The sequence below is a fragment of the Acinetobacter sp. ANC 3929 genome (assembly GCF_000369405.1).
Taxonomy (GTDB): domain Bacteria; phylum Pseudomonadota; class Gammaproteobacteria; order Pseudomonadales; family Moraxellaceae; genus Acinetobacter.
In genome coordinates this window covers 1,185,782-1,243,452 of sequence record NZ_KB850000.1, presented here as the reverse complement: position 1 = coordinate 1,243,452, position 57,671 = coordinate 1,185,782, and the positions used below count along the sequence as shown (strand labels likewise).

Here is a 57,671-nt window from a genome sequence, read left to right as displayed (position 1 = left end):
AGTCCGATTGTGACAACAACGACAACAAAATTTCGTGATGTAGAAATTCGCGCACCACGTGGTACACAGCTCAATGCCAAAAGCTGGTTAACAGAAGCACCACTGCGTATGTTGATGAATAACCTAGATCCAGATGTCGCAGAAAATCCAAAAGAACTTGTTGTTTACGGTGGTATCGGTCGTGCTGCACGTAACTGGGAATGTTTTGACAAGATCGTAGAAACGCTAAAGAATTTAGAAACAGATGAAACTTTATTGGTTCAATCGGGTAAGCCTGTGGGTGTATTCAAAACTCATAAAGACGCACCACGTGTTTTGATTGCAAACTCGAATCTCGTACCACATTGGGGAACTTGGGAGCATTTCAATGAATTGGATGCCAAAGGTTTGGCAATGTACGGTCAGATGACGGCTGGTTCTTGGATTTATATTGGTAGCCAAGGCATTGTACAAGGTACTTATGAAACTTTCGTAGAAGCAGGTCGCCAACACTACAACGGCGATTTAACAGGCCGTTGGGTCTTAACGGCTGGCTTAGGTGGTATGGGCGGTGCGCAACCTTTGGCTGCAACACTTGCAGGCGCATGTTCATTGAATATTGAATGCCAACAAACCAGTATCGATTTCCGTTTACGCACCCGTTATGTTGATGAGCAAGCAACTGATTTGGATGATGCGTTAGCACGTATTGAAAAATACACCAAAGAAGGTAAAGCCGTTTCGATTGCACTCCATGGCAATGCTGCTGAAATTTTACCTGAATTGGTTCGACGTGGTGTACATCCAGATATGGTGACTGATCAAACCAGCGCACATGATCCGTTAAATGGTTATTTACCAATTGGCTGGACATGGGAAGAGTACCGTCAACGTGCGAAAACTGAGCCAGAAGTTGTAGTCAAAGCGGCTAAACAATCGATGGCGCAACATGTTCAAGCGATGCTGGACTTTCAGAAAATGGGTGTGCCAACCTTTGACTATGGCAACAACATCCGTCAAATGGCTCAAGATGAAGGCGTAGTAAATGCCTTTGATTTCCCTGGCTTCGTCCCAGCCTATATCCGTCCATTGTTCTGTCGCGGTGTTGGTCCATTCCGTTGGGCTGCACTTTCAGGTGATCCAGAAGATATCTATAAGACAGATGCCAAAGTAAAAGAGTTAATTCCAGATGATGAACATTTACATCGCTGGTTAGATATGGCGCGTGAACGTATCAGCTTCCAAGGTTTGCCAGCACGTATTTGCTGGGTGGGCTTAGGCTTACGTGCAAAACTTGGTTTGGCATTTAATGAAATGGTACGTAGTGGTGAGTTGTCAGCACCAATCGTGATTGGTCGTGACCATCTGGATTCGGGTTCAGTCTCTAGTCCGAATCGTGAAACAGAATCAATGAAAGATGGTTCAGATGCTGTATCAGACTGGCCGTTATTAAATGCCTTGTTGAATACGGCTGGCGGTGCAACTTGGGTGTCATTGCATCACGGTGGTGGTGTAGGTATGGGCTTCTCTCAACATTCAGGCGTGGTGATTGTGTGTGATGGTACAGATGAAGCAGCAGCACGTATCGCACGAGTACTGACCAATGACCCGGCAACAGGGGTAATGCGTCATGCTGATGCAGGTTATGACATTGCGATTGACTGTGCCAAAGAGCAAGGCTTGAACTTGCCAATGATCACGCAATAAACAGACAAGGACATTACGATGCTTTTTGCAATTGTGTAAATAGCATCGTAAGAGAACAATAGAGTGCAAAACAGGACGCCAACAATGGAACTTCTAATTCAACCCGGCAAACTTACCTTAGCAGATCTCCGCCACGCTTATTTAAATCCAATCAAAGTGAAACTCGATGACAGCGCTTCTGCTGGCATCAATGCAAGTGTTGCTTGTGTCGAAAAAATCGTGAATGAAGGCCGTACTGCCTACGGTATCAATACAGGTTTTGGTTTACTTGCTTCAACTAAAATTGCACCCGAAGACCTAGAGCAATTACAACGTTCATTGGTACTGTCACACGCTGCTGGCGTAGGTGAGCCGCTTGATGATGCGATGGTGCGTCTGATTATGTTGCTCAAAGCAAATAGTTTGGCACGTGGTTTTTCAGGTATTCGCCGTAAAGTCATTGATGCCATTCTGGCATTGATCAATGCAGAAGTTTATCCGCATATTCCATTAAAAGGCTCTGTGGGTGCTTCAGGTGACTTGGCACCACTGGCACATATGTCTTTGGTGTTATTAGGTGAAAGTAAAGCACGTTATAAAGGCGAATGGTTACCTGCGGTTGAAGCACTTAAAATTGCTGGTCTAGAACCTATTTCTTTAGCTGCGAAAGAAGGTTTAGCACTTTTAAACGGGACACAAGTTTCCACAGCATACGCATTACGTGGTTTGTTTGAAGCAGAAGATTTATTTGCTGCTGCAACGGTGTGTGGTGGTTTAAGTGTTGAAGCCATGTTGGGTTCACGTGCGCCATTCGATGCACGTATCCATGAAGTGCGTGGTCAACGTGGTCAAATTGATGTCGCTGCTGCATATCGTGATTTATTGACTGAATCGAGTGAAATTTCACATTCGCATGAAGATTGCAGCAAGGTTCAAGACCCGTACTCACTGCGTTGCCAACCTCAGGTCATGGGCGCCTGCTTGACGCAAATCCGTCAAGCTGCAGAAGTGTTAGCAATTGAATCAAATGCGGTGTCAGATAACCCATTGGTGTTTGCAGCAGAAGGTGATGTGATTTCAGGTGGTAACTTTCACGCTGAGCCTGTTGCGATGGCAGCAGATAACTTGGCATTGGCAATTGCAGAAATTGGTTCACTGTCAGAACGTCGCATTTCGATGATGATGGACCGTCACATGTCACAATTGCCACCATTCTTGGTTGCCAATGGTGGGGTCAATTCAGGCTTCATGATTGCTCAAGTAACAGCCGCTGCATTAGCAAGTGACAATAAAGCACTTGCACATCCTGCCAGTGTTGATAGTTTACCGACCTCTGCAAATCAGGAAGACCATGTTTCCATGGCACCGAATGCGGGCAAACGTTTGTGGTATATGGCTGACAACGTTCGCGGCATTCTTGCAGTTGAGTGGTTAGGTGCATGTCAGGGTCTTGATTTCCGTGAAGGTTTGAAGAGTTCTCCAAAACTTGAGCGTGCGCGTAAAGTGCTTCGTGACCAAGTGCCTTATTACAGTGAAGATCGTTTCTTTGCGCCAGATATTGAGCAAGCAAGTGAATTGCTTGCAAGTGGTTGCTTGAACGAATTACTCATTCCACAGTTATTACCGAGTTTGTCTGAAGTGTGATCAATAAATCGGTCACATGGAGTGGCCGAATCTAACTAAATTTCCTCAAGGATTGGAGATTATAATGTCACAACACTCCACATTACAGCGGGGGTTAAACACCCGCCATATTCGTTTTTTGGCATTGGGTTCAGCCATTGGGACAGGACTCTTTTACGGTTCGGCAACTGCGATCAAAATGGCAGGTCCGTCCGTATTAATCGCATATATCGTTGCAGGGATTGCAATTTATATCGTGATGCGTGCATTAGGTGAGATGGCTGTACATAACCCAGTATCGGGTTCATTCAGTCACTATGCCTCACAATATATTGGCCCACTTGCAGGTTTTACCACTGGGTGGACCTACGTTTTTGAAATGATCATTGTGGCTTTGGCCGATGTCACCGCTTTCGGGATTTATATGGGGTTTTGGTACCCCGATGTGCCGCGTTGGATCTGGATTTTGTCACTGATCATGTTCCTTGGAGCAATTAACCTGATTCATGTCAAAGTCTTTGGCGAACTGGAATTCTGGCTGTCAATCGTCAAAGTGACTGCGATTGTTGCGATGATTGTGGGTGGTTTAGGCTTAATGTTCTATGGTTTCCATGCGGACCATAGTGGCTTTACCACAGGCATTCAAAACTTGTGGATTCACGATGGCTTTATGCCGAATGGGATTGCTGGTTTAGTTGCTTGTTTATCTGTAGTGGTATTCGCTTTTGGTGGTATTGAGATTATTGGGATCACTGCGGGTGAATCGCAAGATCCGAAAACTTCGATCCCTAAAGCGATTAATGCGGTGCCTGTACGTATCTTATTGTTCTATGTCATGACAATTTTTGTACTGATGTCGATTTTCCCATGGAATCAAATTGGTAGCCAAGGCAGCCCATTTGTACAGATCTTTGAAAATCTTGGGATTGGATCAGCGGCAACTGTTCTGAATATTGTGGTGATTACTGCGGCGATCTCTGCAATCAATAGTGATGTATTTGGTGCTGGGCGTATGCTGTATGGTATGTCGAACCGTGGACAAGCACCTCAAGTATTCCAAAAAATCTCCAAAAATGGTGTGCCTTGGATGACGGTTGTGGTGATGGCAGGGGTGTTATTGGTTGGTGTATTGCTAAACTATCTGATTCCAGAAAATGTATTCATCATCATTGCTTCAATCGCAACATTCGCAACGGTGTGGGTCTGGCTCATGATTTTACTTTCTCAAGTTGCGATGCGTCGTAAGTTGTCTAAAGCAGAGATTAAAGCCCTTGATTTCCCTGTGATTGGTTGGCCGTATGCACCTGCATTTGCAATTGCGTTCATGCTGTTTATTTTAGCCATGATGGGATATTTCCCAGACTCACGACCTGCAATTTATGTTGGCGCAACGTGGTTAGTTTTACTTTGGATTGCTTACACCATTTGGGTGAAGCCTAAGCAAAACACGGTAAAAGAAAATCAGACCATGCAACAAAATATCGAAATGGAACGTTAAATTTCAAACTGCTCAGGTGTAATCCCACCTGAGCAGCGAGAGGAACTGTGAATGAAAAAGCTGTGGAAAAACTGTCATATTGCCACCATGCAAAATGGGCAATATTCCAGTATTGAACATGCTGCAATGGTCACTTCAGGACAGCATATCCAGTGGATTGGAACATTTGAAGATCTTCCTACCGATGCTTATTCCGAGACCATTGATTTGAACGGCGCATGGGTCACACCAGGTTTGATTGATTGTCATACCCATAGTGTGTTTGGCGGCAACCGTAGCGTTGAGTTTGAAAAACGCTTGCAAGGTGTTAGTTATGCCGAGATTGCAGCGAGCGGTGGTGGTATTGCCAGTACGGTCCGTGCCACCCGTGAAGCAAGTGAACACGTGTTGCTCGCATCGGCGTTAAAACGAATTCGTTGTCTGCTTAAAGATGGTGTCACCACCATTGAAATTAAGTCAGGTTATGGCTTGGACTATGTCAATGAACGTAAAATGTTGCGTGTGATTCGTCAAATTGCAGACATCTTGCCGATGACAGTTCGTAGTACTTGTCTGGCTGCACATGCTTTACCACCTGAGTATCAGGATCAAAGCGATGCTTATATTGAGCATATCTGCAATGAAATGCTGCCAAAACTACACCAAGAAGGTTTGGTCGATGCTGTCGACGCATTTTGTGAATATTTGGCCTTTTCTCCAGCTCAGGTTGAACGTCTATTTAAAACTGCCCAGTCTTTGAATCTACCTATTAAACTGCATGCGGAACAATTGTCTTCACTTGGCGGTTCAAGTTTGGCGGCACGTTATCAGGCCTTATCGGCAGATCATTTAGAGTTTATGACTGAAGATGATGTGAAGGCGATGGCTGCTGCGGGCACAGTTGCAGTGTTATTGCCTGGTGCATTTTATTTCCTCAGAGAAACCAAATACCCACCATTAGAAAGTTTGCAGCAACATGGGGTGCGGATTGCCTTATCCAGTGATTTAAATCCGGGAACTTCCCCAGCCTTGTCGTTACGGTTAATGATGAATATGGGCAGTACCTTATTCCGTTTAACCCCTGAGCAAACCCTGGCGGGTGTGACGACTCATGCAGCGCATGCACTGGGCTTACAAGATACTCACGGGACCTTGGAGACCGGTAAAGTTGCTGACTTTATTGCGTGGGATATCGAGCATCCTTCTGAGATTGTCTATTGGTTGGGTGGAGACTTGTCAAAGCGGATTATTCGGCATGGCAATGAAATATCAATCTAGTTTTAGACTTATTTAAAAAGAGTTTGCAGGATGAATCATTCATTTACATGGCAAGGACGTAAAGATGGCGAGGGTGCTGCACATCTGCGCATTCACCAAGTCATCAATACCAGCCCACGTGCTGATTATGCCTTAATTGGGTTTAGTTCCGATGAAGGGGTAAAGCGTAATAAAGGACGCTTAGGTGCAGCAGATGCACCCGATAGTATTCGTGCACAATTGGCCAATTTACCTGTACATCAACCCATCACGATCACAGACATTGGTACTGTGGTATGTGACGGTTTAAAACTGGAACAGGCGCAGGCTGAGTTGGCAGAACAGGTGGAAAGAAGCTTAAAACAGGGGATGAAACCCATTGTTTTAGGTGGTGGCCATGAAGTGGCATTTGGTAGCTTCTCGGGCTTGTTCCAATATCTACAAAATAATGAACCGCATAAGAAGATCGGCATCATCAATTTTGATGCGCATTTTGATCTGCGCGAAGCGGAACAGGTGACATCAGGGACACCATTTTTGAATGCTGCAAAATTGTCTGAACAACATCAGCAAGCATTTCATTATTTGTGTATTGGTGTCGCGAAACATTCAAATACCAAGGTTTTATTTGAAACCGCAGATCGGCTGAACTGTACTTATATTTTTGACCATGAATTACAGCAGAAAAATGTTGAAAATTTAGTCGAAAAAATCACAGCTTTTATCGGAAAAGTTGACTATTTGTATATTACAGTTGATCTTGATGTATTTAGTGCTAGCATTGCGCCAGGTGTAAGCGCACCTGCGGTAAAAGGAATTGATTTATCAGTCTTTGACCCATTACTAGAGGCCATTAAGGAAACTGGAAAGATTAAAGTTTTTGATGTGGCGGAATGTAATCCACGGTTTGATTTGGATAGTAGAACTGCCAAATTGGCCGCTTATATAATTTTTAACTACATATTTGATTGATGGATCATGTGAATTCATCAAAAGGTTAAAACATGTCTAATTTATCTTATGTCTCTCAAAATGACGGTCCATGGGCAACTTACCTTGAACAGATCGAGCGTGTTGCTCCATATCTAGAAGGTCTAGAAGGTTATGTGGATACATTGAAGCGCCCAAAACGTGCTTTGATCGTTGACGTGCCAATTGTTATGGACGATGGCACAATTCGTCATTTTGAAGGTTATCGTGTGCAACACAACTTGTCACGTGGTCCGGGTAAAGGCGGTATTCGCTATCACCCAGATGTAGATTTAAATGAAGTAATGGCACTTTCAGCATGGATGACGATTAAGACTGCGGTGGTAAATCTACCATTCGGCGGTGCAAAAGGTGGTATCCGTGTTGACCCGCGTCAACTTTCTCCACGTGAATTAGAACGCTTAACACGTCGTTATACCAGTGAAATCAGCCATATTATTGGCCCACAAAAAGATATCCCTGCACCAGACGTAGGTACAAATCCAAACGTTATGGGTTGGATTATGGATACTTATTCATCTGGTCAAGGTCATACTGTTACAGGTGTGGTGACTGGTAAGCCAGTCCACTTAGGCGGTTCTTTAGGTCGAATTAAAGCAACAGGTCGTGGTGTATTTATCACGGGTCAACAAGTTGCTGAAAAAATCAAATTGCCTTTAGACGGTGCTAAAGTTGCGGTTCAAGGCTTTGGTAACGTGGGTAGTGAAGCTGCTTATTTATTTGTTGAGTCAAAAGCTAAAATTGTAACCATCCAAGATCACACAGGTACGATTTACAACCCTGAAGGGATCGATGTTGCTGCATTAAAAACACATATGCAAACTCACCAAGGTGTAGGTGGTTTTGCTGGTGCACAAGTGATCAGTGATGAAGAGTTTTGGAATGTAGAGATGGATATTCTGATCCCTGCTGCATTGGAAAGCCAAATCACCGTTGAACGTGCGCAAAAGTTGACTGCCAAGCTAGTGCTTGAAGGTGCCAACGGTCCAACTTTCCCAGAAGCGGATGATGTACTGGTTCAACGTGGTATCACTGTTGTACCTGACGTCATCTGTAACGCAGGTGGTGTAACTGTATCTTACTTCGAATGGGTTCAAGATATGTCGAGCTACTTCTGGTCTGAAGAAGAAATTAACGAAAGACTGGATAAGTTAATGATTCAAGCCATTAATGATGTATGGCATAAATCAAGCGAAAAAGAATGTACCTTACGTACTGCTGCCTTCATTTTAGGTTGTGAGCGTATCTTAAAAGCACGTAAAGAGCGCGGTATTTTCCCGGGTTAATTTTCTTTGCTTTTGAAACGACCTTAAGACGCATGTTTTAAGGTCGTTTTTTATTGTTGAATCAATCAAGGAAGAAATCTTTTTGTAGCTGGGTGTTGCCACTGACACAGGCATACTGAGTGAAATCATTGATCCCGATACGCTTTAACGCTTGTTCATCAGTTAGGCTTTGTCCAGTAAGTTCACCTTTGATTGTGCTATAAATGGCAAAAGCTGCATCTGCCATGATTTCAGGTTTTCGGCTGAGCTGTTGTGTATTTTCTTCACCTAAATTTTTTGAAACGGCAGCTGTTGCAATGTAGGTTTCAGGCCAAAGGGTATTACAGGAAATACCATATTGACGGAATTCTTCCGCCATGCCTAAAGTCAAAATCGTCATCCCGTATTTAGACAGCGCATATGGCGAGAGCATGCCTAACCATTTTGGCGACATATTCACAGGGGGGGATAAGCTCAAGATATGTGGATGCTCAGCCTGTTTCAAAAAAGGGAGAGCAGCTTGTGCACAGATAAAAGTGGCACGGTGGTTAATACTTTGAATCAGGTCATATTGTTTTAATGAAGTGGCTTCTACACCTGTTAGGGCAATGGCACCTGCATTGTTAATCAGCACATCAAGGCCGCCAAAGTGCTGAGCTGCTTGCTGGACGGCAGCATGGATTTGTTGCTCATCTCGTACATCAAGCAATAATGGCAATGCTTTACCACCTGCGGCTTCAATCTCTTCCGCCACGCTATAAATCGTGCCTGTTAATTTAGCCGTTTCGACTTCGGTTTTAGCTGCAATGACAATGTTGGCACCTGCATATGCTGCTTTAATTGCAATTGCTCTGCCGATTCCTCGACTGCCACCCGTAATAAAAATGGTTTTTCCTTGCATATTACTCATGTCGATGTCCTATATTTAATTTTTATCAATATGTTGTTAAATCATAAAGGGATGTGCAAATTTTTCAGGATTGTATAGTTGTCGTTGTTTGGCTATTTCTACAATCCGATGGCGTAACTGACGTTTGATCACGGCATAGGTCAGACGATGGTTTTGTGACATTTCTTCGGCAAACCTAAATACTTCAGTATTTAAAGTTTCGATGGGATGAATCTGATGTACCACTTGTGCGTCTAGACACTCAATCCCTGTCATCGATTTGCCTGTCAATGACATTTCCCAGATCGTATGCTGATTGGGAAGCAATTGCACAATTTCTGCAATCGCATCGGTAAAGGGAATGGTTAGTTTAACTTCGGGAAAGCAAAAGCGTCCTTTGTCTGCTCGCATAAATCGAAAATCACAAGCCGATGCTAAAATTGCGCCACCAGCATAGGCATTACCATTAATTTCAGCGATGACAGGCAAGTTGAGCAAGGCCAAACGCAAAAGCATATTTTCCAGTTGTAGGGTAAAGGCTTTCTTATCTTCTATAGATTGCTGCATCAGCCATGCTAAATCCAAGCCATTGCAAAACGTTTTTGGATGGTCACTTTGAATGACCAAACATGCATTGTGTTGATGGCTTTCAATTTCATTAAATACTTCAATATATTCATTCAGGACATCTTGATTTAAGACATTGTCCTGATCACCATTGGTTAATGTAAGAACATAAATGGACTGCTGTTGATCAAGCGTCATGGTTGCCATTTAAGTACATCCTCATTGTGCCATTGTTTATTATTGAAGCTATTATTTCGAATAAAACACTCGCACAATAGGTGTGGCTATGCCATATTGATGATCATTTTAGGACAGGATGCCTGTGATGCGAGATCCATTTGGATTGTTTCAGGAAACCATCTCCGTATCTTATGCACATATCTTATTAGAAATTGTGTATAACTATGGTGTTGATACTCAAAGTATTTTTAATGGTACCGGTCTTGACTCGGTTGAAATAAAAAAGACTGATGCCAAAATGAGTGCGCATCAATGGTCGAAGCTGGTCGTCAATGCCTTACGCTTGACAGGCAATCCACGGCTTGGGATTGAATATGGTTTTAAATTACGCCCAACTTCGCATGGTCCTTTAGGATTTGCATTTCTCAGCTGTACGGATGTAGAAACTGCGCTAAGCCTTTGCCAGCAATATTTTTGTACGCGAATACAGAATTTCACGCCAGAATGGTACATCGATGACAACTTTGTCTATGTTTATCTGGATGATGTGCATCCAGTGAAATTGGGTGATGCAGAACAATCGGATCAATTAAGACATTTCCTGATAGAAAGCCTGTTGTTTGGTGCGATTCATTTTCTGACTTTATTTTCTGGAAAAATTACTGAAAACTGCGAGGTATTTGTGGATTGGGCCAATGCCTCAAATTATAAAAAAATTGATTTATCCCAGATTAAGATTCAATTTAATCAAGCACGCAATGGTTTGCGCTTTCCAAAACAATATTTGCATTGTAAAAATCCAAACGCAGATCAAGTCGCTTTTCAGCAAGCAGTACTTTATTGTGAAAATGACAAGCTCAAGTTAGTGAAAGAGGGGGCGCGTGATTTGCAAAAAAGTATTCGATCTGAATTGCTATATCACTCAAGCAATGCTTATCCGACATTGCCAGTGATTGCCCAACGCTTGAATATGTCGGAGCGAACCATCAAACGGCATTTACAGGCGCAAGGAACGACCTTTTTACAGATTTTGGCGGAGGTTCGGTTTAATCAAGCGAAGAAATTACTGCAACAGCAGCAATACAGCATCCAAGATGTTGCTGGTTTGGTTGGTTACGAAGAAGCCACTAATTTTATTCGCGCTTTTAAAAAGACTTTTGGGGAAACACCGAGTCAGTATCGGAAAAGGTGTTTGACTACAATGAATTGATGCTATTTTTAATGCTGTTAAACAAGTAATAAGTGAGTTGAATGGAGTTTTGTCGAGTCCTCATCTTGTTTCAGTATAAACCTGCGGTTCGCCCTACTTTTGTTTCGGCAAAAGTAGGCAAAACCATTGTCATCCCGTAAGGTATCACTTCTGATACCACATTCGTAGCATAGCTACTCGTCTTGCGCTCAGACAAAGCGTTGTTTTATTTATCTTCGCTCAGGTTGTGGATGACGTTTCCGCGTATTAAAATTTAAGCATAATTCGAAGAAATCAGTTTCATTCATCTAACATTGAATGCTGAACCGTTTGAATAAACAATTCCAGTGAATGCTGAATCTGATCGGTCCATTCAAAAGAACAATTCATACGAATAAAATGCTGATGTGAAGGCAGTACATTAAACAATGGGCTTGGCGCAACACCGACCTGTTGCTGAATCAGTTGTTCATAAACTTGCATGCTGCTGACTTTGTCAGGGAGCTGAATCCATAGAAAATAGCCACTTGGGTAGTTATACACTTTGCAGTCTTGGGGTAGTTGCTGCTTGAGATAGTGGAAAAACTGTTTCTTATTCTTTTCCAAAGCACGTCTGAGCGTTCTTAAATGTTTTTCATAATGATGATGCGAGAGAAACTCAACCAGTGCATTTTGGATCAAGGCATTGGCTGAAATGGTGCTCATCAATTGTAAATGCTGAATATGCTCGGAAAATTTACCTGCATACACCCAACCCATACGGAAACCCGAGCCCAAGGTTTTGGAAAAAGAGGAGCAGTGCAGTACCAGATTTTGTTGATCAAAATACTTCATTGGCAGAGGTTTTTGATTGCCATAAAACAATTCTTCATAGACATCATCTTCGATTAAATGAATCTGATGCTCATGTAGCAGTTTTGCAATTTTATATTTGATCTCATCACTGACAGTAAAGCCAATCGGGTTATGCGCATTCAGCATAAACCAGCATACTTTGATTGGATAGTTCTTGATGACTTGCTCAAAGGCTTCGATATCGAAACCATGTTGTGGGTGCTCAGGAATTGTAATTACCTTTAAGCCCAAACGCTCAGCAGCTTGCCAGGCACCATAGAAAATGGTTTGCTGCAATAAAATATAATCGCCTGGTTGGGTAATTGCTTGCAGCGAAAGATTAAGTGCTTCTAAACCACCTGATGTAATGACAATATCATCTGCATCGGTTGGAATCCCTTGCATACAATAGCGTTGCGCAATTAAATTTCTAAGCACCAAATTTCCTGGTGGTAGATTAGAGGTCTGGTCATAACTATGTCGATTACGGGAAAGTTGCCCCATGATCTGAATCAGCTTGGGGGGATAGAGCAATTGGCTATCAGGAAAAGCAGAGCCTAGTGGGCTGACTTGTTTGGATTGAATTGATTTAAGATATTTAAAAACCAATGAGTTGATTTCAATTTTAGGATTTAAAGACACCACCGAATAGGCTTGTGGAATCTGGATGTTATTTTGCTCAGCCACAAAATAACCCGACTTTTCTTTTGAATATATCAAACCTTGTGCTTCCAGTTCTTGGTAAGCATTCATCACGGTAATTAAGCTAAAACCTGACCTTTGTACCTGCTCACGTAAAGAAGGAAGCTTGGTGTGTGGTTTCCATGATCCATTTTCAATGAGAAGTTTCAGGTTATGTGCTAATTGTTCTGATTTATACATAAGGTAAAGTGAATCCATTTAGATGGAATAGCTTAAGCTAAGCTATTCCATCCATCATTTAATAAGCAAACATCAATAACAGCCTAAATAGGCCAGCAATGATAGCAAGTGCAAAAAAACCAACTAACCATAAGATTATAAACCATTGAGTTTGGCTTAAATGCAGAGATTTTATTTTCATGCAAAGCTCCTAGTGATAACCTTCATCACCAACACGGACTTTATCCCGAAATACCCAGTAAGAAACAATGGTATAGGCAATGATAATCGGGATCAGAATCACCGCACCCACCAGTGCGAATTTCTGACTGGAATGTGGTGCTGCCGCTTCCCAAATTGTGACTGAGGGTGGAATGATATTCGGCCAGAGGCTGATCACAAATCCAGTAAAAGCAAGGAATACCAGTGCTAGGGTGTAGATAAAGGGTTTAAAGTCCTGACGTTGTTTACATGCTTTTAGAATCAAAAATGTAAATAACAACACCAAAATGGGCACAGGACTAAAATACAGTAGATTTGGTAATGCAAACCAACGAGCTGCAATTTCAGGATGTGTCAGTGGGGTATAGAGACTGACACCTGCAAATACCACAAATAGAAGCATGATCAGCTTCGGCATTAAATGGTACATTTTGTCCTGTAGCTCATGATCGGTTTTCATAATCAGCCAGCCACAACCCAAGGCTGCATACATGGCAACCACACCCAGTCCCGTAAAAAGCGCGAAAGGTGTGAACCAATCTAAACCTGAGCCTGAGAAAATGCCATTGGTGGTTTGGATGCCTTGGATATAAGCACCTAAAATCACACCTTGCAGGAAACTGGAGAGAATTGAGCCCCAAATAAAAGCCTGATCCCATAAATGCTTGGTTCGATTGGCTTTGAAGCGGAACTCAAACGCAACGCCACGGAAAATCAGTGCAATCACCATGAGGGTAATCGGCATATACAACGCTGAAAGGACGGTTGAATAGACTAGAGGAAAAGCTGCGAATAAACCTGCACCACCGAGGACCATCCATGTTTCATTGCCATCCCAGACAGGTGCGACGGTGTTCATCATCACATCCCGTTCTTCGCTGTTTTGAATGAATGGAAACAGTATTCCAATACCGAGATCGAAACCATCTAGAATGACATAAATCAATACGCCAAGTCCGATAATACCCACCCAAATCAGAGAGAGATCAATCATGGTGTTTCTCCTTATTTGGATCTTGTGTATCGATGGTTTCATCAACTGCGCTTAAAGGACGCATTGGTGTTTTGAAATGTCCATGACCTGCGGGCTCAAGATCAATCGCTTCAATAAACTCAGGACCTTTTTTCAGAAGCTTTAACATGTAATAAATACCGCTACCGAATACGATGGTATATACCACCACAAAGATAATTAAGCTGATACCCACTTGGTCTGCTGTGACAGTCTGCGATAAACCATCCTTGGTCCGCATCACGCCATAAATCACCCACGGTTGGCGACCGACTTCGGTTGTCACCCAACCTGCTAGTAGCGCGATATAGCCTGTTGGCCCCATCACAAAAGCGAATTTATGGAACCAAGATGAACCATAAAGTTTACCTTTTTTACGTAACCATAATGCAATGAAAGAGAGTAATACCATTAACATGCCCAGACCAACCATGACACGGAAGCTCCAAAACACAATGGTGGCATTTGGGCGGTCTTCAGGTGCAAAGTCTTTTAGGCCTGTGACTTTGCCTTCCATAGAATGGGTGAGAATCAGACTGCCGAGATGAGGAACTCCGACTTCATAGAGATTTTCTTCTTTATCCATGTCCGGAATGGCGAACAGCAGCAGTGGCATGCTTTCGTTGTGATTTGTTTCCCAATGTCCTTCGATAGCAGCTAATTTTGCGGGCTGATGTTGTAAGGTATTTAAACCATGATTATCACCGATCACCACTTGCAGACATGAGGTGACTAACACCATCCAAAGCCCCATCGAAAATGATTTTTTGACCAGTTCATCGCGACGGCCTTTAATCAGGTGCCATGCGGCAGTCCCAACGACCAGTAAAGAAGATACTAAAAATGCAGCGGCTGCCATATGTGCAAAACGATAAGGGAAGGAAGGATTAAAGACGATGGCCCACCAATCTGTTGGAATAATGATGCCGTTTTCAATCGTAAAGCCTTGTGGTGTCTGCATCCAGCTGTTCGAGGATAGAATCCAAAACATGGAAATACAGGTGCCGATGGCAACCATCAACGTCGCAAAAAAGTGCGCCTTGGGACTGACACGTCCCCAACCAAATAGCATGATCCCGAGGAAGCCAGCTTCTAAAAAGAAGGCACTTAAGACCTCATAAGTGAGTAAGGGCCCTGTAACACTACCTGCGATACGGGAAAATTCACTCCAGTTGGTTCCAAACTGATAGCTCATCACGACGCCTGAAACTACGCCCATTCCAAAGGCAACGGCAAAGATCTTAATCCAGAACTTAAATAGATCTTTATAAATCGGGTTTTGAGTACGAAGCCATTTCCATTCGAGCATGGCAAGAAAACAGGCCAAGCCGATAGAGGTGGCTGGAAAGATAATGTGAAATGAAACAGTAAAGGCAAACTGTATTCGAGCTAATTCTAAAGCAGTGAGACCGAGATCCATATATCCTCTCCTATAACAGACTAGAGCAGTCGCTAGGAAAATGTGAAAGAATGGACTTAAACGATTGAAAATAAGCAGAACCTGAGAAAACTGTTACTTGAATATTTAAAAACGCTTTAAGTTTTATTTATCATCCATTCTTCTGCTGTATATGAGTAGATACAATTTCTTCTTGTTTTTTTATAACAGATACAAGATGAATAAATGATCTGTTATATTTTTTTAACGAAACTCTGTAGCTATTCAGTTGTTTGTACCTCATTCAAAATAACATACGTAACGGTGCAGTGTGTTAAATCTTGATCAAGCATTGTAAATCGTTTGAATGACAATAATTCTGATTGAATGGCGTATGACTATGTTTGTAACCAAAGAACTTAATGCGATGACTCAGCTTTTTCAAAGCAGAGAACCTTCGCAATCAGTACAAGAACAGTTACGTCTTGAATATGTGAATCTTGAAGCAACATTATTGCGCGGTAAAGTTTTAAGAGATTTTTCAAAAGAGAAAGTTGCCTATATTGCACAAGCACCAATTGCTGGAAATGATAATAATTTGGGATATTTATTTGCACCATTTATTATCGCCAATCTGAATCAACCAGTGATTTATACAACGCCAGTTGCGTTGCCAGTGCTATCGATTTTGAATACATATTTTCAGGCCGAAAAAAGTGTCAACCTAAAAATTGAAGATGTGATTCATAGTTTAAAACTGTATATCGATTTGGTGGATGGTCCAAAAAGCGAGGAAGATTTTCTGTTTCGAAGCTTGGTCAAAGCCTTATGTCGGACTGATGTTTCGCATCTTTTCTTGATTACCCATTTGGCTGTCAATCATGAGCAACTGCGAACGCTTGAAGATTATTTTGCTGTGAAAATCATTGTTATTGAGGCAGATCAATCTCCAAGTCAGATCACTGCTGACAATATAAATACCCGAAAATTGTTATTTAAAAACAAAGATGAATGGCACAAAAATGTATGCACTTTGTTTTCCAGTCTCAATGCAAATATTGTTGCGAAGATTGGACACTTTAGCCAAGCACAAGCGGCTCATTTAATTGAAGATATGTTCTATTCTGAGCATATTTTTGAAAAGTTATCGGTTTATGCCGAATACATGCAAACCCGTATCCAGAATGGTGCTAGTTTTAAGGCTTTATCCATGGTGTAGATCGTATCGAATTGAATTTAAGTATTTGAATAGGAGTAGAGCTTATGTCTCAAGAGCAATCAAAATTTCCTTATCTTGCTGTTGGAATCAGTATTTTACTAGGGTGTTTGTTTTTGGTATTTTTCTTTTTGGCGGTGAGTAATCAGCCAGATTATATGCCATCACAACAAAAGCAGAATGCAGCACAAGTACAGACAGCTGCTCAGCCAAATAAATAAGTTTTCAGGCAAATGCAGTACATTTTTTCTCTCTTACTGGTGATCTGAGCACTTGCCAGTAAGTTTTTTTAATATTTAGATCACACTGTACAATTAATAACGCCGTGGTGAGGTTCCCGTCCAGCGTTTAAAAGCGCGCGAGAAATTTTTGGTATTGCTGTATCCCAAATGGCTTGCAATATTTTCAAGTGATAAATTGGGATTTTTAAGGAGTTGAATGGCTTTTTCACATCTGACTTTATCAACCAGTTCTCGAAAATTTGTTCCTTCACTTTCCAGTTTTCGCTGTAGGGCGCGTTCAGACATTTGAACTTTCTTTAAGATTTCCGTTAAGGGGCTTATTCCCAGAGCTTCATCATAGATCAAATCTTGTAGCGTGCTATTAAAGCTATTTTGTTTTAATAACTTACGCAACTGAGACTTGCATTCTTCTCGTGCCAGACGTTCAGCAATGGCATCAGAATGTAGTAGTGGAAGATCCAATATTTCTTTTTTAAATTCTAAACGCGTTGCAGCACGATTAAACCGTACTTCACCCGGAACTAAGGGAAGAAATTGATCAAAATAATCGGGTTTACTAAATTGAACATCAGCGAAACCTGTCAATGCTTGTCCTGAAATGTTTTTCCCCATCTGTGCAAATCCGAGGAGCAGCGCAATTTGAATGACTTCGTCCAGATAATAGGCTTCGGTCTGTTCAAATAAGATAATTGCATACTCATCCACAACATCGAGCTTGATAGTATGAATACTGGATTGAAGTGAAATAAACTCCTGCGCAATATTGAGTGCTTGCTTTACATCTTTTGCGAGCATAGCTGCCATACCCATCAAGCCATGACAGGTAATGGTCATTTGCATGCCCAAATAAAAACCGAACTCGAGTGCAGGGACTTGGGTCAGCTCCAGTGCGCGCCTTAGAATGCCCATCACGATTTTGGCATCAGCTCGCCACAAAGGTTGTACCAATTGTTCTTGGGTCAAGCCTGAGTCGCTGAGTAGTTCATCCGCTGAAATATCCCAGCGTGACACCACATCAACCATGAGCGCAATATAAGTGCCAGGAACTGTTCTTTCTAATTCTTTGTTTAAGGGCATAACAGTGATCGTCGGGAAATGATACCAAAATGGCTTGCTAGGAACTATTACAACATTTTTTTTTATTTAAAAATAGGCGCATCAGCACTTTGGCAGATGATTCATGTTTCATTATTCACTGCGAATGAAAGTGTTCAGATCGTTTAAAAATAGTACCAGGATCCGTAATGAAAAAAGGAATTTTGATTACAGCCTTTCTCACTGCATTTTCAACTACAACACGAGCAGAAGTTGATATCTGTGTGTTTGATTTACTGGGTAAGGCCGGAGAATCTTACAAAATCGTAGAAGAATGGGCTTTGGCTGCAAAAGCTTGGAATGCAGATTTAAATCTTATTCCGTATCAAGACGAAGCCAAAGCACAAAATGACTTTGACGCTGGTAAATGTGATGGAGTATCAATGACATCAATGCGAGCACGGAAATACAATAAGTTTGCTGGATCGATTGATGCATTAGGCGCAATCACCAGTAATTCGATTGCCCAAAAAGCCATTACCTATGTATTGGATCCGCGTAATAAACACCGTTTGTTAACACGTATCAATGAGGATGAGTTTGAGGTGGCGGCAATCGCTCAGATTGGTTTGGCTTATGTCTTTGTGAGAGACAAAACGATCAATACCATTGAGAAGGGTAAAGGTAAGAAGTTTGCCTATTTACATTATGATCAAGCCCAAAAAATGATTGTAGATCGACTGGAATTGGTCGGTGTCCCTTCTGAAATTTCCGATTTTGCGAAGAAATTTAATAACAAGCAAGTCGATGTGATTGCAGCGCCTGCCTACGCTTATAGACCATTAGAAATTGCGAAGGGTTTAGGAAGTAACGGGGCGATGTTTAATTTTCCTGTGATTAATTTAACTGGCGACATCATTATCCGTCCTGACAAATTTCCAGCGGGCTTTGGTTTGAAATCAAGGGCTTGGGCGACCAAGCAACTCCCCAAAAATTTTGCCACGATTGCACGTTTGGAAGCTGAAATCCCTGCGAAGTATAAACAGAGTCTTTCCAATGAAGACAAACGTCGTTACCAACAAATGTTGCGCGATGGGCGGATTGAGTTAACTAAATTGGGTGTTTATGAACCTGTCATGATGGGCGTGCTTAAGCGGGCACGATGTACTGTAGAACGAACCAATTTTGAGTGTTCATTGAGTGGTGAATAGCAAATAGTCACTGAGTTTATTCAAAGATTAAAGATGTGATAAATGAAGGCTGTAAAGTTGAGGTCAATATGAATGCAATTACTCATCATAAACTGGTTGCACGACCTGTAAAGTTTGATTTTTCTGACTCTCCTGTGCAATGGATTCCAAATGATCCAGTGTGTTCTCATCTGATTAATGGAATTAATTTAATTTTACCTGCAGGTGAGTTCTGGTTCTGTCGTGTCTATAACAAGGCTTTACCTTATGTAAAAGATCCGATTCTCATGGATGACGTAAAAGGTTTCATTCGCCAAGAGGCAACCCATGCACGAGCACATCAAGGGGCACAGGAATTTCTGAAACAGCATGATTATGATTTGGACCCCGCGTTTAAAAAAATTAACTGGATCTTCGGTATCTTACTTGGTGAAAGCCCTTTAGGCATTAAACAATTAGAGGTCAAGCCATTAGAGCATTTCTGGTTAATTACACGAGTCGGAGTGGTTGCTGCTATTGAGCATTTTACTGGTGTGCTCGGACAATGGTGCATGGACAATAAATCATGGGACAAAGCTGATCCTGTCATTGCTGACATGTTCCGTTGGCATTTGGCTGAGGAAGTAGAGCATCGTTGTGTTGCATTTGATTTATTTAAAGAAATGCTACCTAACCCGATTCTTTTTTATCTTTATCGTCAGTTATTGATGGCCTTGGTTTTTCCGATTTTTATTTATGTATTGGCAGACGTCGGTCGACACTTAGGTAAACAAGATCCAGATCCAGCTGTAAAAAAGATCGCGAACAAGAGTTTATTTGGCATTTTATTGACCTATAACAAACAAGCCAAAGTGACAGATAATGGACCGACATTAACATTTTTAACTCAAGCAACGATTCGTTGGATTTCTCCTAAGTTTCATCCAGAAACGGAAGGAAACACGCAACAAGCTTTAGATTATTTGGCACGTTCACCTGCCGTTCAAGCCTTAAAATAGGGACTGCAATTATAATTTTTTATGATTCAGTATTTAAATAACGATGATTCAGAGTCGTTATAAATAAAAAGGCACATCAAGTGTCTTATGAGGAAAACAAACATTAAGTTTGTAGAAGGAAGGAAATATGAAAAAAATCGCACTTGCTATCGTAACAACTTCAATGTTGAGTGTCTCTGCTTCGACCCAAGCAGCGATTGATGTTTGTGTTTTTGATATTTTAGGTAAATCTGGTGAGGCTTATAAAATGATGCAAGACTGGGCATTGGCAGCCAAAGGTTGGGGCGCAGATATCAATCTTTTGGCGATCACTGATGAACAGGTGGCAGATAACAATTTTAAAGCAGGAAAATGTGCTGGCGTCGCAATGACGTCAATGCGTGCCCGTCCATATAATAAATTTGTAGGTTCAATTGATTCTTTAGGTGGCGTACCGAGTGATGAGATCGCGAAACGTGCCATTACCTTCGTATCTGACCCGCGTAATGCAGCGAAAATGACCACCAATTTGGGTGGTAATAAATATGAAGTGGTCGGCATTTCTCCACTGGGATCAGCTTATATTTTTGTCCGTGATAAAAGCATTAACTCAATAGAAAAAGCGGCAGGTAAAAAGTTTGCAGTATTGGGGTATGACGATGCACAAAAACTGATTGTACAACGTGTTGGTGCACAAGCGGTGCTTTCAGATATTTCCAACTTTGCTGCTAAGTTTAACAATGGTCAGGTAGATATGATTGGTGCGCCAGCTTATGCATATAAACCTTTGGAGTTAAGCAAAGGTTTAGGTACCAATGGCGTTATGTATAATTTTCCTGTATTACAAGTGACTGCAAATGTAGTGATCCGTCCTGAAAAATTTCCCGCTGGTTTCGGACAGAAATCCCGTGATTGGTCGGTAAAACAACTGCCAAAAATATTTGCAACGATTAAGCGTTTGGAAGCTGAAATCCCTGCAAAATACAAAATGAATTTAACCCCAGAAGATAAATTGAAATATCAAAAAATGATGCGTGATGGGCGTATTGAACTGACTCAACGTGGCATTTACGACGCAAGTATGATGTCTGTATTAAAGAAAGCGCGTTGCTCAGTGGATAAAGCCAACTTTGAGTGTGCTTTGACTGGAGAGTAATTTAATAATTTTGATCAAATGATAAATAAAGCCTAGATGATCTAGGCTTTATTTTGATGCCAAAAAATACAGGCATAAGACAAATCAAGAATAGAAAAGAAGCAAAATTCATGTTAATCCTATCTGTAGCCAATGTTAAAAATAGCTCAGATGAGGGCAGCGTGATGGATAACTCAGAACAACCCATTCATAAGCAAGAAAATACCAGCTTTGCAAGAATTGAACCCTATACCCAACCTGCAGGTGGATGGGGCGCATTACTGAGCGTTGCCCGAAACTTAAAAAGGCAAGATATTTTAAAAAAAGGTTCAATCACCTTACTTAATATTAATCAGCCGACTGGTTTTGACTGTCCAGGCTGTGCTTGGCCAGAGAAAAAGGATGCGCACGCCTTTAACTTTTGTGAAAACGGTGCCAAGGCTGTGGCTTTCGAAGCAACCAGTAAAACAGTAACACCTGAATTTTTTGCACAGCATACAGTGAGTTGGCTTGCTGAACAGAATGATTTTTATCTTGAAGATTTAGGTCGTTTAACTGACCCAATGCGTTACGATCCTGTATCAGATAAATATGTCCCGATTTCTTGGGATGAAGCTTTTCAGTTGATTGCCAAACATCTACAAGCACTCGATCATCCTGATCAAGCTGCATTTTATACGTCTGGTCGTGCCAGTAATGAAGCGGCTTTTTTGTACCAATTATTTGTCCGTAGCTTCGGTACTAATAATTTTCCAGACTGTTCCAATATGTGCCACGAAACCACCAGTGTTGGTTTAAAAGATGCGATTGGTTTAGGTAAGGGCACAGTCACTCTAGATGATTTCGATCAAGCAGATGCTATTTTTAGCTTTGGGCATAATCCAGGTACCAACCATCCAAGGATGTTGGCAACCTTAAGAGAAGTCTCTCGGAGAGGCGGTAATATTGTTGCGATTAATCCAATCAAAGAACGTGGTTTAGAGCGCTTTCAAGATCCGCAAGCACCATTGGAAATGATGACCAATGGTAGTACCCCAATTAGTCGCTATTACTTCCAACCCAAAATTGGTGGTGACTATGCACTGATGTTTGGGGTAATGAAGCATTTATTGGAGTGGGATAAAAAGGCACTCGAGAAAGGGAAAGCAAGCGTTTTTGATCGCAGTTTTATTGAAATGAATACCATTGGTTTTGATGAGATGTTGGCTGAGATTGATGCTACAGCGTGGTCTGAAATCCATAAGCATACGGGACTTTCACCTGAACATTTAGAATCGATTGCCCAGATGTATGTTGATGCGAAAACCGCTATTTTCTGTTGGGGAATGGGGATCACTCAACATCGCCATGGCACCGCCAATATTCATATGCTGGCGAATTTGATGCTGGCGCGTGGACATATTGGTCGTCCAGGCGCAGGTTTGTGTCCAGTGCGTGGGCATAGTAATGTGCAAGGTGACCGTACCATGGGTATCAATGAAAATCCAAGTGAGGCTTTACTAGACAGTATTGATCGTGTATTTGGAATCAAATCGCCACGTAAACATGGTTTTGGCGTGGTCGATACCATCAAGGCCATGTACGAAGGTGATGTAAAAGTCTTTATTGGCCTTGGCGGTAACTTTGCCGTTGCAACGCCTGATACACCTTATACCCAAGAAGCTTTACGGCGTTGTAATTTAACCGTCAATATTACCACCAAGCTGAATCGTAGCCATCTGGTGTGTGGTCAGGATGCGTTGATGCTGCCTTGTTTGGGGCGTACCGAAGTGGATATGCAGGTGCATGGACCTCAAGCGATTTCAGTAGAAGATTCGATGAGTAATGTGCATCTTTCAGCAGGGCGTAATCCACCGATTTCTGAAAATATCTTGTCTGAACCCGATATTGTGGCCCGTATGGCAGAAGCCGTGTTGCCTGAGAGTCATGTGAAATGGCGCTGGTATATTGAAAGTTATGACCGTATTCGTGACTCGATTGCCGAGGTGTTTGATGAGTTTCATGACTTCAATCAGCGGGTCTATCAACCGAGTGGTTTCCATTTAGAGCATCCGGCCAATCAGCACGTCTGGAATACCCCAAGTGGCAAAGCACAATTTTTGATTACACCATTGGCCGAAGTATATGAGGACGAAGAAAACCAGTATGCTGCGAGCTATAGTGAGCAACAGGTTTATACCTTGATGACGACGCGTTCGCATGACCAGTACAACACGACGTTATATGGTCTGGATGACCGTTATCGTGGGGTATTTGGGCAGCGCCGTGTATTGTTTATGAATCAGGCCGATATTGATGCATCAGGCTTTGAGGCTGATCAATGGGTCGATATCGAAAGTGTGTTCTCGGATGGGGTTAAACGGATTGTACATAGTTTCCGTATCGTACCCTATAACATTCCGCAAGGCAGTCTGGCAGCGTACTATCCTGAAACCAATCCATTGGTGGCCTTAGGCAGTCATGATAAATATGCCAAAATTCCAGCATCGAAAAGTATCCCTGTGATCCTGCATGCAGGTCAGGCGCCTGAGCATTTTAACTTAGCAGTTGCAGTTGATCCTGAACATGCCAATGAACGTGTGGGTAGTGTCTAGTTGCGCGCTTAAGTAAAGAGGTCAATTGTGGATACCAAAACACGCGGCTATGAAACGGTGCAAGTGCATCGTTTCCATCAGGATCATTCTGAAAATGAAATGGATTATATCGTTCAGGAGTATCCTGTAGCGTTGATTTATAATGGAATCTCTCATGCTGTGATGATGGCGACGCCGTCAGACCTTGAGGTATTTGCCAAAGGTTTTAGTCTCTCGGAAGGGATATTACACAGCCTAAACGAGTTGTATTCGCTTGAAATTCGTCACACTGCATTAGGCGTTGAGGTCGATATGACGATTTCATCGCGTGCATTTATGGCACTCAAGGAACATCGCCGAATGATGGTGGGACGTACTGGCTGTGGTTTATGTGGGATTGAAAGCCTAAAGCAATTTTATGCCGATCTACCTTTAGTCAGCAGTAAGGTTTCGTCCTTGTGGCTCAAGCAAATTCCAAACGCCATTGCTCAACTGAAAGCCCGCCAAAAAATTACTGAACTCACTGGTGGCGCACACGCTGCGGCTTGGGTGGTGAAAGGACAAATTGTGGCACTGTTTGAAGATGTTGGCAGGCATAATGCCTTGGATAAATTACTTGGTCATCTGGCGGAGCAAAAACTGAATGTTGCCGAGGGCTTTGTGGTGATGACCAGTCGTGCCAGTTATGAGCTGATCCGCAAATGTGCACAATATAATATTGGACTATTGGCGACCATTTCTGCACCCACCAGTATGGCGATTGAAATGGCAAAGCAATTAAATCTCACCTTAGCCAGTTTTTGCCGTGGTGATAGCTTTGTTTTGTATACGCAATAATAGTAAAAAATTGTGATTTGTTTGATCTCTAATGCATTGATTTGTGTAGGATATGAGCATTAAGTTTTTTTATTCCCAAATATTATGAATATACCTTTAAGACCTCAGCCTGTGATCAACAATCTTTCAGGTGAAAATGCTTTATTTATCGTGCTTGGCATCAACACCAACCCAGATCATTCAGAGGTGATTGATTTTCTTGCAAATTTTTCAGCCTTAGTCCGCAGTTTAACCAATCGTTTTCCAAACAGTAATTTCAGTGCTTCGGTGGGGATTGGCTCAAATGCTTGGGATTTGCTGTTCCCAGATTTAAATAAGCCGAAAGAACTGGCACCATTTCAAGAGATCAAAGGGCCGAGACATACAGCGGTCGCAACAACAGGCGATTTATTCTTTCACATTCGTGCCAATCAAATGGCAATTTGTTATGAACTTGCCTCAATTTTGCATGAGCAATTAAAAGAAGATACTTACCCAATTAGCGAGACCAAAGGTTTTAGATACTTTGATGGTCGCGCCATTCTTGGTTTTGTCGATGGGACTGAAAACCCTGAGCATGAAATTGCCAAAGAGATTGCTTATGTCGGTTCAGAAGATGCTGAGTTCCTCGGTGGCAGTTATGTATTTATTCAAAAGTATTTACATAATATGGAAATGTGGAAGGGACTAAGTACTGAAGAACAGGAAAAGGTGATTGGTCGAAAGAAATATGATGACGTCGAGCTTGGCGATGACGTTAAACCGCAAAGTGCACATAATGTCGCGAGTAAGGCACATGATGCTGACGGGAACGAACTTAAAATTTTAAGAGCCAATATGCCATTTTCCAATCCAACTGAAGGAGAATATGGTACCTTCTTTATTGGCTATTCACGTTCTTTTAATATCACCAAAACTATGCTTGAGAATATGTTCTTGGGTAAAGAAACTGGACATGTCGACCGCTTACTGGATTTCAGTACACCTGTTTCAGGTAGCTTATTCTTTGTTCCAACCTTTGATTTTCTCGAAGATTTAGGCGAGTAAGGATGATTCGATCCGCTGAAATGAATGTATTTATTTCAGCGGGAAATACTTATTGAGGAATCAGATATTGTTGTAACTGGGTTCTGAATTGATCTGGGATACGACCTGATTTTTGTGTACTGAAATCGAAATACACCTGAACCGCTTTACCACGCGCAACGCAATGCTCATTTTGCCAGGCTTCATGTGCAACAACGAATGAAGAATTTCCAATCTGTTCAATCCATGTTTTGATTTCGATGTCCGCACCGTAATAGATTTGGGCGACAAAATCGACTTCAACGCGTGCAAGAATCAAAGGCAGATTCTTGATGTTCATGTCTGGGTTAAATAGGCGGAAAACTGGTTCACGTGCAGTTTCAAACCAACCTGTAATCACAGTATTGTTGATATGTCCGAAAGCATCGGTTTCATAGAATCTGGGTGTAATCGAAAGGGTAAACATAGATGAATGGTTATTTTCTGATTTAAACCCAAATACTATAAGGGCTGAATCTTTAAAAATCAGCCCAAATAGTCGACTTAAGCGTTTACGAAGCCTGAGATAAGCCACCACCTAAAGCTTTATAGAGTTCGATCTGATTGTTTAATTTGGTTTGTTCCAACAGCAGTAGACCTTGTTGCGCCGCATAAGCAGAACGCTGCGCGTCCAACACGGTCAAGTAACTGTCAATGCCTGCTTTAAAACGAGCCGTAGATAATTTATAGGTGATATCGGTTGCGGAAACCAAACGACGTTGGGCATTTAAACGATCTTCAATATGGGCACGAGCAGCAAGGGCATCATTGACTTCACGAAAAGCGGATTGAATAGCTTTTTCATAATCCGCAACTGCAATTTTTTGCTCTGTTTCAGAAATTTTAATATTGGCTTTACGCGTTCCCCAATCAAAAATTGGAAGATCAATACTTGGCCCAACTGACCAAGAGAAGCCTCCTGATTTAAATAAATCTTTGAGATCTGTCGATGCATAGCCCGCTGAGCCTGTCAGGCTAATGGTCGGGAACATACGTGCTTTTGCTGCCCCAATATTTGCCCCAGCAGCAAGCAGTTGATATTCGGCAGCTTTTAAGTCTGGACGATTATTGAGTAAATCACTGCTTAAGCCTGTTGCAAAACTACGTTCAGCACTAATACTTTTCAAAGCTTGATTCGGCAGGAGATTTTGAGGAATAGCTTGGCTAGCCAATAGATCCAGTAGGTTTTGTGCTTGTGACACTTGAGTTTTATAGGTTGCAACATCATTTCGCGCTGTTTCAACTGAAATCTGTGCCTGACGTAAAGGAACTTCACTATCAATCCCGACATCAAAGCGTTTTTTGTTGAGGTTATAGGAATCGAGTTGTGCTTTTAAGGTCTGCTCAGCCAGATTTAAATTGGCCTTTGCATAGGCATAATTCAACCATGCTTGGCTGACCTGACTCACCAGACTAATTTGAGTGGCATCTCTGGCACTTTGGGTGGCAAGGTAATTATTCAGTGCCGTATCTTTTAAGCTTTGTACACGGCCCCAAAAGTCTAACTCATAAGCGGTTACCCCAAGACCCACTTGAAAGGTGGAATAAGGATTATTCGGATTCACAGTAGGGGTCACTTGGCGTACGGCACTGCCAGTTGCTCCGATGGTCGGTAACTGGTCATTCTTGCTGATTTGATATTGTTGCTGTGCACGTTGAATATTCAGTGTTGCAGTACGTAAATCACGATTGTGATTTAAACTGATTTCGATCACTTTTAATAAACGTGAGTCAGAAAAAAATTGTTGATAGCCCTGATTGGCAATCGAAGTTCCAACTGTGGTTTGAGAAAAATTTTGCGGAATATCGGATTTGATCACAGGTTTTGGTGCCTGCATATTCATACACGCCGTCAAGGCAATTGAAAGCGTAGAGACAAGCAGGCCACGAGATAAGACAGTCACTTTAGACATGGTCTTCTCCAAATAATATAAGGATAAATACAAAGGGAGATTCAGAGGAAATCCGTTGATTTCCTCTGCTCAATGTCATTTAAGATGGATTTTTTTGCTTCGAAGAAAACAGCTTTTCAACTGCACTCAGAATGAAAATGAAGAACACGGGTACAAAGAAGATCGCCAGAATCGTCGCTGAAATCATGCCTCCAAATACACCTGTACCTAAAGCATGCTGTGTTTCCGAACTTGCACCGGAAGCGATGACTAATGGAATCACACCACAGGTAAAGGCCAGGGAAGTCATCAAAATCGGGCGTAAACGAAGTTTAGCTGCGGCAACGGTGGCCTCAATTAAACTCATACCTTCTTCTTTTAGCATCTTGGCAAATTCGACAATCAGGATCGCGTTCTTGGCAGACAAACCAATAATTGTAATCAGGCCAATTTTAAAGAACACGTCATTCATGAGGCCACGAGACATAATCGCAACCACGGCACCAAAGATACCCAAAGGTACAACCAGCATCACTGAAAGTGGAATTGCCCAACTTTCATAAAGTGCAGCGAGAACAAGGAATACCACCAGCATAGAGAGAGCAAGTAAGAATGCCATTTGTGACTCAGACTGTTTTTCCTGTAAGGAAATACCTGTCCATTCATAGCCGATGCCTTTTGGCAATTTGGCAATCAGGTTCTCCATTTCACGCATGGCATCGCCTGATGAGGTATCAAAGTTCGGGATACCTGCAATACTCAATGATGGACGACCGTTATAGCGGTTATATTGCTGTGGTGCTTTATTCCATTGTGGTGTCACCACTTCAGATAGAGAGACCAATTGCCCATTTGAACCCATCACTTTCAGATTCAAAATATCTTTTAATTGCATTCTTGATTTGGCATCGACCTGTACAATGACTTGTTGCATACGTCCCTGATTTGGGAAGTCATTGATATACATTGAACCCATTGAAGTTGAAATAATGTCAGAAACATCTGAGAACTTCACACCAAGAACATTCAATTTTGCACGGTCAATTTTTAAAGAAATATTGTCACCTTGTGGTAGGCCCTCATTCCAGACCATATAGAACTTTTTATTTTTGGCGGCCATTTCCATTAACTGGTCTTGTGCAGCTAAAAGTGCAGGCATCCCTAGGTTAGCACGGTCTTGTAGGCGTAAGCTAAAACCAGAAAAAGTCCCAAGTTCATCAATGGCAGGCGGAAGCACAGCCATGCTTGCGCCTTCTTTGCTATGTGCCATCGTTTCATTGACAGCATTGGTCATTTCGCTGGCACTTGAAGTACGTTCTTTAAAATCTTTGAGCGTGGTAAATGCAATACCCACATTTTGGCCTGAACCACTGAAGCCCCAACCCATAATGGTGGTGTTACTTTTGACATTCGGATTGTCTTTTAAACTTTTTTCAAATTCATTGACCACGCCTCGTGTTCGTTCAGCAGTGGCATCAGAAGGCAACTGGAATGAAGTCAGAAACCAGCCTTGATCTTCTTCTGGCATAAAGGCGGTTGGCCAAAACTTCATGCCTGCAAAGGTAAGACCTGTAATGACCACAAAAATAGCCATCATTGGAACGCTATGCTTGATCACTTTCAGCAGGATCAACTCATACTTTTTAGTAACTTTATCGAAGCTACGGTCAAACCATGCAAAAAAACCTTTCTTTTGATGATGTCCATCAATCGGTTTGAGAATGGTGGCACACAGTGCAGGGGTCAAAATCAACGCCAATAATGCCGAGAACAGGATTGACACTGACATGGTTAGGGTAAATTGTTGATAGATAATGCCGACCGAACCACTGGCAAATGCCATCGGTAAGAATACTGCGGCCAAGACTAAGGTAATACCAATAATTGGGCTGGTGATTTCCTTCATCGCCTTGGATGTCGCTTCTTTTGGCGGCAGACCTTCAGTGGCCATAATCCGCTCGACGTTTTCTACCACTACAATCGCATCATCGACGATAATCCCGATGGCCAGTACCATACCAAACATGGTTAGTACGTTAATCGAGAAGCCTGCCATCAGCATGACTGCAAAAGTACCCAGCAGCGCAATTGGCGCAACAATCGCTGGAATTAAGGTATAGCGAACATTATGCAAGAATAAATACATCACGATGAAAACCAGAACCATGGCTTCAAGTAAGGTATGAATTACTTTTTCGATTGAAATTTTAACGAAAGGGGCCGTGTCATAAGGAATACTGAATTGCATGCCTTCTGGTAAATTGAGTTTTAGTTCTTCAATTTTTGCTCTGACACCTTCAGCTGTTTTCACAGCATTGGCACCCGGACTAAGTTGAATTGCTGCAGCCGTTGCAGGCTTACCATTTTCTAAAATTGCAAAGTTATAGGCCTGTGACCCCATTTCCACATTGGCAACGTCAGATAGTTTAATGACACTACCACTGGTCTTACTTTTGAGACTGATATTCTTAAATTGTTCAACATCGCCCAATTGACCTTCGGCAGATAAAGGAATTGTAATCAATTGACCTTTAGCAGCAGGCAGATCACCAAGTCGACCAGGTGCAATCTCGACGTTATTTTCACGGATGGCATTGTTGACATCACTAATCGACAGACCGTAAGACACCAATTTGTTTGGATCAACCCAGATACGCATGGCTTTTTCAGCACCGAAGGATTGAACTTTACCTACACCTTCAACACGTTTCAGCTCTTCGACCACGTTACGGACCAAATAATCACTCACGTCAACTTCCGAATATCGTCCATTCGGTGAGTTGATTCCGACCAGCATCAGGAAGCCTGATGAAGAGGCCTCAACCTGTAAGCCTTGTTGGCGAACCACCTGAGGTAGACGTGCTTCAACAGCTTTGATCTTGTTTTGTACATCAACCTGCGCCATTTCAACATTGGTACCGGGTTTAAAGGTCGCCGAAATCTGAGCTGTACCCGAGGTATCCGTTGTCGCGCTATAGTAAAGTAGGTTTTTAACCCCAGATAATTCCCGTTCGATCAAAGTCACAACGCTGTCATTGATCGTTTTTGGGGTTGCACCCGGATATACCGCAGTAATGTTGACTTGAGGTGGTGCCACACTTGGAAAGCGAGCAATTGGTAATTTGGGAATACTAAGGACCCCAAATAAAATAATGAAAATCGCAATCACCCATGCAAACACTGGGCGGCGAATGAAGAATTGTGACATCATCATTGAGCTCCTTGTATTGCAGGTACTTTCCAGTTACTGATTTCAAGTTTTTGGTTCGGTTGAATACGATCAACACCTTCTACAACCACTTTATCGCCTGTTTTTAGGCCTTTATTGGCAATATAGAACTGATCATATTGTTGTCCTAGCTCAATTGGGCGAATCTCTGCTGCACCTTTGGCATTGATCACATAGACTTGTGGCTCACCATTAATGTTACGTTGAACCGCTTGTGCTGGAATCAATAGGGCTTGAGGAATGGAAGCACGGTCAATATTGACACGCACATACATACCTGGAAGTAATTTTCTTTCAGGGTTCTGAACTTCGATCCGAATAGTGACATCACCAGTTTCTGGATCCACATTGATATCTTCAAATAGCATTTTGGCTGTCACGTTATACGCTTGACCATGGCTATTTGAAATACGTACCGTTTTTTCATTATTGGCAGATAGCTCACCACTTTGTAGCGCAGCCTGTAAGCGTTCGTATTCACCAATTGACTGTTTTACATCAACATAAACTTTATCGATCTGTTGTACAGTTGCCATGGTATTGGCATCACCTTGGCTAACCAATGCACCTTCGGTCACAAAAGACTGTCCTATACGACCCGAGATTGGGGCACGTACCGTGGCATATTGCAGGTTCAGGTTTTGACGGGTGAGCAGCGCTTTCATTTGGGCAACATCGGCTAAGGCCTGACGATATTCAGCTTGTGCATTGCTGACTTCTTGCTTACTGATCGCATTGCTTGGCAGTAATTGCTCATAACGTTCCAACTGAACTTTTAAACGCACCACTTCCGCTTCGGCTTTATTGAGGGAAGCTTTGTTGCTATTGACATCGGCCTGAAAGGTTTCGGCATTGATTCTATAAAGTGCTTGGCCTGCTTTGACTTCACTGCCTTGTTTAAATAGCACTTTTTCAATAATACCACCGACCTGAGGACGGATCTCTGCAGTACGGAAAGCCTGCACACGGGCGGGTAAATTTTCACTAAAGTTCACTGCTTGCGGTTGAAGACTTAACACGCTCACTTTGGCAAGTGGCGTTTCAGCCGGTTTTGCCTCGTCAGAGCCACAGCCTTGCAGTACAAGCCCGATGGATAAAAATAATGGAAGTAATAAACGCTTTTGCATTTTGTCCGACCTGGGGAGTTTTTGATGCTGACATTATTTTCCTGCTTTGTGTAACCAACATCGGGGAAGTGTGGAAAAAGTGTGGAGATCGACAGATAAATCAGCGTATCATGCAAAATGACTGTAGTTATTCGATGATTGATTCATGTTTGAAGCCTCATTTTCTTTTGATTGCCGTGATAAACAGATTCTCGTCGTAGAAGATGAGTACGATATTGGCGATATTATTGAGCACTACTTAAAACGTGAAGGCATGCAGGTGCTTCGAGCCATGAATGGTAAACAAGCAATTGAAATGCATGCTGCTCAACCGATTGACCTGATCCTGCTGGATATTAAATTACCTGAATTAAACGGCTGGGAGGTGCTGAGCAAAATCCGCCAAAAAGCCCAAACTCCCGTGATTATGCTGACTGCACTGGATCAGGAAATTGATAAGGTCATGGCCTTAAGAATTGGTGCGGATGACTTTGTGGTCAAGCCTTTTAATCCCAATGAAGTGGTCGCGCGGGTGCAGGCTGTTTTGAGAAGAGCACAACAAAATCAGCAAGCACAAAATAAAAATCTGCTGTATAAAAATATTGAGATCCACACTGCGATTCACAGTGTATATGTACATCAGCAAGATCGGAAAACCTTACTAAATTTAACCCTGACAGAATATAAAATTCTGATTCTGATGCTGGAGCATCCACATAAAGTATTTACCCGAAGTGAGTTGATGAGCTATTGCTTACCCGATAGTGATGCTTTGGAGCGGACAGTGGATAGCCATGTCAGTAAATTAAGAAAGAAACTTGAGGAGCAAGGACTAGAGCAAGTCTTAATTAATGTTCGTGGTGTGGGTTATCGTTTTGATCATCCGCAAACGTTTTAATTTTTAGTTGCAAATATTTGCACAAGTTGTTTGAGAAATAACATGAAAAATAAGTCAGGCATTAGTAAACAGCTCTTCATCGCCTTAAGTATTGTGAACTTGAGTGTGACGCTCTTTTCAATTTTTCTTGGTTATTTTATTTATAACTATGCGATTGATGCGGGTTGGATTACCTTAAGTTCATTACAAGATGACTGGACTGAATTTCATTTTGTTGACTGGATCTGGTTGGGGACCGTGATTTTTTGTGGTGCTGTGATTTCTTTGATTATTGGTATGCATCTCGCACGACGATTTATCGTACCGATTAATTATTTGGCCAAAGCGGCAAAGAAAATTAGTCAAGGTGATCTTTCAGCAAGGGCCGATGACACCAAGATTCACTCTACTGAAATTGCTGAACTGATGAATAATTTCAACGACATGGCACAAAAATTAGAAAGCTCGGTTGAAAATGCACAGGTCTGGAATGCTGCAATTGCACACGAGTTGAGAACACCGATCACTATTTTACAGGGGCGTTTACAAGGTGTTCTTGATGGTGTTTTTAAACCTGATGAGGGCCTATTTAAAAGCTTATTAAGTCAGGTAGAAGGCTTGTCACATTTGGTTGAAGACCTGCGGACACTGAGTTTAGTGGAAAATCAGCAACTCCGATTAAATTATGAAAAGATTGATTTTAAACTGCATGCGGAAAAAGTTTTAAAATTGTTTGAAGATCGCTTAGCAAAAGCCCAAATTATCCCCATATTAGATGTGAGAGCTGCATTTATAAGTTGTGATGGTCGGCGTATCGAGCAGATACTTATTGCCTTGATTGAAAATGCAATTCGTTATGCAAATGCAGGAACACTTAAAATTTCTACGCAGTGGATTGCAGATGATTGGGTGCTGAAAATTGAGGATCAAGGTCCAGGTATTGCTCCCGAGTATCAACAAGACTTATTTGATCCATTTTTAAAATTGGAGCAGTCACGAAATAAAGAATTTGGTGGGACAGGTTTAGGTTTAGCCGTTGTTCATGCGATTGTGATTGCGCATAAAGGGAAGATTGAATACAGCAATCCTGCCAATAATAGTGTGTTTACCATTAAGCTGCCTGCAACATCGTCTTCTGAATAAATCCAAATCATGGATGACAGTAGATTTACTTCAATCAAGTTTTATGGACGAGCATTGTTGATTTTCCACCACCCCCTCAACAGAATCATGCTGTTGCGGAAGCATAGATAAAATTCCCTTTTTTTAATTAATTGATATTTATAAATAAAAAAATGGCACTCAATTTGTATTAATCACAGTGAAAGATGAATTGTGTTTAACAACAAATTTGGAGTAGAACATGAGTAGAAAAATTCGATTAGGTGCATTTATTCCAGCAACAGGACAACATGTCGCTGCATGGCGACATCCAGAATCGCAACCGACAAAAGCTGTTGATTTTGATTTTATTAAAGAACAGGTGCAGTTAGCTGAAAAAGGTTTATTTGACGCTTATTTCTTGGCTGATGGTTTGGCTGTTAACTTTGGTCAAGCTGAGAAAACAGGCTACAGTGATAAAGTAGCTGGCTTTGAACCAGTCACACTATTCGCGGCTTTATCGACGGTGACCAAACATATCGGGTTTATTGCAACTGCATCAACCACGTATGAAGAACCGTACTTATTGGCACGTAAGTTTGCTTCTCTAGATCACCTCAGTCATGGTCGAGCTGGATGGAATGTGGTGACTTCTGCTTCGGAAGCCGCTGCCGCAAACTTTGGATATGAACAACAAATTCCACATGCAGAGCGTTACGAGCGCGCGCAGGAATATGTTGATTTGATTAAAAAACTTTGGGATAGTTGGGAAGATGATGCCTTTATTCATGATAAGGCATCAGGTATTTTCTATAACCCAGAAAAAGTGCATAACCCGAATCATCAAGGCAAATACTATGCCGTAAAAGGTGCTTTGAATGTGCCACGTACGCCTCAAGGTTACCCCGTCATTGTGCAGGCAGGACAGTCAGGGCCAGGGCGTGATCTCGCAGCACGATATGCAGAAGTCATTTTTACTGCGAATCAAAAGCTGGAAGATGCGCAAGAGTTTTATCGTGATGTGAAAAGTCGTTTAGCGAAATATGGACGCTCAGCGGATGAACTCTTAATTTTACCGGGTGTTTCTGCGTTTGTGGGTCGTACCGAAGAAGAAGCACACGCTAAATACCAACAGCTTACTGACTTGATTCATCCAGAAGCAGGGCTTGCTTTACTGAGTGGTTTAAGTGGCGGCTTTGATTTTTCAGGCTATGATCTGGATGGTCCATTCCCAGAGTTGGGTGAAGGTCAAGGAATGGTGAGTCGTCCAGCTTTAATTGCAGATATTGCCAAGAAAAACAATTTCAGTATTCGTCAGCTCTATGAGTGGGTTGCTGGCGCACGTGGACATTGGCAACTGATTGGCACACCTGAACAGATTGTCGACCAATTACAACAATGGTTTGAAAATGAAGCAGCCGATGGTTTTAATATTTTGCCACCAAGTACGCCAGCAGGCTTAAATGATTTTGTCGAGTTGATTGTGCCAGAGTTGCAGCGCCGTGGTTTATTTCGTACCGAATATGAAGGAACGACGTTGCGTGAAAACTTGGGATTGGCACGTCCAGAAAATCAATATGTCCTTGCTCGACAGGCTGAAAAAAACAAAGCCAGTTAAAATCATGTTAAAACTGAAGTATAAATTAAAGAAACAAGGGCGACCATTAACAGTCGCTCTTGTGTGATCACAATTGAATTGAGTGAAAAATGCAATATAGAAAATTAGGTCAAACTGATACTGATGTCAGTGTGATTGCGCTAGGCACGATGACTTGGCGAACAGAATTCTGAATCCGAAGCACATGAGCAGCTGGATTATGCAGTGGAGCAAGGTGTAAATCTGATTGATACCGCTGAAATGTATCCTGTACCACCGAAGCCAGAGACACAGGGCTTAACTGAAAAATATATTGGGACATGGTTAAAGCAGTCACAGAAACGAGACCAAGTCCTGATCGCAAGTAAAGTGGTAGGCCGTTCAGGAAAACTAACCCAAGCCTCGCATTTTCGTTCAGGCCAAACCAAGCTAGATCGCGCGAATATTGAAACTGCATTGCATGATAGTCTGGGACGTTTACAGACGGACTATATTGATATTTATCAACTTCATTGGCCAGACCGAAGTACCAATCATTTCGGTGAATTGGGCTATAACCATGTTGAAGATGAAGATACTGTTCCAATTTTAGAAACGCTGACAGTTTTGTCTGATCTCATTCAAGCAGGTAAGATCCGACATATTGGATTATCTAATGAAACACCATGGGGTGTGAGTCAGTTTTTAAAGTATTCCGAAACATTAGGTTTAGCACGGGTCGTGTCTATCCAAAATCCCTATAATTTATTGAACCGTAGTTTTGAAATCGGCAATGCTGAAATTGCAATCCGAGAACAGGTGGGTTTGCTGGCATATTCGCCTTTGGCATTTGGTGCATTGACGGGTAAATACCTAGATGGAGCACAGCCAGCAGGAGCACGTTTAACCTTATGGGAACGCTTTGCACGGTATAAAGGCCAAGCATCTGAAGATGCAATTCGTCGTTATGTTGCGTTGGCGCAGCAATATGATTTAGATCCTGCCCAGTTGGCTCTAGCTTATGTGAACAGTCGCCGTTTTGTGACCAGTAATATTATTGGAGCGACCAATTTACAGCAGCTCAAAACCAATATTAAGAGTATTCACCTACAGTTATCCGATGAGGTCATTCAAGGGATTGAGCAAATTCATCAAGCTCATCCTAATCCTGCACCTTAAAACCTAGAGAATATTGTTCAATATAATCTCTTCTTTTCTACAGGGCGGCTGAGTCATTTCAGCTGTCCTTTTTTCTTTTCAGATAAGCATATCGCTGTACGATTCCTATATCTAAAAATAAGAAATAAAAACCTGAAAATATGCTGTTTTGGTATAAGCATGGTGCTGGAAAATCAACATAGCTTCAACAGGTAAATAGAGATAAGTTTTTATAAATATTGATATAAAACAAATATTTATTACTTGGCATGCTGCTTGCAAATATCTCGGTATATAAATCAAAGATTGCTTTTATGCAGGCTGAGGAGCACAGGATGAAGATGTTGCGATGTTGTATGTAAAGTTAATTTCTCTTTCATTTTTTAATTCATTTCGTTGGGATCTTTTTCGGTGTGATTGCTTATTCAGTCACACACAGGATTTTTTACTCAAATTTTATTGTTTTAGTTTAGGGGCTTTATTGGTGAAAAAACATTATCTCTCTTTATCGATCGCTTTGGGCATTTCAACGCTTTTGGGAAGCGGTACAGCTCAGGCAGCAGAAGATATTGATACAACTTTAGCGCAGTTACAGACGCAATTGACTGCTTTACAGCAACAGGTCAATGCATTAAAGCAAAAGAAACAAGCTTCAACCGAGGTAGGTGAAACAGCTCAGTTTGTAGCTCAAGATGAAACATCAGCTGATACTCAGGAAGAAAATACAGAACATAGTTTTGCGACTCAAAGCGAGTTAGCTGGTTTCCGGAGTGATTTAGAAAACTATAAGTATGATCAATCACGCCAATATGAGCGTACTTCGGTCAAATCAATTCGAGATACGACTTTGTATGGAACGGTACAAGTCCGTGCACAAACACAAAGTCGGGATACCTCTGCGGGCAACCCAGCACCTGTTACACCACGGCGTAATACTTTTGATATCCCAACGGCTTTATTTGGTGTACGGGGAAATTTATATCGAGATTATAAAGAAGGCAAAAACTTAGATTACCAATTGTCTTTTAGCTACGGCAAACGTACGGCTACAGCGGGTAGTGCCAGTGATTTGAATTTGGCCGATGCTTTTCTGCGCTATAACTTTACGTCGACCAATGGTGGTCCCGAAGTCCCTCGTCTAAACGTGACGCTTGGTCAACAACTGATTCCATTTGGCTTAGACCCACAATCTCCGGAGGATTTAAGACCGACCATCAACGTTGCAACAGGGCTGGCGCAATTGGGTCTATTCAATCGCCAGACAGGTCTGATTGTGCGAGGCGATGTCAAACCATTTGTGGATTATTCATCAAACTACCGAGCGCCATTATTTGAATATGCTTTAGGTGTGATTAACGGAAATGGCACCAATAAAGTTGATGACAATGACAAGAAAGATTATATCGGACGGGTGGCTTTTACTTTACCCGTTGATTATGCCAGTTGGTTCCGTGAGTTGAAATTTGGTGCTTCTTATCTCAAAGGAAGTAAAAACGTCATTGCAGGCAGTAATGTTCTCAATGGTAACGGTCGCAATGATCGTTTGGGGTTCGATATTTACTACAACCATGCGCCATTTGGCGTGACTTATGAATATGTTAAAGGACTTAGTGACTATGCAACGGCCACAGGTTCCACCTCCGAAGTAAAGTCTGAAGGGCATACCGCAACCTTGTTTTATACCTTTGGTGATCAATTTTATAACAGTGTGAAATCTGTCGCGAAGTTTGACGACTTTTGGCCGAAATCAATTCAGACCTTTTATCGCTATGACAGTTACAACCCCAATAAAAATGCTGATGTCATTGGTATTGCAGGGCATGGACTTGGCAAAGTCGATATTCATACTCTGGGCCTAAACTTCTTCTTTGCACAAACCACAAAATTCCAATTAGGTCTGAATCGCTGGAGCTATGACCACGAGACAGCTGCGCAAAAAGACTTCTCGGAAGTGCAAGCGCAATTCCAATACACCTTTTAATTTTCCAATATGAGTAATGACACAATGAAATTTTTGACGAAACATTTATTTGTTGGTGCAGCGGCAGGTTTACTGGTTGCTACCAGTTTCTCCGTTTTTGCTGAAACTAATCCCACAGAAATTCGACTGGGGGTTCCTGGTGCAGGTGTAGGCGGAAAACCCAAAGTTGGGGGAAGTGCTTATGCAAGTGCGAACTTACGTGGCATTTTGGAAAAAGAGTTTGCCAAAGATGGCATCAAGGTGAAATGGAGCTTTTTTCCTGGTGCAGGCCCAGCATTAAATGAAGCATTAGCCAACAAAAAAGTTGATTTTGGTATTGGGCATGGTGATTTGCCTTCGATTGTCGGACGCTCGACAGGATTAAAGTCCAAGCTGCTATTTGTGACAGGACGTTTTGGACCTGTGTATTTTGCAGTGCCATCTGATTCAAGTGCTAAAAGCCTAGCAGATTTAAAAGGCAAAACCATCTCTGTATTTAAAGGCACCAACCAACAGCTAATTTTGGGACGTTTATTACGGAAATATGGATTCACTGAAAAAGATTTTCGTGTGATTAGTCAGGACTTTTATTCAGCTCAAACCTCACTCTCGACAGGTGATATTGATGGTCTAATTACCAGTCCGTGGACATTGGAAGCACGTGGTGTGGCAAAGCGTATTTTAGAAGTGCGTAAAGATCCAAATCTGAATGGTCCATTGGTGGCATGGGTCAGCGAAGATTTTGAGAAGAAATATCCACAGATTGTACAACGCGTGGTGACCACATTTATTAAGGATAACGTGTGGAGCTCGGATGAAAAGAATCGTGATACACAGTACAAGCTATGGGCTCAAAGTGGTGTGCCTTATCTTGACTATAAAAAAGACTGGGATGATAGCTTGCTGAAAGATCGTAACTCACCATACTTTGATGACTATGCAGTCAACTCATTAAAGAAATCAGTTCAGCAGTCGATTGATTACAAACTGATTCGCCGTCCAGTGGATGTGGATTCTTGGATTGAACCGAAGTATCTCAACACCGCGATTCAAGAACTGAAACTGGAAAACTTCTGGCCAAAATTTGATGTGAATGGCAACCGTAAAAAGTAATTGTGATCAGACTTGAGCCAAGGGTGCGTACCTTTGGTATGCCAGTTTATTTGTTCGCTATTTTAGGAATGACCTATGCGTCAGGAATCGGTTACTCAGGCTGAATTGGGTCAGTGGCAGTTTGTGTTGGGCTTTATCGGCTTGGCATTGTGCGCAGGCTTAGGCATTGGTATTGCGAAAATCGTGACTTCGTTATATGCGGTGCATTTAGCTGCGAATGAGTTTGAAATGGGACTGATTGCCGCAGTACAGAGTTTAGGTATTTTGCTGATCGGATTGCCAATTGGTTTGTTAGTACAGCGACACGGACCTAAGACAATGTTTGTGCTAGGAAGTTTTCTTGCAGCAGTGGTGTATGTCACGGTGCCATTTTATCCAGCAGTTTGGTATCTGATTTTATCTACTTTCCTCGTTGGACTATGTATGCCAATGCGGTTTGTTTCGCTCAATACCGTGTATATGCAGCATTTAAAAAGTATAGGTGCTGCTAGGGCGGGATGGTTTAGAGGCACGCATATGATGGGCTTCTTTCTGGTTGGTCCGTTATTGGCCGTGAGTTTAGTGAGTGGGGCTGGATTCTCAGGCGCATTTTGGTGGATTGCGGGACTTTTTTTGCTACCGATAGTGTTTGCACGATTGGCTTTTGGATCAAACTCAACAGCGATCAGTCAAGCGCAACAGAACGAAGTCTTTAGCCTTACTGTAATTGCCAAGCAATTGGTTTTATTAAAAAAAGATCAGGCTTTACGACGTACCAGTTTGATTGAAATGGCAAGCAATGCAGTGATGGCGTACTACGGTTTTTTCATCATTGTTATTGCAATCAAAGACTTTGGCTTGAGTGAAACGCTTGCTGCAAGCTTGGTGACACTACAGGGTGCGGTATTTGTTGGGGCCTTATTTACGACTGGTACTTTGTTCGCACGCTGGGGCATAAAGCGCTTTTATCAAACGGGTTTTGCTTTTGTTGCAGTGGCCTCTGTGATGTTGGGCATACCTAAAATTTCCATACTGTTGTGGGTAGGTGCTGTGATTTTAGGTTTGGGGCTTGCGATGTTGCATATCGTCAATTTCACCATGTTTGCCAATGTGGGTGAACGCTTGGGAATGGCAAAGGTGTCTGGATTAACAGCAATGGCAGGACCAGCAGGTGCATTGCTGGGAAGTATTGTTGGAGGCTGGCTAGGTCACTACTGGGGCTTACAGTCGATGTTTCTTATTTCAGCAGTTTTATTTGGCGGGCTGATTCGTTTTGCTCAGCAACTTACACAAGTTTTTATAGTGCCGCCCGTAGAGATTGAAATGTATTCAGAAATAGAGGGTCAATAAAATGAGTAGCATCGAAACGCAATTAGAAAATGAACAGTCTTGGCAGCGAATTAATTTGGGCCCTTATTTCAAGCAAATCGGTATATGGGCAGTTCGTATTTTATTGGCTTTGGTTTTACCTGCCATCGCTTTAGCGGTTTGGCATTATGCTTTTCAGAAGCAATGGTTACCTGAACAAATTTTACCAAGTCCTGCCTTGGTTTGGCAAACCACGTTAGAACTGATCGACACGCATGAATTACAGGATAATTTATGGATTAGCTTAAAACGGGTTGCTTGGAGTGTTTTGGTGGGCGGCAGCATTGGGTTGTTATTGGGTTTTCTCATCGGATTATCACGTATCGCACACAAGTTCATTTATCCAACTTTTAATCTGATTGCGCAATTTCCAGTGATTGGCTGGATTCCATTACTCATGATCTTTTTGGGTATTGATGAAAGTTTAAAAATTGTAGCTATTTCACTTGCGGTATTTGTTCCTGTATTGGTTGCAACCTATCGCAGCGTCTTGAATGTTCCTTCGCATTTATTAGAAGTCTCTCAGGTATATACCTTTAGTGCATGGCAACGATTTCGTCGTGTTATTTTGCCTTCTGCTTTGCCAAATATTGTCAGTGGTTTACGTCAAGGAATTATGCAGGCGTGGCTATCACTGGTTTTTGTCGAACTATTAGCCAGTAGTGAAGGGATTGGTTACCTGATTGTATGGGGACGGCAGCTGATTCAACCCGACATTATTTTTATGGCTGTCATTGTGATTGGGATCGTGGGTTTTGTTCTAGATCATATTTTGGGTTGGGTTGAACGCTGGTTTAGCCATTGGCAACGCAGTGCATTTTAAGAGGATTGAATATGTCTATTACTTCTACATCCAAACCAAGATTTAATTTCAATTATTTAAACGTTTATGGTTTGGTCCTCCCAATTGTTTTCATTGTGTTGTGGGCGATCGCATCCAAGTTAAATTGGGTCAATCCTAAACTCATTCCAGCACCATTTGAGGTACTACAGATTGCAATCCATCAATTTCAGCAGCAAGAGTTTTGGATAGGTCTGGGCGCGAGCCTGTTCCGTGATCTGACAGGTTTTGTCATAGGCAGCATTCTGGCCATTATTTTTGGCATTGTTGTTGGGGTTTCACGTTGGGCCAATTATTTATTTTTGCCCAGTTTTAATGTATTGCGGCAGATTTCTTTATTTGCATGGTTACCGCTAATCACTACCTTTTTGGATTATGGCAATAGCGCGAAAATTCTATTCATTGTGCTCTCAGTTTTTTATCCCGTGGCCTTACATACCATTGATGGGGTAAGACAAATTCCACTGCATCAATACGAAGTAGCAAAAGTCTATCAATTTAATGCTTGGCAGACCTTGAACAAACTGATTTTACCTGCGGCAGCCAGCCAAATCTTTTTGGGCTTACAACTCGGTTTGATTTTCGCTTGGGTAGCGACCATCGGGGCAGAGTTTTTGTTGGCAAACTATGGTGTTGGGCTGGGCAATATCGTGATTCGTGGACGAGCTGCTTTAGATGTGGGTCTGATTGTATTTGGTTTAATCGTGATTGGTTTTATCGGTGTGGCGTGGAATAGCTTAGCCAATTTAACTGAACGTCGTATTTTGGTTTGGCGACGTTAGGAGAATAATAAAATGAAACAACAGAATTTTCGGCAGTTTTTCAAACAGCATTTTAAATCGCTTGGGCAGATTAGCGTATTGAGTTTAATGGCGCTCAGTCTCATTGCATGCAGTAAACAATCAGATATTCCACCCAATCAGGTGCATGAGCTTCGTTATCAATCTTTAACCAGTGTGGTTTCATTACCAGAACTGGCTGAAGACTTGGGCTATTTAGGTGACTTAAAGCTGAAATATGTCGGCAGTGTGCAAGGTGGTCCTCAGGATTTACAAGCACTTACTACAGGCGATGTGGATGTTGCAACGGCTTTTGATGGTGCAATCATTAAGCTTGCAGCAGCAGGGGTGAAGATCAAAGCCGTGGTTGCCTCATATGGCAGTGATGACAAAAGTTGGGTCGGTTATTACGTTCCAAATAATAGTCAGATTCATTCAGCGCGTGATTTGATTGGCAAAAAAGTGGCTGTAAACACATTGGGTGCACATTACGAATTTGTCTTGAAAGACTATTTGGCACGTCAAGGTTTAAGCAATGACGAAATCAATCAAGTGGAATTTGTGGTATTGCCACCCGTCAACACAGAACAAGCCTTACGTGCAGGACAAGTTGATGCCGCAGCGTTGGTTTCTATTTTTCAAGATAAGGCCTTGGAACGTGGCGGTTTAAGAAAACTAGTCTCAGATACGGATCTGTATGGCAGTTTTACCGCGGGCAGTTATGTCTTTACTGAAAAATTCATCCAACAGCATCCTGAAGTGGTCAAGCAATATGTCACAGGTGTTGCCAAAGCCGTGGAATGGACCAAGCAAACACCACGAGAACAAGTGCTCGCCCGTTTTAAAAGCATTATTGAAAAGAGAAAACGCAATGAAAGCGATGTGCTGATGCAGTACTGGCGCAGTTATGGGGTCGTCAGTCAAGGCGGATTGTTAAATGCAGCACAATACCAGCGTTGGATTGATCTATTTGAAAAGCGTGGTGAGTTCAAACCCAATCAGGTTAAGGCAGATGCTTTATTTACCAATCAATTTAATCCCTACGTAAGTGAAAACAAAAATGTAGCTGACGAGCAGCCCAGTAAGGAGCAGAAGCAATGAGCACAAAATTAAAAATTGAAAATGTTTATAAGTCTTTTGCTGCCAAAAAAGTCAAAGGTGCAAAAGTTCAGTCCGAAGATTTTGTGGCAGTCGAAAATTTATCTTTAGATGTCAAGGTCGGTGAGTTTGTTGCCATTGTTGGTCCGAGTGGCTGTGGAAAATCAACCTTGCTCGATCTTTTGGCCGGTTTAACCACACCCAGTTCAGGTCAAATCACTATTGATGGGCAAGCGATTAAAAAACCGGGTTTAGATCGCGGTATCGTTTTTCAGCAATATGCTTTATTTCCGTGGTTAACGGCCTTAGAAAATATTGAGTTTGGATTGGATGCAAAAGGCGTTGATAAACAACAGCGTTATCAAACAGCAAAGTATTTCTTAAATCTGGTTGGGCTTGCGGAGTTCGAACATCATTATCCAAATGAACTTTCAGGTGGCATGAAGCAGCGGGTCGCAATTGCACGGAGTTTGGCCTATGACCCCGACATTCTATTGATGGATGAACCTTTTGCTGCACTCGACGCACAGACCCGCGAAACTTTACAGGCTGAATTGGTCAAAATTTGGCAACAGACCCAGAAGACCATCATTTTTATTACACATAGTATTGATGAAGCGATTTATTTGGGACAGCGCATTGCCATAATGACCTCACGTCCCGGACGCATCAAACAGGTGATTGAAGTACCAACTGAGCTAAGAAGCGATCAGGAAGATGTCCGTTCCAGTCCTGAATTCAGCCAACTGCGTCATCAGATTTGGAGCTTGTTACGTGAAGAAGTATTGAAAGCCCAAGAGCAGGAAAAACAAAAGCAGTTGGTCGCTTAAGCACAACGTATTTTAAAAATTAACAAGAAACAGAGGTGATTATGTCGAGTACAAAAGAGACATTAACGTTTCCGAAAACAATTCAGCCTAGTTCAATTTCTTCTCCACCTAAGATCAGTTCTTTGGGGGATGGTTTCAATCTCAGCTGGCTTTCCAGTGGTTTTAAGCGTTCTGCTGCAATTTTATTATTTTTGGCCATTTGGGAAATTGTACCGCGTATTGGCTTGGTCGATTCAGCATTTTTACCGACGTTTTCTACAGTTTTGGTAAGTGGTTGGGGCTTGATTCAAAATGGTCAATTATTAACACATTTGCAAGCCAGTTTGATTCGCTCACTTAGCGGTTTTATTTTTGCGATCATTATTGCCATTCCTTTGGGTTTGGCGATTGGTTGGTACACCCGTTTTTCTGAATTTCTGAGTCCTTTATTGGAAGTGTTTCGAAATACGGCTGCTTTAGCTTTATTACCTGTGTTTATTCTTTTCCTTGGAATCGGCGAGAGTTCGAAAATTGCATTGGTCACCTATGCCTGCACTTGGCCAATCTTACTGAATACCATCAGTGGTGTTCGTAATGTTGATCCATTGTTGATCAAGTCAGCAAGAACCATGGGACTGAGCTCCATTCAGTTATTCCGTAAAGTGATTTTACCTGCTGCGATTCCAACGATTTTCGTGGGCGTACGTTTGGCGGGTTCATTCTCAGTGTTAATGTTGATTGCCGCAGAAATGGTTGGGGCGAAAGCAGGTTTGGGTTATTTGATTAATTATGCGCAATATAACTTCCAGATTCCCGAAATGTTCTTTGGCATCATTAGTATTACCACAATTGGTCTATTGTTTAACTACAGTCTGCTTGCGATTGAAAAGCGTTTGACCGCGTGGAAAACTGAAAGGTAGTCAGGAGCATAGACATGTTTAAGCAAGGCTGGGGAATGCATCTATTTGATTTGATTTGAGTTGTATGCTGACAATGTCGCTCATTTTGTTGGGATGTACAAAACCAGCATCGAAATTGACCACAGTCGATGGACTCGAATCTTTAGAATTTAAATATTTAGGTTCGCCAGGCGTGGTTACACCATTGGAATTGGCTGAGGATTTAGGTTATCTCGCACCAATCAAGTTAAGTTATCAGGGTGTTTCTACAGGAGGACCACAAGGCATTCAATCTGCTTTGTCAGGTGATAGTGATATCAGCAGTCCAAGTTTTGCAGGCTCAGCCGTTAAAATGGTGGCCAGTGGTGTACCTGGAACCGTTGTCATTGCTGCCTACGGTACTTTTGATGATCCTTTTGCTGGTTATTATGTATTGGAAAATAGCCCAATTCATTCAGCCAGAGACTTAATCGGTAAAAAAGTCGGAACCAATATTCTGGGTGCACAAGTGGAATATATGTTGAAAACCTATTTAAAAAAAGGAGGACTCCAGAAGAAATCAATCAAGTAACGCTAGTGGTCTTGCCACCAGGTTCTTCAGAGCAAGCCCTAAGAAATGGTCATGTGGATTTAGCGCCATTGACTGGTCCTTCAATCGAACGGGGCGGTGTACGTCGTCTTTATCGGGATTATGATCTGGTCGGCGATCTGACGACTGGAACTTATGTCATGGCAAATCGCTATATTGCTAAACATCCGAATACGACCCGTAAAGTGGTAACGGGCATAGCCAAAGCAATTGAATGGTCTAGACAACAACCGAGAGATCAAGTGATTGCACGTTTTGAACACATTTTGGAGAAACGTAAACGACCTGAAAATAGTGCCATGTTAAAATATTAGACACAGTGGGGAATTTCAAGTATTGCGGGGAAATTTAAAAATGATGATTTTACAATATGGGTTGATAATTTAATCTCTGAAGGACTGTTAAAACAGAATCAGATTGATTATAAAAAGATATATAGCAATCAATATAATGCATATAGCCAAAATTAAATCATCTTTGTAGTTTAATTAATTGGAGTTTATTTCTATTTTAATAAATAGAAATAACAAAGGTGAATTACTGATTTCTATTTAAACAAATAGTCATGCAAGATAACTTCTCTTTTAGAACAATAGGGAAGTAAATGCATGTCATTCATTACTTATCCACAAAATCAGACTTTAACGCGAACTGAGCGGGCGACAGCAATGGTTTTTGAAGATCAAAAATCAAGAGATTTACTGGATCGCATCGAACAGATTGCACCCAGTGAGGCGAGCGTCCTGATTATTGGCAATACAGGGACAGGTAAAGAACTGGTTGCACGTCAGGTACATATGATGAGCCAACGTAGTCGTGGTCCTTTTGTGGCAGTACATTGTGGTGCATTTACCGAATCATTGGCTGAAAGTGAGTTATTTGGACATGAAAAAGGTGCATTTACAGGTGCAATCAATAGCAAGGCGGGTTGGTTTGAAGCGGCCAATCATGGCACGTTGTTCTTGGATGAAGTCGGTGACTTATCTCCAGCAATGCAGGTGAAATTATTGCGGGTCTTGCAAGAACGTGAAATTGTTCGAGTCGGTTCACTTAAGCCAATTAAGTTGAATGTCCGTGTGATTGCGGCTACCAATGTCCATCTGGATGAGGCAGTTCAAGCAGGCAAGTTCAGGGAAGATTTATTTTATCGGCTGAATGTCGCTTTACTTAAAGTTTCTCCTTTGGCTGAACGGCCTGGCGATATTTTACCGTTGGCTCATTTTTTTATTGCTCAATATTGCAAACGTTTGGGCTATCCAATTGCGACGCTGAGCCCAAGTGCAGTCCAGAAACTATTGACCTATGGCTATCCCGGTAATATTCGTGAACTGGAAAATGCCATTCATCATGCCTTACTGGTCTGCAAGAATCATCAAATTCAGCCGACTGACTTTTGCTTTGCATCTTTATCCAGTAGTTTGAATTTGCGACAGATTTCTGATTTGGAGAAGAGCACACAAACCATTCCTAGAACAGATTTATTGCCTAAACAAATATTGCAGCATGCGCTTCTGAATTTATTTGAATCATCTCATGCCTTGAAAAATGAAAATCTAGATCGCTTGATTGAAGAAGCAACGATTCGTATCGCTTATGAATATTGCCATCGCAATCAGGTCCAAACAGCTAAGCTTTTAGGGATTAGTCGTAATATCGTGCGTGCAAGATTGGTCAAATATGGCTTGGTGGGAAACGATAAAGTGGTCAATATTATGTTGGAAGAATTATTGAGTTAATTGAAATGAATAATCAGGTGGCAGTGTCACCTTTTTATTGCTTTAAAATCACTTTGCTGAAAAAACAATAATCAATGATTTAAAATAAATATAACTTTTTAATCAAAAAATATTCAAAAATAATAGTTCTAAATATTCGTATATTTTCTAATATAGCTAAACATAACTTAATAAACAGATGTAAAGTGGTGAAAGATGAGTATTCCTCAAATTAATGTGCGTAATCAGTTTCGTGGTGTTGTTAAAGAAATTATTGAAGGCAGTGTCGTTTCTGAGGTGGATGTAGAAACACCTGCGGGAGTTTTTACTTCGGTAATTACTACACGATCAGTGAAAAACCTAAATTTAGAATTAGGTAGTGAGGTCATTGTTTTAATTAAGTCTACAGAAGTTGCTTTGGCAAAACTATAGGAAGTCATATCAAAAATATAGTAAAGATTGATTTTATTATATTTTGATTTCTGTTTTAGAGGAGCTAAAATGACATCATTAAATGTAGGTTCAGTAAAAATTAATCATCTCAATAAATCATATGGGCAGTACCAAGAACAAGCCTTAACTGTATTGGATGATATTTCTTTAGAGATTAAAGCGGGGGAATTTGTCAGTATCGTCGGCAGTAGTGGTTGTGGAAAATCAACTTTATTACGTTTACTTGTCGGCTTAGATGATCAATTTGAAGGCAAGATTTTGGTCGATGGACAACCGATTCAAGGCACCAGTCTGGAGCGTGGTATTGTCTTTCAAGATCATCGATTATTTCCTTGGCTGAATGTGCAAGATAACATTCGGGTTGCATTGTTAAATAGCAAATTAACAGTCGCTGAACAGAATCAGTTGATTGATGAACATATTGAATTGGTTGGCTTGAGTAAGTTTAAAGATGCTTATCCAGCACAGCTTTCAGGTGGAATGAGTCAACGTGTTGCGATTGCGAGAAGTTTGATTAATCGACCTAAAATCTTGTTGTTGGATGAACCTTTTGGCGCATTGGATGCACTGACGCGCGCCAATCTACAAAAGGAGTTACAACGGATCTGGCAAACTGAAAAAATTACCATGATTATCGTGACGCATGATGTGGAGGAAGCCGTTTTCCTTGGTGATCGTGTTGTGGTGATGCAACCCAATCCTGGTCGGATTAAACGAATTGTTCCTGTTCATTTACCGCATCCACGCGTTCGAGAGGACGTTCGACTTGCTGCAATTAGAAATGATATTTTGACAGATTTTAGTCATGTAACTGAAGATCATTTAATTATCCCGCCAGTTAAAGATTTTAATCAATTTCAGTTTGCTTGGTAAGTCCAAGTAAACTGAACTTTATAATCATAAAAATAAATAAATTAATATAAAAATATTGGTTCTTATATTTCAAGGTTTTCATATATTTAAATGGATCACTAATTTTGTGATTGGGGAGTCGTGAATAGAGCTAAATGCTTTAAAAAATATAATGAATGATTTAAAGGAAAGAAAATGACCGTACTCACACAACTTTCAGCAGCGATCGAAAGTGCACCGCGTTGGCATGAATACAAGAAGCATAGTTTAGATAGCGTGCAAATCACACCCATCGAAGGCGCATTGGGTGCGATTGTGACTGGGTTGGATGCCAGTAAACCTCAAAGTGGGGAAGTGATCCTCATGCTGAAAAAGGCATTGCATGAACATTTAATTTTAGTTTTCAAGGCACAAGAGTTGGAAGACAGTGACTTACTGGCCTTTGCAAGTTATTTTGGTGGGATTTTCCGTCCGCCAACAGATGTCCCAGTATTGGCAACGCGTAATGATACCAATGCACCGCCTGATATTGTACCCGTATCTAATGCGGTTGGAGAGGGGGATTATACAGGTCATGGGGAACTGACCCCGCACAGTGACCATCACTGGACACCACAGCCTTCTAGTGGATCCTTGCTTTACGCAATTGAACTTCCCAAAGATGGTGGTGCGACCAGTTGGTATAATACTGTTCAGGCATATGAAGACCTAGATCAGGAAACTAAAGACGAAATCGAAGGGTTGCAACTGATTACTTATAATCCATTTTTACGCTTGAAGGATAAAAGCCCGATTCCAAAATATCGCTTTTCTGATCAACCGATATTGGGTGCTGCATTTCCACATCCATTGGTTCGTACACATTCTGAGAGTGGTCGGCGTGGTATTTATTTGGATGCACAGACTGAAGTTGAAGTTGTAGGATATGATGATCAGAAGGGCGCAGCGTTGATCGAACGCTTAAGAGCACATATCGTCAAGCCTCAATATCGTTATGAACACCAGTGGGAAATTGGAGATATTGTCTATTGGGATAATCAGTTGACCTTGCATTCACGCACAGCCTTTCCTGCTGAGCAACGTCGTTTATTGAAACGTGTCAGTTTGGCAGGCGCAAGACCATTCTAAAGTTAAATTGAGCCAGTGAAAGCTGGCTTTTAATTTCCAGCTTTTGCCAATTCTGCTTCGATATAACTAATAATCATGGTGCTTAAACCTTTGACCATTTCATCAAAGCTGATTTGCGGATTCGGTAAGATTAAATGACGTGCCACATTGAAGATACTGCTATTAATACTGATATAAGCAGTCACGCTGAGATTATTGACCTTTAGGTAACGAGGATGGCGAATCATATATTTCATCAAAACCTCCATCAGTGCCATTTCGATCTGACCAATATATTTTTCGTACTTGAGTTCAGTCGCATATCTTAGGCAGATGAGATAGCGATCATCATCGCGTGTCAGTAAATCTCTAAAGGTGTAGAAAATCATTTCAAATAATGGTTCTAACTCTTGTTCAATGATGATTGGCGTGAGTTCCTTGACCATATCTAATACTTCTTTGACAAAAGTTTTGGCCATTGCATCATAAATTTCTTCTTTATTTTTAAAATACTCATATAAAGAGCCGACACTGACACCCGCAATATCTGCAATATGCCGTGTGGTTGTACCACTGGTGCCATTACTGGCAACTGCAATGAAACCAGCTTCGATAATGGTATCTACGGTTACTTTTGAGCGGGATTGACGTGGTTTACGAGTCGCCATAAGCTTTTATTGTTAAAATCCGAACATAATGTCAGATTAACATGTGCTGGAATCCTATGAAAGGGCCGCTTAATTAATCCGAACAAATAAAATTACATGCATTTTAATATTTATATTTTTTCTGTAATAAAAATGAGTTCGCGAAGATTAATCTTGATTTTGACTTATGGAATTTATTTTTTATTTTAAATATATGTTTGATAATAAAAGTAAAAAAAATAATTAAGCTGTTCTTATTTGTGTTTTAAAAATTTGATAAGAACCACTTTTTATGAAGAATCTATCTATTCAAACTGTGGTAATTACCCGAATTGAATCCGAACATAAGATCGGTTTAAAGTAATTTCATATCAGGATCAGGTTCAAAAAAATCTCCCGAATATTTTTTCAGACTTCTCAAATGACTGAGAAAGACGAAAAGAGATGAACCAGATGCAACGCATGTCAAAGGGCAAATGACGCTCAAGTGAAGTAGGTAGGTGTAGCCATGATTAGCAGCACATTAAAGAAAGGTTTAAGTTTATTTAAATCTAACCCAATAACTGAGCAAATTGATTTTGCGAGTAAAAAAAGTATTCCAATTCGTCACTTGGCCATCGGATTTGAAGGGAAACAAGTTGATCTTTCATTTTATATGAATAATCAATTCGCTACGATTTTCTTCGCTACGCTTTCAGTATTTTTAACCTATGGCGAAGACTTGGTGATTGAAACAGCTCGTCATCATCGCGATCAATTGAAAGATCCGATCCTGAGACAGCGTGTGACTTCGTTGATTGGTCAGGAAGCGATTCATTCAAAATTACATAATGAATTTAACGATGCAATTGTTGATCTTGATTATCCAGTACGACTCTATCGTTTCCTGGGTGAACAGTTCTTTGATCATATTTTCTTGAAATTCCCGCAACCGCTGAAACTTTCATTGATGGCTGGGATTGAACATTTCACCGCAGTATTGGCGGAATACATGATGGCGCATGAGCAGAACTTCTACTTCTCTGATGATGCAAAAACCCGCGCCTTATGGATGTGGCATATGCTTGAAGAATCAGAGCATAAAGATGTTGCCTATGATGTTTATCAAACACTGAATGGTAATTATGCCTTACGCATCTCAGGTTTCTTACTGGCTTATTTCACCATTCTTGGGCTGATCCCATTCTCTGCAACCATGGTGCCGATCTTACGTAAGCCACAAGAAATGTTGACCTCGAAATTTTGGAAAGATGCACGACGTGGTGTCAAGCTGATCTTTAGTCCGAAGGATGGGGTTTTTGGAAGTACCCAAGGTCGTATTTTTGATTATTTACGTACGGATTTCCATCCAAATGATCATGATGCAACAGTATATTTTGAATACTACGAAAAGAAACTTTTATCAGAAGGTGGTGCATTGCATCCATTCTTTGTAAAAGAGTTCACGCCTAAGGTGCAAGCGGCTTAATTTTTGAATCAGATAGCTAAGTAGAGTGCGGTGAAATAAAGGTAATAGGTGGCAAAAAAGCTCAATGTCTTATGAGCAGTTTGGTTCTTGTTGCCGTTATTTCGCTCATGCACTATGCAAATAACCATTCTCAGCTGACCCGTGTATGGGGGGATGCGTCCCAACTTAAAGTTTAAGAATTGAAGTCGTTAAAGTTGCAGAAATAATCTTATAGACAGCTTTACGATTTTTTGATGGATGCATTGCTGTGTGTTTTTATTTTACTCTCTCTATGGGAATTAAGACATGGTCGCTCAAGTTCTTCGAAATGTCTTCTCAGGCAAATTAAGTACCAAATATCAGGGTGTTATTCAAAATCTAGTGAATAAATCACCTATTCCAATTCGTCATTTTGATTTTAAGTTCAATCCGAATGAATTGGATGAAAAGTTTTTTTTAAATAAAGAGTTAGCAACCTCTTATTTTCATGCTTTATCCATCTTTCTAACATTTGGTGAAGATGTGGTGATCGATACTGCGCGTCATCATCGTGATTTTATTGAAGATCCGATTTTAAAACAAAGACTGACATCTTTGATTGGACAAGAAGCGATTCATTCAAAAATCCACAATCAGTTTAATGATGAAGTCTTGAAAGAAAATGGATATCCAGTTGAGTTACTTCGTGCAATTGCGGGCAAAGTTTTCGAATATGGTATCTATAAACTTCCACAGTCTTTACAGCTTTCATTGATGGCAGGCATAGAACATTACACCGCCGTGCTTGCTGAATTCATGATGCAGCATGAAGAGTATCTGTTGGGTTCTCAAGACGAAAGACAGCGTGCCATGTGGATGTGGCATATGTTGGAAGAGTCTGAGCATAAAGATATTGCATACGATGTTTTTCTGGAGTTATCAGGTAATTATTGGCTCAGAGTGACGGGTTTCTTACTGGCAAGTTTAACTATTTTAGGTGGTGTTTCGCTTGGCGGCTATTTGATGCCATTTGTACGCAAGCCAAGCAACCTGATTAATCCTCATTATATGAAAGATATTGTGGAAAGTACGGCTTTATTGTTCGGTAGCGAGCGTGGAGTATTTGGAAGTAGCTTTATGCACATTCTCGAATATCTACGTCCAAGTTTTCATCCAAATGACCATGATACTACGGCGTATATGGCGTATTACAAAGAACGTTTATTAAACCCAGAAACAGGTTTATTAAGCCCTTACTTCCTGAAAGAGTTTGTACCACCTGTACGTGCAGCGACTGCATAACTTGGTCCAGATCAATACGAGATTATTGGAAAGCAAAGATGAAATTATTTGGGAAAAAAAACAAGCCTAGCCAAAAAGCATTCGCTGTGGTGACAGGTGCAGGAAGTGGGATTGGTCGTAGTTTTGCACTTGAACTGGCAAAACGTGGCGGTACAGTGGTGTGTTCGGATATTAATCTTGATGCAGCAAAAGAAACGGTCAGCTTAGTGGAAGCACTTGGAGCAAAAGCCTTTGCTGTGCAATGTGATGTTGCCAAAGAAGATCAAGTCAATCAATTGGCCGAACAGGCTCAACAATTGATGCAGAACCCAGTCACATTGGTGATTAATAATGCAGGGATTGGTCTGGGAGGCAAGTTTGATGAAATGTCTTCTGAAGACTGGCATTGGTGCATGAATATTAATTTGTGGGGGGTGATCCATGGCTGCCGTGCTTTTGTACCAAAGTTTAAACAACTTGGTCATGGCGCAATTATCAACGTGGCATCTGCAGCATCTTATACGGCAGCACCAGAAATGACCGTGTATAACGTGTCTAAAGCAGGTGTTCGTGCCTTGTCAGAAACGCTTTCGGCTGAACTGCGAAAATCTAATATCAAAGTCAATGTGCTGTGTCCAACCTTAGTACCGACCAATATTATTAAAAACGGCAAAGTTCCACATAAAGGGTTGTTGGATTATGCGCTGACCAATTTGGCTTTTACCACCAGTGACAAGGTGGCCAAACTGACCTTGGATCGTTTGGATAAAGGTGAGCTTTATACTATTCCACAAATCGATGCCAAGTTATTTTGGTTGATGAAACGTACTGCACCGAACTTATATGCAAAATTCTTAGGTACATCATATCGTTTTATGAAGTAGTCACCTCGGATAAAAGATTTTAAACACTGAAATAAGAAGACATCTGATTGGCGGTAGGCTTATTTCAGTTGAATGAATAAAGGATATTTTTAAATGACAGCTCAAGCAAAAAAATTAAACTCAGCTGAAGGAAAAGCTTTACCACCACACATCTATGATAGTTTTATCGTAGGCGCTGGGATTTCTGGTATCGCAACGGCGATTCGTCTTGATCAAGTAGGTTATAGCAACTACAAGATCATTGAAAAGGCAACACGCGTTGGGGGAACTTGGCGTGAAAATACTTACCCAGGTTGCGGATGTGATGTACCATCGGCATTGTATTCATATTCATTTGCACCTAGTGCCAAATGGAGTCATTTGTTTGCTCGCCAACCTGAGATTCTCAGCTATTTAGAAGAAGTCAGCGAAAATTTCAATGTCAGCTCAAAAATTGAATTTGGAACAGAGCTGCTCAATGCAGCGTGGGATAAAGAGCGCAATCTGTGGGTGATTGACACCAATAAAGGTCAAAACTTATCCAGAACTGTGGTTTTCGCAACAGGTCCAATTACCGAAGCGCAAATTCCAAAACTTGATGGTCTAGAAACTTTTAAGGGAGAAATGTTCCATTCAGCGAAATGGAATCATGATTATGACCTGACTGGCAAGCGTATTGCTGTGATTGGGACAGGCGCATCAGCAATTCAGTTTGTTCCTCAGATTCAGCCATTGGCAAAAGAATTGTACGTGTATCAACGTACAGCACCGTGGGTGGTACCAAAGCCAGATACAGATCTAGGCGATATCAGCAAAGCACTCATTGAAAAATTCCCACTGATTCAAAAAACATGGCGTCAAGCAGTTGCACAATCATTAAATGCAATTAATTTCGGCTTACGTAATCCAGCTGTGTTAAAGCCAGTTGGCGAATTGGCAAAATTGATTTTACGTTTCCAAATTGAAGATCCTGAACTCCGTAAAAATGTGACGCCGAACTTTACCATTGGCTGTAAACGTTTATTATTCGCCAACAATTATTATCCTGCTTTACAACAACCGAATACTAAACTGATTCCACATGGATTGGTGAAGGTCGAAGGGAATACCGTTGTTTCAGCAAACGGTGAGCGTCACGAAGTCGATGTGATTATTTGGGGAACAGGCTTTGAGGTGTCTCATCCACCGATTGGCAAACGTGTGTCAAATGAGAAAGGTGAATGCCTGAATGATTTGTGGAAGAATACTTCACCAGAAGCGTATTTGGGCACCAGTATTGAGAATGTCCCAAATGCTTTCCTTGTTCTAGGACCAAATGTCTTAGTGTATGATTCATTCATTGGTTTGGCTGAAGCGCAGCTTGATTATATCGTTGATGGTTTACTGAAAATCAAAGAAAAAGGCATCAGTAAGTTGAATATTAAGCCAGAAGTGATCAAGCATCATAATGAGCTGGTGCAGAAACATCTGAAAACCACAGTGTTTAACGCAGGCGGATGTAAGAGCTACTACTTAGATGCCAATGGCCGTAACTTTGCTGCATGGCCGTGGTCATTGAAAAAGTTAAAGCAACGTTTAAAACGTATGGATTTGAATGATTATCAAGTGACCTATCAGACTGAAAAAACCAACTGATTTTAGATCAATCATCAAACAGCAGTAAATTTTATCTTAGGGTAGAATTTGCTGCTTATTTTTTGCAAGATAGCAATAAAATGGGGAATCAAAATGAAAGAAGGACAATCGAGTCGCACGGCCGAAGCTGCTGCTGCATTACGTGCCAATCATTTTCAAAATGCTGAGAATCCAGTGTTTTCTGATCCTTTTGCATTTGAGTTAACCAGTAAGGGCTGGAAGAAACTGTTAACCAGTTCGTTGACCGTGAAAGTCATGAACTCCGCTATGTTTAATCGCACTTTTGGCTTATTAACAGGGCAAGTGGTCGGACGTTCCAGATATGCAGAAGATTTGCTTGAGCAAGCAATCGCGAAGGGAATTCAACAGTATGTGCTGGTAGGAGCAGGTCTAGATTCTTTTACCTTACGACAGGCCCAGAAATACCCACAGTTAAAAATCTTTGAAGTAGACCACCCAGATACTCAGGCAGCAAAACAAAGCAAATTACGCCAATTTGGAGTGCTTCCAGCAAATGTTGAGTTTGTTGCAATCGATTTTGAAAAAGAATCAATTGCAGATGCTTTAGCCCGGAGTACGTTCAAGCAGGATCAAGCTGCTTTTTTCTCATGGTTGGGGACGACACACTATCTAGAACCAGAAACAACTTTAAATACCTTGGCAAGTATTTCTCAGATAGCAGCACAGGGAAGCGAAGTGGTCTTGGACTATTCAGTTGACTATCGAGAATTGGAGGGCATAGAGCGTTTGGGCACGTTGTTTGTGTCGCAATTTACTCGTTTTTTAAAAGAACCATTAAAAGGGCAATTTAGACCCAAAGCATTGCATCAGTCAGTAGAACAAATGGGATATATCGTCACTGAGGATTTATCGGGGGATGGATTGACTGAGCGTTATTTTTATGCACGACCAGATCATATACGTCATACCATTGCGACGCATATGTTACATCTGCGTTTGCTCAAAGCTTAATTTTTATTCTATATTGTTGCTGGGTGAAAAAGCCCTTTAATTCTCACCGTAGAATTAAAGGGCTTTTTACTTAGCGACGTTTGTTATAAAGCGCTAATGCAGCAGGTAAGTTTTTACGCATATCACTAATACGTTGTGTATTTGATGGGTGAGTTGACAAGAATGAACTGCCACCAGCGCCATCCAAACGATTCATTTTTTCCCAAAGACTAATTGCAGCATTTGGGTTATAGCCTGCTTTCGCCATCAACATTAAACCACCGTAATCAGCACGGCTTTCCAGATTACGTGAGTAAGGTAGGCCAACACCGACTTGGCTGCCCAAATCGATTGCTGCGCTGCCAAGATCACCGATACTGCTGCCTGCGTATGATTTACCAATACCAATTGCAAGATTTGTTAAAGCTTGGGCACCAATTTTACTTTTAGCGTGTTCTTCTAAGGCATGTGTCATTTCATGACCCATAATTGCCGCAATTTCGTCATTGCTCAAATTAAGCTTGTTGACAATACCTGTATAAAAAACAACTTTACCACCTGGTGCAACATAAGCATTGACGGTATCTGATTTTAATACAGCCAACTGCCAGTCAAAGCGTTGACCAGTCTGGTTCATTTGGTCTGCATAAGGTTTTAAGCGCTGAAAAACAGTATTGATACGTTGATAAGTACTTGAGCTGCTATCAAG

Annotated in this window: 48 protein-coding genes and 2 pseudogenes (1 of these 50 cut by a window edge); 37 read left to right on the top strand and 13 right to left on the bottom strand. The window is 41.4% G+C overall.

All coding sequences use genetic code 11. The annotated features are described in order from the left end of the window. The first annotated feature begins 9 nt into the window (after window positions 1–9). From hutU to F909_RS02475, 6 genes are all read left to right on the top strand, one after another. Window positions 10–1,686, top strand: a complete 1,677-nt coding sequence (gene hutU, locus F909_RS02450) for a urocanate hydratase (protein ID WP_005154041.1) — start codon at window positions 10–12, stop codon at window positions 1,684–1,686. A gap of 84 nt (window positions 1,687–1,770) precedes the next feature. After that, window positions 1,771–3,309 (top strand): histidine ammonia-lyase, encoded by a 1,539-nt coding sequence (gene hutH / locus F909_RS02455; RefSeq protein WP_005154039.1) that lies wholly within the window; start codon window positions 1,771–1,773, stop codon window positions 3,307–3,309. 64 nt (window positions 3,310–3,373) lie between these two features. After that, window positions 3,374–4,786 carry an amino acid permease gene (locus F909_RS02460; RefSeq protein ID WP_005154037.1) on the top strand — a complete coding sequence of 471 codons (1,413 nt, stop codon included), beginning with the start codon at window positions 3,374–3,376 and terminating at the stop codon, window positions 4,784–4,786. A 51-nt stretch (window positions 4,787–4,837) separates the two neighbouring features. Beyond that, complete coding sequence (hutI, locus tag F909_RS02465; RefSeq protein ID WP_005154033.1) at window positions 4,838–6,043, top strand: imidazolonepropionase; 1,206 nt, start codon at window positions 4,838–4,840, stop codon at window positions 6,041–6,043. Window positions 6,044–6,073: 30 nt separating this feature from the next. After that, on the top strand, window positions 6,074–6,994 hold the full coding sequence (gene hutG / locus F909_RS02470) for a formimidoylglutamase (protein WP_005154031.1): 921 nt from the start codon (window positions 6,074–6,076) through the stop codon (window positions 6,992–6,994). Window positions 6,995–7,026: 32 nt separating this feature from the next. After that, window positions 7,027–8,298: a Glu/Leu/Phe/Val family dehydrogenase gene (locus F909_RS02475; RefSeq protein ID WP_005154029.1), complete on the top strand. Its 1,272-nt coding sequence runs from the start codon at window positions 7,027–7,029 to the stop codon at window positions 8,296–8,298. A 61-nt stretch (window positions 8,299–8,359) separates the two neighbouring features. On the opposite strand, the gene F909_RS02480 is transcribed toward F909_RS02475, so the two are convergent. Beyond that, entirely contained in the window at window positions 8,360–9,187 is an 828-nt protein-coding gene (locus tag F909_RS02480; protein WP_005154026.1) for an SDR family oxidoreductase, read from the bottom strand. Between the two features lie 36 nt (window positions 9,188–9,223). Then, entirely contained in the window at window positions 9,224–9,940 is a 717-nt protein-coding gene (locus F909_RS02485) for an enoyl-CoA hydratase/isomerase family protein (protein ID WP_005154023.1), read from the bottom strand. 118 nt (window positions 9,941–10,058) lie between these two features. On the opposite strand from F909_RS02485, the gene F909_RS02490 reads away from it, so the two are divergent. Beyond that, window positions 10,059–11,123, top strand: a complete 1,065-nt coding sequence (locus F909_RS02490) for an AraC family transcriptional regulator (RefSeq protein WP_005154021.1) — start codon at window positions 10,059–10,061, stop codon at window positions 11,121–11,123. 279 nt (window positions 11,124–11,402) lie between these two features. On the opposite strand, the gene F909_RS02495 is transcribed toward F909_RS02490, so the two are convergent. Genes F909_RS02495 through F909_RS02505 form a run of 4 tightly spaced genes read right to left on the bottom strand, consistent with a single transcriptional unit; the run spans window position 11,403 to window position 15,451 of the window. Next, complete coding sequence (locus F909_RS02495) at window positions 11,403–12,818, bottom strand: aminotransferase-like domain-containing protein (RefSeq protein WP_005154020.1); 1,416 nt, start codon at window positions 12,816–12,818, stop codon at window positions 11,403–11,405. 58 nt (window positions 12,819–12,876) lie between these two features. Continuing rightward, window positions 12,877–12,999, bottom strand: a complete 123-nt coding sequence (locus F909_RS21675) for a hypothetical protein (protein ID WP_005154018.1) — start codon at window positions 12,997–12,999, stop codon at window positions 12,877–12,879. Between the two features lie 9 nt (window positions 13,000–13,008). After that, on the bottom strand, window positions 13,009–14,013 hold the full coding sequence (gene cydB / locus F909_RS02500; RefSeq protein WP_005154017.1) for a cytochrome d ubiquinol oxidase subunit II: 1,005 nt from the start codon (window positions 14,011–14,013) through the stop codon (window positions 13,009–13,011). Continuing rightward, on the bottom strand, window positions 14,006–15,451 hold the full coding sequence (locus tag F909_RS02505) for a cytochrome ubiquinol oxidase subunit I (protein WP_005154016.1): 1,446 nt from the start codon (window positions 15,449–15,451) through the stop codon (window positions 14,006–14,008). The genes cydB and F909_RS02505 overlap by 8 nt, the downstream gene beginning before the upstream one ends. Before the next feature lie 358 nt (window positions 15,452–15,809). Between F909_RS02505 and F909_RS02510 the strand changes: the two genes are divergently transcribed. Next, complete coding sequence (locus tag F909_RS02510; protein WP_212749619.1) at window positions 15,810–16,628, top strand: hypothetical protein; 819 nt, start codon at window positions 15,810–15,812, stop codon at window positions 16,626–16,628. 44 nt (window positions 16,629–16,672) lie between these two features. Beyond that, window positions 16,673–16,846, top strand: a complete 174-nt coding sequence (locus tag F909_RS21345) for a cbb3-type cytochrome oxidase assembly protein (RefSeq protein WP_005154013.1) — start codon at window positions 16,673–16,675, stop codon at window positions 16,844–16,846. Window positions 16,847–16,939: 93 nt separating this feature from the next. On the opposite strand, the gene F909_RS02515 is transcribed toward F909_RS21345, so the two are convergent. Then, window positions 16,940–17,944 carry an AraC family transcriptional regulator gene (locus F909_RS02515; protein WP_005154012.1) on the bottom strand — a complete coding sequence of 335 codons (1,005 nt, stop codon included), beginning with the start codon at window positions 17,942–17,944 and terminating at the stop codon, window positions 16,940–16,942. 167 nt (window positions 17,945–18,111) lie between these two features. Here F909_RS02515 and F909_RS02520 point away from each other — a divergent pair, with 167 nt between their 5' ends. The 6 genes from F909_RS02520 to F909_RS02545 all read left to right on the top strand — a co-directional run bounded on the left by F909_RS02520 (window position 18,112) and on the right by F909_RS02545 (window position 25,640). Then, the gene (locus tag F909_RS02520; protein WP_005154011.1) at window positions 18,112–19,113 is read left to right on the top strand and encodes a putative solute-binding protein; all 1,002 of its coding nucleotides are present in this window, start codon (window positions 18,112–18,114) and stop codon (window positions 19,111–19,113) included. A gap of 68 nt (window positions 19,114–19,181) precedes the next feature. After that, window positions 19,182–20,090, top strand: a complete 909-nt coding sequence (locus tag F909_RS02525) for a metal-dependent hydrolase (protein ID WP_005154010.1) — start codon at window positions 19,182–19,184, stop codon at window positions 20,088–20,090. Window positions 20,091–20,217: 127 nt separating this feature from the next. Next, window positions 20,218–21,225, top strand: a complete 1,008-nt coding sequence (locus tag F909_RS02530; protein WP_005154008.1) for a putative solute-binding protein — start codon at window positions 20,218–20,220, stop codon at window positions 21,223–21,225. A gap of 164 nt (window positions 21,226–21,389) precedes the next feature. Continuing rightward, window positions 21,390–23,798: an FdhF/YdeP family oxidoreductase gene (locus tag F909_RS02535; RefSeq protein WP_032878251.1), complete on the top strand. Its 2,409-nt coding sequence runs from the start codon at window positions 21,390–21,392 to the stop codon at window positions 23,796–23,798. A gap of 27 nt (window positions 23,799–23,825) precedes the next feature. Then, entirely contained in the window at window positions 23,826–24,614 is a 789-nt protein-coding gene (gene fdhD / locus F909_RS02540) for a formate dehydrogenase accessory sulfurtransferase FdhD (RefSeq protein WP_005154005.1), read from the top strand. A gap of 84 nt (window positions 24,615–24,698) precedes the next feature. Next, window positions 24,699–25,640, top strand: a complete 942-nt coding sequence (locus F909_RS02545) for a Dyp-type peroxidase (protein WP_005154004.1) — start codon at window positions 24,699–24,701, stop codon at window positions 25,638–25,640. 49 nt (window positions 25,641–25,689) lie between these two features. On the opposite strand, the gene F909_RS02550 is transcribed toward F909_RS02545, so the two are convergent. The 4 genes from F909_RS02550 to F909_RS02565 all read right to left on the bottom strand — a co-directional run bounded on the left by F909_RS02550 (window position 25,690) and on the right by F909_RS02565 (window position 31,906). After that, window positions 25,690–26,085 carry an acyl-CoA thioesterase gene (locus F909_RS02550; RefSeq protein WP_005154003.1) on the bottom strand — a complete coding sequence of 132 codons (396 nt, stop codon included), beginning with the start codon at window positions 26,083–26,085 and terminating at the stop codon, window positions 25,690–25,692. Between the two features lie 85 nt (window positions 26,086–26,170). Continuing rightward, the gene (adeC, locus tag F909_RS02555; RefSeq protein WP_005154002.1) at window positions 26,171–27,571 is read right to left on the bottom strand and encodes an AdeC/AdeK/OprM family multidrug efflux complex outer membrane factor; all 1,401 of its coding nucleotides are present in this window, start codon (window positions 27,569–27,571) and stop codon (window positions 26,171–26,173) included. A 79-nt stretch (window positions 27,572–27,650) separates the two neighbouring features. Next, complete coding sequence (locus F909_RS02560) at window positions 27,651–30,761, bottom strand: efflux RND transporter permease subunit (RefSeq protein WP_005154000.1); 3,111 nt, start codon at window positions 30,759–30,761, stop codon at window positions 27,651–27,653. Beyond that, the gene (locus F909_RS02565; protein ID WP_005153990.1) at window positions 30,761–31,906 is read right to left on the bottom strand and encodes an efflux RND transporter periplasmic adaptor subunit; all 1,146 of its coding nucleotides are present in this window, start codon (window positions 31,904–31,906) and stop codon (window positions 30,761–30,763) included. Before F909_RS02565 ends, F909_RS02560 begins: the two co-directional genes overlap by 1 nt. A gap of 145 nt (window positions 31,907–32,051) precedes the next feature. Between F909_RS02565 and adeR the strand changes: the two genes are divergently transcribed. The 17 genes and pseudogenes from adeR (at window position 32,052) to F909_RS02645 (ending at window position 50,180) form a co-directional block, all read left to right on the top strand. Further along, on the top strand, window positions 32,052–32,783 hold the full coding sequence (adeR, locus tag F909_RS02570) for an efflux system response regulator transcription factor AdeR (RefSeq protein ID WP_005153989.1): 732 nt from the start codon (window positions 32,052–32,054) through the stop codon (window positions 32,781–32,783). Between the two features lie 42 nt (window positions 32,784–32,825). After that, the gene (gene adeS / locus F909_RS02575) at window positions 32,826–33,905 is read left to right on the top strand and encodes a two-component sensor histidine kinase AdeS (RefSeq protein ID WP_005153988.1); all 1,080 of its coding nucleotides are present in this window, start codon (window positions 32,826–32,828) and stop codon (window positions 33,903–33,905) included. 220 nt (window positions 33,906–34,125) lie between these two features. Beyond that, on the top strand, window positions 34,126–35,481 hold the full coding sequence (locus tag F909_RS02580) for an LLM class flavin-dependent oxidoreductase (RefSeq protein WP_005153987.1): 1,356 nt from the start codon (window positions 34,126–34,128) through the stop codon (window positions 35,479–35,481). Window positions 35,482–35,570: 89 nt separating this feature from the next. Continuing rightward, a pseudogene (locus F909_RS02585) lies at window positions 35,571–36,618 on the top strand (NADP(H)-dependent aldo-keto reductase). A 463-nt stretch (window positions 36,619–37,081) separates the two neighbouring features. Further along, window positions 37,082–38,578: a porin family protein gene (locus F909_RS02590; RefSeq protein ID WP_032878249.1), complete on the top strand. Its 1,497-nt coding sequence runs from the start codon at window positions 37,082–37,084 to the stop codon at window positions 38,576–38,578. A 24-nt stretch (window positions 38,579–38,602) separates the two neighbouring features. Next, window positions 38,603–39,670 (top strand): ABC transporter substrate-binding protein, encoded by a 1,068-nt coding sequence (locus F909_RS02595; RefSeq protein WP_005153984.1) that lies wholly within the window; start codon window positions 38,603–38,605, stop codon window positions 39,668–39,670. A gap of 75 nt (window positions 39,671–39,745) precedes the next feature. Then, a complete protein-coding gene (locus F909_RS02600; RefSeq protein ID WP_005153981.1) occupies window positions 39,746–40,999 on the top strand; it encodes an MFS transporter in 1,254 nt (417 codons plus the stop codon). Between the two features lies 1 nt (window position 41,000). After that, complete coding sequence (locus F909_RS02605; RefSeq protein ID WP_005153980.1) at window positions 41,001–41,840, top strand: ABC transporter permease; 840 nt, start codon at window positions 41,001–41,003, stop codon at window positions 41,838–41,840. Window positions 41,841–41,851: 11 nt separating this feature from the next. Next, window positions 41,852–42,640, top strand: a complete 789-nt coding sequence (locus F909_RS02610) for an ABC transporter permease (RefSeq protein ID WP_005153978.1) — start codon at window positions 41,852–41,854, stop codon at window positions 42,638–42,640. Window positions 42,641–42,652: 12 nt separating this feature from the next. Next, window positions 42,653–43,738 carry an ABC transporter substrate-binding protein gene (locus F909_RS02615; RefSeq protein WP_005153976.1) on the top strand — a complete coding sequence of 362 codons (1,086 nt, stop codon included), beginning with the start codon at window positions 42,653–42,655 and terminating at the stop codon, window positions 43,736–43,738. Further along, complete coding sequence (locus F909_RS02620) at window positions 43,735–44,565, top strand: ABC transporter ATP-binding protein (RefSeq protein WP_005153973.1); 831 nt, start codon at window positions 43,735–43,737, stop codon at window positions 44,563–44,565. Before F909_RS02615 ends, F909_RS02620 begins: the two co-directional genes overlap by 4 nt. Window positions 44,566–44,606: 41 nt before the next feature. Beyond that, a complete protein-coding gene (locus tag F909_RS02625; protein ID WP_005153970.1) occupies window positions 44,607–45,464 on the top strand; it encodes an ABC transporter permease in 858 nt (285 codons plus the stop codon). Between the two features lie 14 nt (window positions 45,465–45,478). Further along, window positions 45,479–46,502 (top strand): annotated as a pseudogene (locus tag F909_RS0120430) (ABC transporter substrate-binding protein). A 138-nt stretch (window positions 46,503–46,640) separates the two neighbouring features. Continuing rightward, the gene (locus F909_RS02630) at window positions 46,641–47,768 is read left to right on the top strand and encodes a sigma-54 interaction domain-containing protein (RefSeq protein ID WP_005153961.1); all 1,128 of its coding nucleotides are present in this window, start codon (window positions 46,641–46,643) and stop codon (window positions 47,766–47,768) included. Between the two features lie 195 nt (window positions 47,769–47,963). Then, window positions 47,964–48,179: a TOBE domain-containing protein gene (locus F909_RS02635; RefSeq protein WP_004654121.1), complete on the top strand. Its 216-nt coding sequence runs from the start codon at window positions 47,964–47,966 to the stop codon at window positions 48,177–48,179. Between the two features lie 69 nt (window positions 48,180–48,248). Further along, window positions 48,249–49,073 (top strand): ABC transporter ATP-binding protein, encoded by an 825-nt coding sequence (locus F909_RS02640; RefSeq protein ID WP_005153959.1) that lies wholly within the window; start codon window positions 48,249–48,251, stop codon window positions 49,071–49,073. A 174-nt stretch (window positions 49,074–49,247) separates the two neighbouring features. Next, a complete protein-coding gene (locus F909_RS02645) occupies window positions 49,248–50,180 on the top strand; it encodes a TauD/TfdA dioxygenase family protein (RefSeq protein WP_005153956.1) in 933 nt (310 codons plus the stop codon). A 29-nt stretch (window positions 50,181–50,209) separates the two neighbouring features. On the opposite strand, the gene F909_RS02650 is transcribed toward F909_RS02645, so the two are convergent. After that, window positions 50,210–50,827, bottom strand: coding sequence for a TetR/AcrR family transcriptional regulator (locus tag F909_RS02650; RefSeq protein ID WP_005153941.1), 618 nt, complete (start codon window positions 50,825–50,827; stop codon window positions 50,210–50,212). Between the two features lie 487 nt (window positions 50,828–51,314). On the opposite strand from F909_RS02650, the gene F909_RS02655 reads away from it, so the two are divergent. The 5 genes from F909_RS02655 (at window position 51,315) to F909_RS02675 (ending at window position 56,983) form a co-directional block, all read left to right on the top strand. Continuing rightward, window positions 51,315–52,274, top strand: a complete 960-nt coding sequence (locus F909_RS02655) for a metal-dependent hydrolase (protein ID WP_005153940.1) — start codon at window positions 51,315–51,317, stop codon at window positions 52,272–52,274. A gap of 285 nt (window positions 52,275–52,559) precedes the next feature. Continuing rightward, the gene (locus F909_RS02660) at window positions 52,560–53,534 is read left to right on the top strand and encodes a metal-dependent hydrolase (protein ID WP_005153939.1); all 975 of its coding nucleotides are present in this window, start codon (window positions 52,560–52,562) and stop codon (window positions 53,532–53,534) included. Between the two features lie 38 nt (window positions 53,535–53,572). Further along, window positions 53,573–54,397, top strand: a complete 825-nt coding sequence (locus F909_RS02665) for an SDR family NAD(P)-dependent oxidoreductase (RefSeq protein WP_005153938.1) — start codon at window positions 53,573–53,575, stop codon at window positions 54,395–54,397. A gap of 93 nt (window positions 54,398–54,490) precedes the next feature. Further along, entirely contained in the window at window positions 54,491–56,011 is a 1,521-nt protein-coding gene (locus tag F909_RS02670; RefSeq protein WP_005153937.1) for a flavin-containing monooxygenase, read from the top strand. A 93-nt stretch (window positions 56,012–56,104) separates the two neighbouring features. Further along, window positions 56,105–56,983 (top strand): class I SAM-dependent methyltransferase, encoded by an 879-nt coding sequence (locus F909_RS02675; RefSeq protein ID WP_005153936.1) that lies wholly within the window; start codon window positions 56,105–56,107, stop codon window positions 56,981–56,983. A gap of 70 nt (window positions 56,984–57,053) precedes the next feature. Here F909_RS02675 and F909_RS02680 read toward each other — a convergent pair whose 3' ends face one another. Next, a protein-coding gene (locus tag F909_RS02680) for a M48 family metallopeptidase (RefSeq protein WP_005153935.1) crosses the window boundary here: on the bottom strand, window positions 57,054–57,671 show its 3' portion. The gene runs 159 nt beyond the window's last position; only the last 618 of its 777 coding nucleotides appear in the window; the start codon falls outside the window, past its right edge; it ends in the stop codon at window positions 57,054–57,056.

Coding starts and splice junctions, on each gene's coding strand:
- hutG (WP_005154031.1), top strand. CDS start 6,074: ATGAATCATTCATTTACATGGCAAGGACGTAAAGATGGCGAGGGTGCT.
- F909_RS02560 (WP_005154000.1), bottom strand. CDS start 30,761: ATGATGTCACAATTCTTCATTCGCCGCCCAGTGTTTGCATGGGTGATT.
- F909_RS02495 (WP_005154020.1), bottom strand. CDS start 12,818: ATGTATAAATCAGAACAATTAGCACATAACCTGAAACTTCTCATTGAA.
- F909_RS02515 (WP_005154012.1), bottom strand. CDS start 17,944: ATGCCCTTAAACAAAGAATTAGAAAGAACAGTTCCTGGCACTTATATT.
- adeC (WP_005154002.1), bottom strand. CDS start 27,571: ATGTCTAAAGTGACTGTCTTATCTCGTGGCCTGCTTGTCTCTACGCTT.
- F909_RS02520 (WP_005154011.1), top strand. CDS start 18,112: ATGAAAAAAGGAATTTTGATTACAGCCTTTCTCACTGCATTTTCAACT.
- F909_RS02615 (WP_005153976.1), top strand. CDS start 42,653: ATGAAACAACAGAATTTTCGGCAGTTTTTCAAACAGCATTTTAAATCG.
- F909_RS02675 (WP_005153936.1), top strand. CDS start 56,105: ATGAAAGAAGGACAATCGAGTCGCACGGCCGAAGCTGCTGCTGCATTA.
- F909_RS02580 (WP_005153987.1), top strand. CDS start 34,126: ATGAGTAGAAAAATTCGATTAGGTGCATTTATTCCAGCAACAGGACAA.
- F909_RS02545 (WP_005154004.1), top strand. CDS start 24,699: ATGAATATACCTTTAAGACCTCAGCCTGTGATCAACAATCTTTCAGGT.
- F909_RS02535 (WP_032878251.1), top strand. CDS start 21,390: ATGGATAACTCAGAACAACCCATTCATAAGCAAGAAAATACCAGCTTT.
- F909_RS02565 (WP_005153990.1), bottom strand. CDS start 31,906: ATGCAAAAGCGTTTATTACTTCCATTATTTTTATCCATCGGGCTTGTA.
- cydB (WP_005154017.1), bottom strand. CDS start 14,013: ATGATTGATCTCTCTCTGATTTGGGTGGGTATTATCGGACTTGGCGTA.
- F909_RS02595 (WP_005153984.1), top strand. CDS start 38,603: ATGAAATTTTTGACGAAACATTTATTTGTTGGTGCAGCGGCAGGTTTA.
- F909_RS02485 (WP_005154023.1), bottom strand. CDS start 9,940: ATGGCAACCATGACGCTTGATCAACAGCAGTCCATTTATGTTCTTACA.
- F909_RS21675 (WP_005154018.1), bottom strand. CDS start 12,999: ATGAAAATAAAATCTCTGCATTTAAGCCAAACTCAATGGTTTATAATC.
- F909_RS02620 (WP_005153973.1), top strand. CDS start 43,735: ATGAGCACAAAATTAAAAATTGAAAATGTTTATAAGTCTTTTGCTGCC.
- F909_RS02625 (WP_005153970.1), top strand. CDS start 44,607: ATGTCGAGTACAAAAGAGACATTAACGTTTCCGAAAACAATTCAGCCT.
- F909_RS21345 (WP_005154013.1), top strand. CDS start 16,673: ATGTCTCAAGAGCAATCAAAATTTCCTTATCTTGCTGTTGGAATCAGT.
- F909_RS02490 (WP_005154021.1), top strand. CDS start 10,059: ATGCGAGATCCATTTGGATTGTTTCAGGAAACCATCTCCGTATCTTAT.
- adeR (WP_005153989.1), top strand. CDS start 32,052: ATGTTTGAAGCCTCATTTTCTTTTGATTGCCGTGATAAACAGATTCTC.
- F909_RS02605 (WP_005153980.1), top strand. CDS start 41,001: ATGAGTAGCATCGAAACGCAATTAGAAAATGAACAGTCTTGGCAGCGA.
- F909_RS02610 (WP_005153978.1), top strand. CDS start 41,852: ATGTCTATTACTTCTACATCCAAACCAAGATTTAATTTCAATTATTTA.
- F909_RS02650 (WP_005153941.1), bottom strand. CDS start 50,827: ATGGCGACTCGTAAACCACGTCAATCCCGCTCAAAAGTAACCGTAGAT.
- F909_RS02655 (WP_005153940.1), top strand. CDS start 51,315: ATGATTAGCAGCACATTAAAGAAAGGTTTAAGTTTATTTAAATCTAAC.
- F909_RS02665 (WP_005153938.1), top strand. CDS start 53,573: ATGAAATTATTTGGGAAAAAAAACAAGCCTAGCCAAAAAGCATTCGCT.
- hutI (WP_005154033.1), top strand. CDS start 4,838: ATGAAAAAGCTGTGGAAAAACTGTCATATTGCCACCATGCAAAATGGG.
- F909_RS02600 (WP_005153981.1), top strand. CDS start 39,746: ATGCGTCAGGAATCGGTTACTCAGGCTGAATTGGGTCAGTGGCAGTTT.
- F909_RS02525 (WP_005154010.1), top strand. CDS start 19,182: ATGAATGCAATTACTCATCATAAACTGGTTGCACGACCTGTAAAGTTT.
- F909_RS02550 (WP_005154003.1), bottom strand. CDS start 26,085: ATGTTTACCCTTTCGATTACACCCAGATTCTATGAAACCGATGCTTTC.
- hutH (WP_005154039.1), top strand. CDS start 1,771: ATGGAACTTCTAATTCAACCCGGCAAACTTACCTTAGCAGATCTCCGC.
- F909_RS02530 (WP_005154008.1), top strand. CDS start 20,218: ATGAAAAAAATCGCACTTGCTATCGTAACAACTTCAATGTTGAGTGTC.
- F909_RS02480 (WP_005154026.1), bottom strand. CDS start 9,187: ATGAGTAATATGCAAGGAAAAACCATTTTTATTACGGGTGGCAGTCGA.
- F909_RS02645 (WP_005153956.1), top strand. CDS start 49,248: ATGACCGTACTCACACAACTTTCAGCAGCGATCGAAAGTGCACCGCGT.
- F909_RS02505 (WP_005154016.1), bottom strand. CDS start 15,451: ATGGATCTCGGTCTCACTGCTTTAGAATTAGCTCGAATACAGTTTGCC.
- F909_RS02510 (WP_212749619.1), top strand. CDS start 15,810: ATGTTTGTAACCAAAGAACTTAATGCGATGACTCAGCTTTTTCAAAGC.
- F909_RS02635 (WP_004654121.1), top strand. CDS start 47,964: ATGAGTATTCCTCAAATTAATGTGCGTAATCAGTTTCGTGGTGTTGTT.
- F909_RS02460 (WP_005154037.1), top strand. CDS start 3,374: ATGTCACAACACTCCACATTACAGCGGGGGTTAAACACCCGCCATATT.
- adeS (WP_005153988.1), top strand. CDS start 32,826: ATGAAAAATAAGTCAGGCATTAGTAAACAGCTCTTCATCGCCTTAAGT.
- F909_RS02660 (WP_005153939.1), top strand. CDS start 52,560: ATGGTCGCTCAAGTTCTTCGAAATGTCTTCTCAGGCAAATTAAGTACC.
- F909_RS02640 (WP_005153959.1), top strand. CDS start 48,249: ATGACATCATTAAATGTAGGTTCAGTAAAAATTAATCATCTCAATAAA.
- F909_RS02475 (WP_005154029.1), top strand. CDS start 7,027: ATGTCTAATTTATCTTATGTCTCTCAAAATGACGGTCCATGGGCAACT.
- F909_RS02670 (WP_005153937.1), top strand. CDS start 54,491: ATGACAGCTCAAGCAAAAAAATTAAACTCAGCTGAAGGAAAAGCTTTA.
- F909_RS02630 (WP_005153961.1), top strand. CDS start 46,641: ATGTCATTCATTACTTATCCACAAAATCAGACTTTAACGCGAACTGAG.